At 60.2% G+C, this 57,671-nt stretch carries 46 protein-coding genes, 1 tRNA gene and 3 pseudogenes (1 of these 50 running past the window's edge); 22 read left to right on the top strand and 28 right to left on the bottom strand.

Annotated features, from left to right (window positions below; all coding sequences use genetic code 11):
• The 4 genes from RA21_RS19425 to RA21_RS19405 all read right to left on the bottom strand — a co-directional run.
• Positions 1–486 carry the beginning of an acyl-CoA dehydrogenase family protein gene (locus RA21_RS19425; protein WP_019295366.1) on the bottom strand. 711 nt of this gene lie to the left of the window's left edge, so 486 of the gene's 1,197 nt are visible here — the first part of the coding sequence; the start codon lies at positions 484–486; the stop codon falls past the left edge of the window.
• A 13-nt stretch (positions 487–499) separates the two neighbouring features.
• Positions 500–1,678, bottom strand: a complete 1,179-nt coding sequence (locus RA21_RS19420; RefSeq protein ID WP_039151938.1) for an acetyl-CoA C-acyltransferase — start codon at positions 1,676–1,678, stop codon at positions 500–502.
• 11 nt (positions 1,679–1,689) lie between these two features.
• Positions 1,690–3,783, bottom strand: coding sequence for an FAD-dependent oxidoreductase (locus tag RA21_RS19415; RefSeq protein WP_039151936.1), 2,094 nt, complete (start codon positions 3,781–3,783; stop codon positions 1,690–1,692).
• A 933-nt stretch (positions 3,784–4,716) separates the two neighbouring features.
• Positions 4,717–5,886, bottom strand: a complete 1,170-nt coding sequence (locus RA21_RS19405) for a hypothetical protein (protein ID WP_152612430.1) — start codon at positions 5,884–5,886, stop codon at positions 4,717–4,719.
• Positions 5,887–6,098: 212 nt separating this feature from the next.
• On the opposite strand from RA21_RS19405, the gene RA21_RS19400 reads away from it, so the two are divergent.
• Positions 6,099–6,791, top strand: coding sequence for a winged helix-turn-helix transcriptional regulator (locus RA21_RS19400; RefSeq protein ID WP_019295372.1), 693 nt, complete (start codon positions 6,099–6,101; stop codon positions 6,789–6,791).
• Between the two features lie 268 nt (positions 6,792–7,059).
• Here the strand turns inward: RA21_RS19400 and RA21_RS19395 are convergent, their stop codons facing one another.
• Both RA21_RS19395 and RA21_RS19390 read right to left on the bottom strand, forming a co-directional pair.
• On the bottom strand, positions 7,060–7,641 hold the full coding sequence (locus RA21_RS19395) for a GNAT family N-acetyltransferase (RefSeq protein ID WP_039151932.1): 582 nt from the start codon (positions 7,639–7,641) through the stop codon (positions 7,060–7,062).
• A 303-nt stretch (positions 7,642–7,944) separates the two neighbouring features.
• Positions 7,945–8,985, bottom strand: a complete 1,041-nt coding sequence (locus RA21_RS19390) for a GlxA family transcriptional regulator (protein ID WP_039151930.1) — start codon at positions 8,983–8,985, stop codon at positions 7,945–7,947.
• A gap of 101 nt (positions 8,986–9,086) precedes the next feature.
• Here RA21_RS19390 and RA21_RS19385 point away from each other — a divergent pair, with 101 nt between their 5' ends.
• Both RA21_RS19385 and RA21_RS22425 read left to right on the top strand, forming a co-directional pair.
• Positions 9,087–10,184 carry a class I SAM-dependent methyltransferase gene (locus RA21_RS19385; RefSeq protein WP_039151928.1) on the top strand — a complete coding sequence of 366 codons (1,098 nt, stop codon included), beginning with the start codon at positions 9,087–9,089 and terminating at the stop codon, positions 10,182–10,184.
• Complete coding sequence (locus tag RA21_RS22425; protein ID WP_082009008.1) at positions 10,181–11,302, top strand: flavin-containing monooxygenase; 1,122 nt, start codon at positions 10,181–10,183, stop codon at positions 11,300–11,302. The genes RA21_RS19385 and RA21_RS22425 overlap by 4 nt, the downstream gene beginning before the upstream one ends.
• Before the next feature lie 491 nt (positions 11,303–11,793).
• Here the strand turns inward: RA21_RS22425 and RA21_RS19375 are convergent.
• Positions 11,794–11,870: transfer RNA gene (locus RA21_RS19375), tRNA-Arg, on the bottom strand.
• Positions 11,871–12,152: 282 nt separating this feature from the next.
• Here RA21_RS19375 and RA21_RS19370 point away from each other — a divergent pair.
• Entirely contained in the window at positions 12,153–12,803 is a 651-nt protein-coding gene (locus RA21_RS19370) for a GNAT family N-acetyltransferase (protein WP_019295377.1), read from the top strand.
• 85 nt (positions 12,804–12,888) lie between these two features.
• The gene (locus tag RA21_RS19365) at positions 12,889–14,658 is read left to right on the top strand and encodes an adenylate/guanylate cyclase domain-containing protein (protein WP_039151925.1); all 1,770 of its coding nucleotides are present in this window, start codon (positions 12,889–12,891) and stop codon (positions 14,656–14,658) included.
• A 54-nt stretch (positions 14,659–14,712) separates the two neighbouring features.
• On the opposite strand, the gene RA21_RS19360 is transcribed toward RA21_RS19365, so the two are convergent.
• The 5 genes from RA21_RS19360 to torT form a co-directional block, all read right to left on the bottom strand.
• A complete protein-coding gene (locus RA21_RS19360) occupies positions 14,713–15,564 on the bottom strand; it encodes a hypothetical protein (RefSeq protein WP_019295379.1) in 852 nt (283 codons plus the stop codon).
• A gap of 144 nt (positions 15,565–15,708) precedes the next feature.
• Positions 15,709–17,010: a hypothetical protein gene (locus RA21_RS19355; RefSeq protein ID WP_052257718.1), complete on the bottom strand. Its 1,302-nt coding sequence runs from the start codon at positions 17,008–17,010 to the stop codon at positions 15,709–15,711.
• Between the two features lie 24 nt (positions 17,011–17,034).
• Positions 17,035–18,399: a TfuA-like protein gene (locus RA21_RS19350; RefSeq protein ID WP_039151924.1), complete on the bottom strand. Its 1,365-nt coding sequence runs from the start codon at positions 18,397–18,399 to the stop codon at positions 17,035–17,037.
• On the bottom strand, positions 18,396–19,601 hold the full coding sequence (locus RA21_RS19345) for a YcaO-like family protein (protein ID WP_039151922.1): 1,206 nt from the start codon (positions 19,599–19,601) through the stop codon (positions 18,396–18,398). Before RA21_RS19345 ends, RA21_RS19350 begins: the two co-directional genes overlap by 4 nt.
• 144 nt (positions 19,602–19,745) lie before the next feature.
• Positions 19,746–20,939 (bottom strand): TMAO reductase system periplasmic protein TorT, encoded by a 1,194-nt coding sequence (torT, locus tag RA21_RS19340; RefSeq protein WP_241483531.1) that lies wholly within the window; start codon positions 20,937–20,939, stop codon positions 19,746–19,748.
• Between torT and torS the strand changes: the two genes are divergently transcribed.
• A complete protein-coding gene (gene torS / locus RA21_RS19335) occupies positions 20,893–23,823 on the top strand; it encodes a TMAO reductase system sensor histidine kinase/response regulator TorS (RefSeq protein WP_039151918.1) in 2,931 nt (976 codons plus the stop codon). The genes torT and torS overlap by 47 nt on opposite strands.
• Here torS and RA21_RS19330 read toward each other — a convergent pair.
• Entirely contained in the window at positions 23,796–24,488 is a 693-nt protein-coding gene (locus tag RA21_RS19330; RefSeq protein WP_019295385.1) for a response regulator, read from the bottom strand. The two genes, torS and RA21_RS19330, sit on opposite strands and share 28 nt — an antisense overlap.
• 185 nt (positions 24,489–24,673) lie before the next feature.
• Here RA21_RS19330 and RA21_RS19325 point away from each other — a divergent pair, with 185 nt between their 5' ends.
• The 5 genes and pseudogenes from RA21_RS19325 (at position 24,674) to RA21_RS23245 (ending at position 29,717) form a co-directional block, all read left to right on the top strand.
• On the top strand, positions 24,674–25,621 hold the full coding sequence (locus tag RA21_RS19325) for an ABC transporter substrate-binding protein (protein ID WP_019295386.1): 948 nt from the start codon (positions 24,674–24,676) through the stop codon (positions 25,619–25,621).
• Positions 25,622–25,691: 70 nt separating this feature from the next.
• A complete protein-coding gene (locus RA21_RS19320) occupies positions 25,692–26,723 on the top strand; it encodes a quaternary amine ABC transporter ATP-binding protein (RefSeq protein WP_019295387.1) in 1,032 nt (343 codons plus the stop codon).
• On the top strand, positions 26,720–28,684 hold the full coding sequence (locus tag RA21_RS19315) for an ABC transporter permease (protein ID WP_039151916.1): 1,965 nt from the start codon (positions 26,720–26,722) through the stop codon (positions 28,682–28,684). The genes RA21_RS19320 and RA21_RS19315 overlap by 4 nt, the downstream gene beginning before the upstream one ends.
• Positions 28,685–28,688: 4 nt before the next feature.
• Positions 28,689–29,171 (top strand): annotated as a pseudogene (locus tag RA21_RS23475) (AraC family transcriptional regulator); the annotation flags it as partial.
• Between the two features lie 33 nt (positions 29,172–29,204).
• Positions 29,205–29,717, top strand: coding sequence for a helix-turn-helix domain-containing protein (locus RA21_RS23245; RefSeq protein WP_241483532.1), 513 nt, complete (start codon positions 29,205–29,207; stop codon positions 29,715–29,717).
• 123 nt (positions 29,718–29,840) lie between these two features.
• On the opposite strand, the gene RA21_RS19305 is transcribed toward RA21_RS23245, so the two are convergent.
• The 4 genes from RA21_RS19305 to RA21_RS19290 all read right to left on the bottom strand — a co-directional run bounded on the left by RA21_RS19305 (position 29,841) and on the right by RA21_RS19290 (position 33,931).
• Complete coding sequence (locus RA21_RS19305; protein WP_019295390.1) at positions 29,841–31,172, bottom strand: TRAP transporter large permease; 1,332 nt, start codon at positions 31,170–31,172, stop codon at positions 29,841–29,843.
• Between the two features lies 1 nt (position 31,173).
• The gene (locus RA21_RS19300; protein ID WP_039151912.1) at positions 31,174–31,710 is read right to left on the bottom strand and encodes a TRAP transporter small permease; all 537 of its coding nucleotides are present in this window, start codon (positions 31,708–31,710) and stop codon (positions 31,174–31,176) included.
• A gap of 97 nt (positions 31,711–31,807) precedes the next feature.
• The gene (locus RA21_RS19295) at positions 31,808–32,857 is read right to left on the bottom strand and encodes a TRAP transporter substrate-binding protein (protein ID WP_019295392.1); all 1,050 of its coding nucleotides are present in this window, start codon (positions 32,855–32,857) and stop codon (positions 31,808–31,810) included.
• 24 nt (positions 32,858–32,881) lie between these two features.
• Positions 32,882–33,931 (bottom strand): diaminopropionate ammonia-lyase, encoded by a 1,050-nt coding sequence (locus RA21_RS19290; RefSeq protein WP_039151910.1) that lies wholly within the window; start codon positions 33,929–33,931, stop codon positions 32,882–32,884.
• A 102-nt stretch (positions 33,932–34,033) separates the two neighbouring features.
• On the opposite strand from RA21_RS19290, the gene RA21_RS19285 reads away from it, so the two are divergent.
• Both RA21_RS19285 and RA21_RS22420 read left to right on the top strand, forming a co-directional pair.
• On the top strand, positions 34,034–34,498 hold the full coding sequence (locus RA21_RS19285) for an Lrp/AsnC family transcriptional regulator (protein ID WP_019295395.1): 465 nt from the start codon (positions 34,034–34,036) through the stop codon (positions 34,496–34,498).
• A 512-nt stretch (positions 34,499–35,010) separates the two neighbouring features.
• Positions 35,011–35,809 (top strand): annotated as a pseudogene (locus tag RA21_RS22420) (IS5 family transposase).
• Positions 35,810–36,020: 211 nt separating this feature from the next.
• Here the strand turns inward: RA21_RS22420 and RA21_RS19270 are convergent.
• The 3 genes from RA21_RS19270 to RA21_RS19260 form a co-directional block, all read right to left on the bottom strand.
• A complete protein-coding gene (locus RA21_RS19270; RefSeq protein WP_039151906.1) occupies positions 36,021–37,277 on the bottom strand; it encodes a capsular biosynthesis protein in 1,257 nt (418 codons plus the stop codon).
• Positions 37,274–38,719 (bottom strand): hypothetical protein, encoded by a 1,446-nt coding sequence (locus RA21_RS19265; RefSeq protein ID WP_039151904.1) that lies wholly within the window; start codon positions 38,717–38,719, stop codon positions 37,274–37,276. Before RA21_RS19265 ends, RA21_RS19270 begins: the two co-directional genes overlap by 4 nt.
• Positions 38,720–38,851: 132 nt before the next feature.
• Complete coding sequence (locus RA21_RS19260) at positions 38,852–39,466, bottom strand: response regulator (RefSeq protein WP_039151902.1); 615 nt, start codon at positions 39,464–39,466, stop codon at positions 38,852–38,854.
• A gap of 247 nt (positions 39,467–39,713) precedes the next feature.
• Between RA21_RS19260 and RA21_RS19255 the strand changes: the two genes are divergently transcribed.
• The 4 genes from RA21_RS19255 (at position 39,714) to RA21_RS19240 (ending at position 45,203) form a co-directional block, all read left to right on the top strand.
• Positions 39,714–41,105 (top strand): WecB/TagA/CpsF family glycosyltransferase, encoded by a 1,392-nt coding sequence (locus tag RA21_RS19255; protein ID WP_039151900.1) that lies wholly within the window; start codon positions 39,714–39,716, stop codon positions 41,103–41,105.
• A gap of 23 nt (positions 41,106–41,128) precedes the next feature.
• Positions 41,129–42,016 (top strand): UTP--glucose-1-phosphate uridylyltransferase, encoded by an 888-nt coding sequence (locus RA21_RS19250; protein WP_039151898.1) that lies wholly within the window; start codon positions 41,129–41,131, stop codon positions 42,014–42,016.
• Between the two features lie 102 nt (positions 42,017–42,118).
• Positions 42,119–42,625, top strand: coding sequence for a molybdopterin-dependent oxidoreductase (locus RA21_RS19245; protein WP_019296430.1), 507 nt, complete (start codon positions 42,119–42,121; stop codon positions 42,623–42,625).
• Positions 42,626–42,671: 46 nt separating this feature from the next.
• Positions 42,672–45,203: a hybrid sensor histidine kinase/response regulator gene (locus tag RA21_RS19240; protein WP_241483530.1), complete on the top strand. Its 2,532-nt coding sequence runs from the start codon at positions 42,672–42,674 to the stop codon at positions 45,201–45,203.
• On the opposite strand, the gene RA21_RS19235 is transcribed toward RA21_RS19240, so the two are convergent.
• Positions 45,200–46,396 carry a polysaccharide biosynthesis/export family protein gene (locus tag RA21_RS19235; protein WP_036762037.1) on the bottom strand — a complete coding sequence of 399 codons (1,197 nt, stop codon included), beginning with the start codon at positions 46,394–46,396 and terminating at the stop codon, positions 45,200–45,202. The two genes, RA21_RS19240 and RA21_RS19235, sit on opposite strands and share 4 nt — an antisense overlap.
• Positions 46,397–46,597: 201 nt before the next feature.
• Between RA21_RS19235 and RA21_RS19230 the strand changes: the two genes are divergently transcribed.
• Genes RA21_RS19230 through RA21_RS19215 form a run of 4 tightly spaced genes read left to right on the top strand, consistent with a single transcriptional unit; the run spans position 46,598 to position 50,765 of the window.
• The gene (locus RA21_RS19230; protein WP_019296433.1) at positions 46,598–47,833 is read left to right on the top strand and encodes an oligosaccharide flippase family protein; all 1,236 of its coding nucleotides are present in this window, start codon (positions 46,598–46,600) and stop codon (positions 47,831–47,833) included.
• 3 nt (positions 47,834–47,836) lie between these two features.
• Positions 47,837–48,760: a glycosyltransferase family 2 protein gene (locus RA21_RS19225; protein ID WP_039151896.1), complete on the top strand. Its 924-nt coding sequence runs from the start codon at positions 47,837–47,839 to the stop codon at positions 48,758–48,760.
• Between the two features lie 20 nt (positions 48,761–48,780).
• Positions 48,781–49,779 carry a glycosyltransferase family 2 protein gene (locus RA21_RS19220; RefSeq protein WP_039151894.1) on the top strand — a complete coding sequence of 333 codons (999 nt, stop codon included), beginning with the start codon at positions 48,781–48,783 and terminating at the stop codon, positions 49,777–49,779.
• The gene (locus tag RA21_RS19215; RefSeq protein ID WP_039151892.1) at positions 49,776–50,765 is read left to right on the top strand and encodes a glycosyltransferase; all 990 of its coding nucleotides are present in this window, start codon (positions 49,776–49,778) and stop codon (positions 50,763–50,765) included. Before RA21_RS19220 ends, RA21_RS19215 begins: the two co-directional genes overlap by 4 nt.
• A 4-nt stretch (positions 50,766–50,769) precedes the next feature.
• On the opposite strand, the pseudogene RA21_RS19210 reads toward RA21_RS19215, so the two are convergent.
• Positions 50,770–50,970, bottom strand: a pseudogene (locus RA21_RS19210) (integrase); the annotation flags it as partial.
• A gap of 131 nt (positions 50,971–51,101) precedes the next feature.
• Between RA21_RS19210 and RA21_RS22705 the strand changes: the two are divergent.
• Positions 51,102–51,293, top strand: coding sequence for a hypothetical protein (locus tag RA21_RS22705; RefSeq protein WP_152610591.1), 192 nt, complete (start codon positions 51,102–51,104; stop codon positions 51,291–51,293).
• 125 nt (positions 51,294–51,418) lie between these two features.
• Here RA21_RS22705 and RA21_RS19205 read toward each other — a convergent pair whose 3' ends face one another.
• The 6 genes from RA21_RS19205 to RA21_RS19180 all read right to left on the bottom strand — a co-directional run.
• Positions 51,419–51,712 (bottom strand): DUF1330 domain-containing protein, encoded by a 294-nt coding sequence (locus RA21_RS19205; RefSeq protein WP_039151890.1) that lies wholly within the window; start codon positions 51,710–51,712, stop codon positions 51,419–51,421.
• Between the two features lie 67 nt (positions 51,713–51,779).
• Entirely contained in the window at positions 51,780–53,270 is a 1,491-nt protein-coding gene (locus RA21_RS19200; protein WP_039151889.1) for an NCS1 family nucleobase:cation symporter-1, read from the bottom strand.
• 91 nt (positions 53,271–53,361) lie between these two features.
• Positions 53,362–54,822 carry a dihydropyrimidinase gene (hydA, locus tag RA21_RS19195; RefSeq protein WP_039151951.1) on the bottom strand — a complete coding sequence of 487 codons (1,461 nt, stop codon included), beginning with the start codon at positions 54,820–54,822 and terminating at the stop codon, positions 53,362–53,364.
• A gap of 5 nt (positions 54,823–54,827) precedes the next feature.
• The gene (locus RA21_RS19190; protein ID WP_039151887.1) at positions 54,828–56,078 is read right to left on the bottom strand and encodes a Zn-dependent hydrolase; all 1,251 of its coding nucleotides are present in this window, start codon (positions 56,076–56,078) and stop codon (positions 54,828–54,830) included.
• Positions 56,079–56,143: 65 nt separating this feature from the next.
• A complete protein-coding gene (locus RA21_RS19185; RefSeq protein WP_039151885.1) occupies positions 56,144–57,463 on the bottom strand; it encodes an aspartate aminotransferase family protein in 1,320 nt (439 codons plus the stop codon).
• Between the two features lie 25 nt (positions 57,464–57,488).
• Positions 57,489–57,671 (bottom strand): NAD(P)(+) transhydrogenase (Re/Si-specific) subunit beta (locus tag RA21_RS19180; RefSeq protein ID WP_039151883.1); only part of this gene is annotated, 183 nt, incomplete at its 5' end.

The following is a 57,671-nucleotide window of genomic DNA, read 5'->3' as shown; positions in this document are numbered from 1 at the left end:
CAGCGTGGTCCAGGTCTTCTGGCCGTTGACCACATAGTGATCGCCCTCGCGCACCGCGCGTGTCTTGACCGCGGCGAGGTCGGAGCCCGCGCCCGGCTCGGAATAGCCCTGGCACCACCAGTGCTGGCCGTTCAGAATGCGCGGCAGAAAGCGCTGGCGCTGGTCTTCGGACCCAAAGGCCAGCAGGACCGGCGCCAGCATCGACAGGCCAAACGGCAGGCTGCGCGGGGCATGGACGAGACAGGCTTCCTCCTCGAAGATATGGCGCTGCACCGCATTCCACTCGCAGCCGCCATAGGCCTGCGGCCAGTTCGGCGCCAGCCAGCCGCGCGCATTCAGCAGGCTGTGCCACAGTTCCATGTCCGCCTTGGCCAGCCGCTTGCCCAGCCGCACCTTTTCGCGCAGCTCACGCGGCAGGGTTTCTTTAAGCCACTGGCGGACCTCTGTCCGGAACGCCTGTTCTTCCTTGGTGTAGTTCAGATCCATCGCGTGGTGCCCCTCAGAAGATTTCAAACAAGCCGGCCGCGCCCATGCCGCCACCGATGCACATGGTGACAACGCCCAGCCTGGCGCCGCGCCGCCGTCCTTCCAGCAGCAGGTGCCCGGTCATCCGCGCGCCGGTCATGCCGAACGGATGGCCGATCGAAATCGAACCGCCGTTGACGTTGCAAATCTCCGGGTCGATCCCCAGCCGGTCGCGGCAGTAGAGCGCCTGGGAGGCGAAGGCCTCGTTCAGCTCCCACAGATCAATGTCGCTGACCGTCAGCCCGTGCCGCTGCAGCAGGCGCGGCACCGCATAGACCGGGCCGATGCCCATTTCGTCCGGCTCGCAGCCCGCCACGGCAAAGCCCTTGAAAGCGCCCAGCGGTTCAGCGCCTTCGCGCACGGCCACCGCGCTGTCCATCAGCACCAGAGCCGCAGCGCCGTCGCTGAGCTGCGAGGCATTGCCCGCGGTCACGAAATGGCCATCGCCCTGCACCGGCGCGAGCCCCGCGAGTCCTTCGAGCGTGGTATTGGGCCGGTTGCAGTCGTCCATGGCAAATGTCACTTCCTTGCGGGTGATCTCGCCGCTTTCCTTGTCCTTGAAGGCCTGAGTCACGGTGATAGGCACAATTTCATCATCCAGACGGCCCGCTGCCTGCGCCGCAGCCGTGCGCTGCTGGCTGGACAGCGCCAATTCGTCCTGCGCTTCGCGGCTGATGCCATAGCGTTCGGCGACGATGTCAGCGGTCTGGATCATCGGGAGATACAGTTCCGGCTTGTTTTCCAGGATCCAGCTTTCCCGCGCCTGCGGCGGGCGTGCGGGCGGCATCTGGCTTATGCTTTCCACCCCTCCCCCGATCGCGGCCGGCGCGCCCTCCATCACAATCGAATGCGCCGCCATGGCGACCGCCTGCAGCCCGGAAGAGCAGAAGCGGTTCACGGTGGCCGCGGAAACGGACACCGGCAGCCCTGCGCGGATCACCGACTGGCGGGCAATGTTGGACCCGGTCCAGCCTTCGGGGTAGCCGCAGCCGACCAGCGCGTCCTCGATCAGGTCCGGCGCAATGCCGGCACGCTGCACCGCATGGCTGATGGCATGGCCCGCCATAGTGGCTCCATGGGTTTCATTGAATGCCCCGCGGTAGGATTTGGCCAGACCGGTGCGCGCGGTGGAGACGATGACCGCCTGTTTCATTGAAAACTCCTTCAGGTGTTGAGGCTGGCAAAGGTCCGGCCTTCGGCGGCCAGACGTTCCAGCAGCGGCGCAGGCTGCCAGAGCAGGGGATCTTCCTCGTGGAAGCGGCAGATATCCTGCAGGATCCTGTCCAGCCCGATGGTATCGGCATAGTGCATCGGCCCGCCGCGCCAGCGCGGAAACCCGTAACCGTTCAGCAGGGTCACATCCACATCCAGCGGTCTCAGAGCGATGCCATCCCCGACCACGCGCGCAGCCTCGTTCACCATTGCAGCCATGTAGCGGCGGATGATTTCCGCTTCGCCGATGCTGCGGGGCGTGATGCCCTTGGCAGCCCGTTCCGCCGCGATGATCTCTTCCACCTCAGGGTCAGGACGAGGGCTGCTGGCGCCCTCCTCGTAGATATAGAAACCGCGCCCTGTCTTGCGCCCGAACCGGCCCAATTCGCAAAGCCGGTCGGCAAATTCGGGATAGGTCTCCCCTGGGTCACGCGCCGGAGCCAAACGTTTGCGGTTCGCCCAGCCGATATCCAGCCCGGCCAGATCGCCCACTGCAAACGGCCCCATCGCCAGGCCAAAGCCCGTCAGCGCCCTGTCGACCGAATAGGGGCTCGCCCCTGCCAGCACCATGCCGTAGACCGCCTTGCTGTAGTGCGACAGGATCCGGTTGCCGATAAAGCCGTCGCAGACCCCCGCGCGCACCGCCACTTTTTTCAGCCGCTTGGCCAGTGCAAAGCCCGTCGCCACTGCGTCCGGGGCAGTATCAGCCCCCACCACAACTTCCAGCAGCCGCATAAGATGCGCCGGCGAAAAGAAATGCAGACCAATCACATCCTGCGGGCGGCTGGTCATTGCCGCAATCCGGTTCAGGTCCAGGTACGAGGTGTTCGACGCCAGAATGGCTCCTGGCTTGCAGACCTTGTCAAGCCGGGTGAACACGTCCTTCTTGACGTCCATGCTTTCAAACACGGCTTCGATCACCAGATCCGCCTGTGCGAAGTCCTCGTACGCAGTGGTGCAGCGGAAGGCTCCGGCAAGCATGGCATCGCGCTGCGGCCCGGACAGCTTGCCGCGTTTCACTGCACTGTCCAGCATCTTTCCGACACTGGCCGCTGCCATTGACGCTGCCGCCTCATCGCGCTCAACCAGGGTCACGTCAAGGCCGCTAAGCAAAGCGCTGACGGCTATCCCGGTCCCCATTGTGCCGCCGCCGACTACACCCATCCGGTAGATTTCACGCGGTTCAACTCTTTCGGCATCCGGCAGCTTTCCAGCCTGCCGCTCGGCAAAGAAGGCATGGATCAGAGCCTTACTCTGATCGGAAGCCATCAGGTCCTGAAACAGTGCGCGCTCTTTCTTCAGCCCCTCGGCGAACGGCAACGACATTGCCGCCTCCACCGCATCCAGGCAGGCCATTGGCGCAACAGCCCCGCGTGCGGCCTGGGCTGTTTTGGCCCGGAAGGCCGCCATATCCGCCGGCTCCAGTGTATTGCACGGCAGGCTGCCGGACGGGCGCGGCCCCTTGCCAGTCGCGATCAGGCCCCGTGCGAAGGCAACGCCTTCGGCGCAGGCATCGCTGCTGTCCGCAATCCGGTCAATCAATCCCATCGAGAGCGCCGCATCGGCATCAACCGGTTTGCCGCCGGTGATCATCCGGGCTGCATCTGCCGCCGGGATCAACCGGGGCAGGCGCTGAGTGCCGCCTGCGCCGGGCAGCAGCCCCAACGACACCTCCGGCAGGCCGAACCGGGTATCCTTCACTGCAACGCGGTAGTGCGCCCCCAGGGCAATCTCCAGCCCGCCGCCAAGCGCGTTTCCGTGCATCGCGGCAATGACCGGCACAGGCGCCGCTTCGATTTCATTAATGAGATCCGGCAGAACCGGCGCCTGGGGCGGCTTGCCGAATTCCCGTATATCCGCTCCGGAAAAGAAGCTGCGGCCCGCGCAACAGATAACCACCGCCTTGGTCTGCGCGCTGTTCAGCGCCCTCCGCAAACAGTCCTGCAAGCCAGCGCGCACCGCGTGCGAAAGAGCATTCACCGGCGGGTTCTCCACCGTCACAACAGCAATGCCGTCATCCATTGCCAGATTGACCAGGTTCACCATTTCACCCCGCACGTTGCTCTCAGAATCTCTTGCTTTAGTTTTGCTACCTAATCCGATCTCTAATTTCAATATGTAAAATTACATTCCTTTATGCAGAATTTAACGTCCAGCGAAACAGCTGCTCATCTACAAGGTCGCACAGGACGCGGCATATAACGCGAACACGCACGCACTCACTGTCAACCGTGTGGAGTGTCGGCCAGTCAGGTTCCGGACTGAGGCTCATGATGAAGGGCCGCTTCTGCAGTCGCTCAAGCATGCACACGCATGTGCGGCGAACTTCCGGAGACCGCCCACCCTCCAGGAGTGAGAAGGGCCAAACAGCGGTTCCGGTCACGTCTGTTTTGGGCTGCCTGCCGTCATTGCTTCCGGCGACGGGAGCGGCGGCTTTGTCCGGCAACCTGTAGATCCAAGTTCTCTTCCTCGCGGCGACATGCATGAACGGCTGGTTTTCACGCCGCGCAGCCGCTCCGAAAACGATGCGGTCGCAGTAATTCTCTCGCTGCGAGCGCGCGCAGCGAAATTTTGACACTTCCGCTCAGGGCTCAAACCGGCCGATCTCCGCGCCGCGGCGGCCCTAGGCGCGTCCTGAAGGCCTTGGTGGGCGAGGTCGGCCCTGAGCCGACATCCAGCAGCTGATCTCGATGCTGCAGCCGCAGCCCGCATTGCCGCCATTCACTGCAAGAGAAAAATCTGATGACCGGCGAACTCACAGTGTGCCGGACTTTTGCAGCCGTCAGGCCTTGCAAAACCAAAGTTTGCTTCCTGTTTAAGTAGGCCCGCTATCTTTGATGCGTGCTGCTCTTTATTAATCAAGCTTGCAGGCGCTGATCCCGGACAAACAGCAAAAAGCGGTAGCCGGCTCCCTTTTGCGGGAGCCGGTTTTTTTAGGGGCTTGCATCTGACGCTCATTACCCAACGCAGATCGTGGGTTCATGCCACCAGTCGCGCCTCAGATTGCAGGTTGCGCTCCACCGGTACCGCAGGCGCAGGCATCGCTTGCTGCGCTCGCTCTGCGATAAGCTGTGTGACCCGGCGCGAGCCGGAGAACGATGCCCAGGCAAGGATCCGGATAAAGCGGGCCTCGTCGGGGTCGAAATCCAAAATTGCTTCGGCCATCTTTTCATCCACCTGATAAGGAGCCTTGGCGAGAACGATGGCAAGCTCTGCGATCGCCCGTTCCTGTCCTGAAAGGCCCTGCACTTCGTGCGCAGCCCAAGACCGGCTGAGCGGCATCTGTTCGCCCTGCCAGACCGACAGCGACTGAGAAACGACTTGCTTCACGCGCGGTGACACTGCCTGATTGGCTTCGCGTTCCACGGCGGAGGTCCAGCGTGCCAAGGCATCTGCGACGCGGGGATTGGGCTTCGCCCAATTCATGTCTTCCGGCAGTTCTGCCTCTGGCAATAGTGGTAGCGCACGGCCGGGCTTCAGCGGGAGTCTTCGTGTCACTTCCAGCTCGGATCCAAACAGCCGCAGCAGAATGGCTTTGGCCGCCTGTAGTCCGAACGGGGAACTCACGGGCGAATCTTCCATCACCACATGGCTAAAGCGGTTGATATCGCCCATGCCCATGATCGTTCCCAAAACTTCTGGCATCTGCTCCGGGGTAAAGGGCGGCTTGGAGACCCCGGTATTTCCCGGTGTCGCGACCTGCCGGACCCAGTCCAGGCGGGCGCGCAGCTTTGCATCCGTTGCTCTCAGTTCGTTGCGGGCGAAGATGTCTCCGGCAGCTTCGTGGTCGCCGGCGGCATGCACGAGGCTGACAAGCATGTCCTCGCAATAGGGGCAATCGTTCAGCTGTGACAGCACGGCGCTGATGGCGTCCTTTGTGGTTCGGTCAACCCGGTCTGCAACAAGCATGGATTCACGCCCGCCGGTCCAGATAGCGGCCATCAATTCGGGCACTTTCGACCGGCTTGTCAGAGAGCCGTTTTTGAAAAAGTCCTCGCGGATCATGTCGTAGACCGTTTTCGTCAAGCCCGTGGCCTTGCGGGCAGGTACAGCGCGGACATAGCGCATAGTTTTCACCGACATCGTATCGAACAGCCAATATCTGAGTATTGCAGGCAGCATTTCGTTCCCTCCTTTGGAAGTCTTCACGGTTAGAGGATCGAAACTGGCTCCTAAAATTTCCAGTATGAAGATTGTATTAGTTCATCTTCGATGGCGCTGGAATTATGTCGATGCAAGTTTTACTTATTGTTATTGTTGAGTAATACCGGTTCGACGATTGGCGAGTTAGTTTTACCGGGGGAAAGTTTGATACGAAATTTGTACTGAATGGATTTGATTTTTCCTTTAGGCTTTCGGGCATGAGTACCTATGGACAGTTCTGCCCGATCGCCAAAACCTCCGAAATCCTCGGAGAGCGCTGGACCAATCTCGTGATCCGCGAGCTGGGTGCCGGCAGTGAGACCTTCAATGACTTACGGCGCGGGATGCCGCTGATCCCGCCCTCGACACTGTCAGCGAGATTGAAATCTCTGGAACACGCTGGCGTGGTCTCGCGCATCGAAGTCGGCAGAGGCGTCAGGTATAGGCTGACGGAGGCAGGGCGCGAGCTGAAGCCAATCATCGTGCAGATGGGGATCTGGGGGCATCGTTGGGCCCGGAGCAACCTTACGCCGGACGAGCTGGATCCTTCCATGCTCATGTGGGACATCCACAGAACCATGAATGTCGACTATTTTGGTGACGGCAGGACAACGATCTATGTCGAGTTCAGCGACTTCACCGCCAAGTCCCGCCGCTGGTGGCTGGTTGTCGAGAGTGGCGAGGTCGACGTCTGCATGAAGGACCCCGGGCATGATATTGATATGTCGATTACGACCGACATCCGCACGCTGACCGGCGTCTGGATGGGGGACACAGCCTTGGGACAGGCCCTGCGCGATTATCGTATCAGGCTGTCCGGTTCCGGCAGATTGAAACGGGACATCGCAACCTGGCTGGGCCGCAATTACTTTGCCGATATTCCACCTGCGAAAGGGGCCGGGAATAAATAGGTTGGGCGCGATGCCGCAAGCAAGGCCGGTGCTGTTGCAATTCCTACGCGTACTCAGATTGGCGGCCTCTAAAAAAGGATGCCGCGAAACCAGTTTTTCAGGAAAGCGGTCTTTCGTGAAATACTCAGCATTTGCAGAATGGGCCCGCACCCGACGCTCGACCTGGCACCTTGATGCCGCAGTGCGGCCCTTCCTTGTGGTCTATCGCTGAAGTTTCTCAAACACGGTGTCTGGGAAATCCGGCAGCGCGGCCCCATAAGGATCGTGATCACGACAGCGATTTCACCAGTAGCACCCAGCGCTCGGTATCTGTTTCCCAATCCTCTTTCAGACACGGGGCTTGAGCGGTCTCTTTGTATCCCTTTCGTTTGTACAGACGCCGCGCGCCAATGTTGTCTCCGGCCACGATGACGCTCATCCTGGCTAAACCCTCGGCCCGAGCAATTTCGTCTGCCAGATCCAGCAAGCGTGATCCATAGCCCTTACCGCGGTGTTTGGGATAGCAAGCCAGAACGTTCACATACCAGCTTTCGAGTGCCTGGTTCTCCAATTCCTGCAATGGCCGAAACAGGGCCGGGAAATCCTCGCCTATCTCCACCGGTTCCGCCCCGATCTTGTAGCCGGTCAGGCTCGCCACCGCACCGCTTCCGAAATCCACCACGACAATCTGTCCCTCACGCGCTTTTTCGGCCTGTCTTGCGCGGCCGATCTTCCAAGGGTCTTGGCCATCTTCCGCAAGGCTCGTCCAGATGTAATAAGGCAACCCTTCTCCGGCATAGTTCACGAGATCGGCGAGCTGAGATGCATCCGACTCCCTGGCCAGTCGCAGCGGTGGTTCAAACTCTATCATTCGCTCCTCCAGTGTTTAGGTCATCGCGTTGGCGTCGGTCCGTGTGCCCGAACAAGCGTAACGGTTTTAACGCCTTCGATATAGGCGACTCAGCTCAAAGCTGCCTTGTGGTACCGCAGCTCCAGTGCCTTCACCGTCTCGAGATCGCCAGACCATCTGGATGGCGGCAGCTCAGTCCGAAGCCGCCATCGGGTCGAATTGCCCTGATGGAAGAAGCGAATGTTCATACGGCCGGCCTCAAGCAATAGAATTACCGGACGAAGGCGAAATATGACGAAACCAGTATATTGCCGGCCTGCGGCTTCAGGACGTTTCGTTATGCTTCGGTAAATTTCCTGCCAAGGCAATCGGGGAAAACCTTTGCCGGTAGCGGGCCGGCGACACACCTGTCCGCCGCCGGAACAGCTTGCGGAAATAGGAGGGGTTTGCATATCCCACTTCTTCACTGATCTCATCAATCTGCAGGCTGGTCGTTTCCAGCAATTGTTTTGCTTCTTCGATGCGCAAAGTTTGAACGTAGTCGATAGGTGTATAACCGGTCGCCGCCCGGAAACGCCGGTTAAATGTTCGCTCATTGAGGTTAGAGCGGCGCGCAAGCCTGCCAACGATGTTACTCTCGTGGTAGTTTTCAGCGATCCAGCTCTGGGCATCCGCGATCACGGAGTCCGCGTGCCGGTGGGCGGTCCGCGCGCCGGCATACATCAACTGCCCCTCTGCCCGCTCGCCAAACAGGAATATTTTTGCGATCCGGACCGCCTCTTGTCCACCGGCAAACCGCGCGACAAGATACAACGCGAGATCTTCCCAGGACGACGCTCCGCCACTGGTCACGATGCGGTCCGCCTCGCCAGCTGTGCTCAGGATGCGCTCCGGCGCCAGATTTACCGATGGATAGAATTTTTTGAACTGTTCAACGCTCGCCCAATGGCAGGTAGCTTGCTGCCCGTTGATAAGCCCAGCCTCAGCGAGAACCAGCGAGCCAGTGCAGACCGAACAGATAATGGCTCCTTGGTCGAAGCATTCGCGCAACCAGGCGCATTCTTCCGGCCAGCTGCCGCGCGGATCAAATGAAGCTCCGACGGCGATGTCCGGCACAATCACAACATCGGCCAGGCCAAGTTTCGCCTGAGGCGTGATCTCAATGCCGATTGCGGTCGGAATTGTGGCAAGGGACCGCGCTACGATTGCCGGTGAGAAGCGAACAGGAGTGTTTTCTTCGCCCGTCATGTCCGACCATGCCCGGCCGACCGATTGGAACACTTCATAAAGCCCGTACAAGGCCAGCGGCGTCGCTTGGGGCAGCGCCAAAAGCGCAAACTTTGTGTCCCGGGTCTTACCTTCCATGTGGGATTTTGTCCGAAAAGGGCCGTTTCTGTCCATAGCCGATCTGACGGCATGCGCGGGCCGGGGGTAGGCAGGGGTAGCAATTTCGAAAGGAACCACCAATGACCCACCACGCTGCCCTCCCTCCTGTGTTCGACCAAACCAGGGCCGAAGCATTTCTTGACACAGTTGCAGCAACCCTGAACAACGGTGCCGTGGCCGCTATGATTTCAGTCGGCCACCGCCTGGGTCTGTTTGACACGCTTACCTCACTGCCGCCCAGTCAAAGCGCCACAATTGCCAAAACCGCAGGGCTGGCCGAGCGTTACGTGCGGGAATGGCTTGCGGTAATGGTGACGGGGCAGATCGTTGACTATGTGCCGCAAGAAGGAACCTACAGCCTGCCGTCCGAACACGCCGCGTGCCTGACTGCCGGCGCACCGTTCGGGAACCTGGCTGTCTATGCTCAGTCGGTTGCGCTTTTCGGCAAGGTCGAGGACCGCTTGATGCAAGCCTTCCGAGACGGCGAAGGAATTCCGTACAGCGATTACCCCTGCTTTCACCAAATCATGTCCGAGGACAGTGAACAGACCGTTGTCGCTGGCATTGGCGAGATCATTCAAACACTGGCCCCCGATCTCGCCGAACGGCTGGATCAGGGCATCGACGTTCTGGACGCCGGTTGCGGTGCCGGGCTTGCGCTGATCCGGCTGGCTGAACTGCATCCAAACAGCCGGTTCAAAGGGATTGATCTTTGTCCGGATGCTATCGAGATGGCCCAGGGCACCGCAGCGTCACGCGGCGTGAGCAATGTGGGGTTTGAGGTGCGGGACCTGTCCGGTTTCGATGAAGCCTCAGCCTACGATCTGATCACCTCTTTCGATGCTGTGCATGACACCAAGGACCCCGAGGAACTTTTGAAATCCTATCACCGGGCATTGCGTCCTGGCGGCGTTCACCTCATGCAGGACATCGGCGGGTCGGTGCGGCTCGAAAACAACCTCGATTTTCCCTTCGCCGCCTTTCTCTATGCCATTTCCTGCAGCCACTGCACTCCAGTGTCTCTGGCGCAGGGGGGCAAGGGCCTCGGCACCATGTGGGGCTGGGAGACGGCTGAAACGATGCTGCGCCAGGCAGGTTTCCAGAGACCGGTGCGCAGTGTTCTGCCGCATGACCCGATGAACGTCTGGTTCGTCAGCCGGAAAGAGGCGCCGGTATGAGGCATGAACGTATTGTTGTCGTCGGCGCCGGCCCGTTCGGGCTGGCGCTGGGGCGTGAACTCCGCAGACAGGGGTTTGACCCGCTCATTCTGGAACGCGGCAGCGCAGTGGCCTCCGCCTGGCGGTCCCGCCATCCGCAACTTCAGTTGAATACGCACCGTGTAAACTCAGGCCTGAGGGGCCAGCCGATACCACGCACCGCAGGCACTTGGCCAGCGCTACCAGACTATGTCGCCTATCTCGACTGCATTGCCGGGCAATCCCGGTGCCGGATCGAAGTGAATTGCACGGTGCAAAAACTGGACCGCGACGCAGGCACATGGCTTCTGAAAACCGGCAAGGGCAGGATACGTGCCGATCAGGTTGTTCTTGCAACCGGCTTCGATAACACTCCAGTTGTTCCGAATTGGCCCGGGGCCTGCGGCTTTTCCGGTTCGATTTTGCATTCCCGGGACATGGGTGATGCAAGAAGATACCGAAACAAGTCAGTGCTGGTCGCGGGCGCCGGAAACTCGGCAGTAGACTGCCTGAACGTACTGGCCCGTGCTAAAACCGCTGATCTGAGTGTTTCGGTGCGTGCTGGCAGCACGACGGTGCCCGCGGAACTATTCGGCTTTCCTTTACAGTTGACAGCGCCACTTCTGGAACATCTGCCCGCACGTTTGGCTGATGCGGTACTTTCCGGGGTGGAACGGCTTGCTTTTGGCGATCTGTCGAAGTTCGGGCTGAACCGATGCCGCGCGGGAGCGGCGTCCCGCCTGAAAAACGAACATGTGGCACCATCAGTGGACCGCGGCTTCGTTGCAGAGCTGAAACGCGGCAAGATCCCGGTGTTTCCGCAGATCGCCAGGTTCGCATCCGATCAAGTGCATTTTGATGACGGCCGAACACTGCGGCCTGATTTTGTTATTGCAGCGACAGGCTACCGCAGCGGGCTGGAAAGCATTGCCGGGCATCTTGGAGTGCTGGACGAAGCCGGACGGCCGCGATGCTGCGGGACGGCCGTTCGGCCAGGGCTTCGGTTCGCGCTGATGCCGCCGCCCCTTGGCGGATCGCTGCGGGCGATCTCAAAGAAAGCACCGGTGATTGCCCGTTCAATCGCGCGAGATTTGAACTGAGGCATCAAGGCTGTTCGCACGACCCGGCAGGCAAACGAAGTACGGCGAGCGAGCCGAGTTCCACGCACCCTGTCGGCACTGCAAATCCGGAAACAGGGCTTTGCCGACCTTGGTAATCAAACGGCTTGGACCCTAAAACTTCCCAGTTGGGATTGTCCTCTTTTTTGGTCTCACGAACTGTCCTCGCTGTCGCAGCAAATGGCCGCTTACCGCCCGACTTGCATGAGTACCAGTCCCAGCTGCGAGGCAGGCCGGAGGTTCGCTTAGGGCTGCTAGTGACCGACTGCGCCCGCAGCAATTTGGCCTGGTGCTCATAGCAGCTGGTGGCACAGCAGGAACAGGCAGCTTCGCCGATTGAACCTGCAAATCAGCCCTAGTTTTCCTGAAGGAAGTCAGATCAAACCTAACAGATCCCGCGAGCAGATAACGGGAATTGGGTCAACAATCTGACAGAAAGGTCAGTTTTGCTTGGCATTTGACAATTTGGGAAGTGGCGGACCGAGGAGGATTCGAACCCCCGACCCCTTGATTCGTAGTCAAGTACTCTATCCAGCTGAGCTATCGGTCCACTGCGGCGGGGTTTAACCACACCAACCCAAGGCCGCAACCCCAAAAAATACTGCGTTCAAAGATTCTGGCCATCAAGATATGCTCTGGCGCTTCCAGCAGCAGTTCCTCCGGTGCTTGCATTCGCCCCGTCCGGCTGCAGCCCCCGCATGCGTGCTCCTTAACAGAGGCCTGACCAAGGGTGCATAAATCTGCTAAAGATTGTGCTAGTGTCAGGCACCCACTCATTTTCCGGCTGCCCTGTCACCGGGATACAGATACGGCAAGGCAAAGGAGGCCGCCGATGCCAGAGAGCGAGTCTGCAGTTTTCCGGCTCCGGCCGCTGGAACCGGATGATTTCGCCACAATGGCTGTCTGGTTCGAAAATGTGTCTGATCTGGCCCGCTTTGACCGCTCTGCCAGGGCACCCTGCAATACTGCTGCAATGGAGACTTCCTGGGGTCCGGCTGAAGAAACAGAAAGAAACCCCGCAAAATGCTGGTTTGCTATTACTGCAGAATCCGGGGAACTTTGCGGGATTTCAGGCTTAGAAAGCATTTCAGCCGTGAACCGTGATGCCGTCATAGCGCTGTTCGTAGAAGAGCAATGGCGCCGGCAAGGAATTGGCATCCGGTCAATGGCACTGGTTTTGGACTTTGCCTTCCGCCAGATCGGGCTAAATCGCGTTACATCCTACTACCGGGCCGACAATAAGCACAGCCAGCAAATGACATCACGCGCCGGCTTTGCAACAGAAGGCAGGATGCGCGAAGCTTGGTTCGCCGAAGGCCGGCATTTCGACATGGTCAGTGTCGGACTTTTGCTCGGCGATTGGAACGACCGCCGCCAGGTACTGGCACGGGAACTAGACGCCTCCTGCAGCGTCGGCTTCCGCGGCGGAGCTGATTCTGGCTGGGCTTGGCCGCCAGGCCCGCAAGATCCGCCAGACGGATGAACAGCATTAGCCCGCCCTGGTACCGCACGGCAGCGGATCCGGCTTGCGGCCGGTCTCAGCCATTCTCGCAGGAGGAGGTCAGCTTGTGAGCGGCAAAGACAAGACTTCTACAGTCCGGCGTCAACTTGGGGCGGTACTGTTTGCCGATGTGGTTGGTTATGCCCGGCTTATGGGCAACGACGAAATCGATACTTACAGTGCCCTCAAATCCCTCTTGGAGCAACTTGAAGCCGCCTGTCAGGCACATGACGGGCAGGTTGTTGCTGTTCGGGGCGACGGTGTACTTGCCTTGTTTGAAACGGCCACGGATGCGGTGAAGTTCGGGGTCGAGCTGCACCGTATTGCCGAGCAGAACAACAACTCGCGCCCGGAAGATCAGCAGCTGCGATTCCGGGCGGGGGTGCATATGGGTGAAATCCTTGTCGACGACCGCGGTATTCACGGCGACAACGTCAATATTGCTGCCCGCCTGCAAGAAATCGCCGAACCGGGCCGGGTGTATGTCAGTGCAGCTGTGTACGAGCAGATCCGAAACCGGTTGCGCTTTGGCTTTGAATTCCTGGGCCCCCAACAGCTCAAGAACATTGCAGATCCAGTTCCTTCCTATTGTGTTCGCAGCGAAATCGAGGGCGCCGCGATGGCCGCGACTTTACGCCCGGACCGCCCGCCTGCGCATCCGCAACTGCCGGGCATTCCATCGGTTGCGGTGCTGCCCTTTACTAGCTTGGGCGGCGAGGAAACCGACAGCTGGTTTGCCGATGGGCTGACAGAGGACATCATCCTGAACCTGTCCAAGTTCAAAAACCTCTTTGTCATTGCCCGCAATTCCGCATTCTTCTTCAAGGCGCGCTCAATGCCGCCTCAGGACGCGGCGCGAGAACTGGGGGTGCGCTATGTGGCACGGGGCAGTGTCCGGCGGGCAGCGTCCCGGATCCGCATAGCAATAGAACTGATTGATGCAGATTCCGGCAGGACCATCTGGGGTGAACGCTATGACCGGGATATTGATGATATCTTTGCAATTCAGGATGAGGTCACAGACGCCATCGTTGCAGCCACCGCGGTTTTGATCGAAGCGCACGAGCGCAAGCGCATGTCGCAAGCCGCCCCTGCTGACCTTGCCGCCTACGGCTATGTGCTGCGTGGCCAGCAGTATATCTTCCGTTACACACGGCAAGACAATCACGAAGCGCAAACGCTGTATGAAAGGGCTCTGGCCCGGGACCAGGACTATGCCAGGGCATCGGCAGCCATTTCCCGCACGATGAATATCGATTGGCGGTATTCCTGGGCCAAGGATGCGGACCACGCGCTGGACACAGCCCTGGCCTTTGCGCAAAGAGCTGTGGAACTGGACCCGACCGACGCCCGCGGCTTTGGCGAATTGGGCTTTGTTCACCTTTACCGTAAGGAGCATGATGCCGCTCTTGGCGCTTACAGGCGCGCCCTCTCACTCAACCCGAATGATGCCGATCTGCTGTCGGATTACGCTGACGCGCTGGCACATTCCGGTGACAATGAAACCGCGATCAGCAACCTGAAACAGGCCATGCGGCTCAATCCTTACTTCCCGGATCAGTACCTGTGGCACTTGGGCGGGGCTTACTACAATCTCAAGGAATACGATGCAGTGATTGACACGCTGACTAAGATGAATAACCCGACAGAGGGCCAGCGGATGCTGGCTGCCAGCTATGCCCAACTCGGCAAGATGGAAATGGCGCGTGACATGGCTGCCCGTCACCGCGAGGCCCATCCGAATTTTTCGCTGGACCGCTGGACGAAGGTTCAACCTGACCGCCTGGAGGAAGACACCCTGCATTTCGTGGAGGGCCTGAAGAAGGCAGGTTTTTAACTCGGGTCCTCGAACCAGCAGGTTCCGCAGTTCGCGTGGCCCGCGCGTGCCGGTTCAATCACCTGAGCCACGCGCTTTTGCACCACTGACCTTGGCACCGCTGACTTTGGCACCACTTACTTTAGCACCGCTTACTTTTGCGCCACTGACCTTGGCACCGCTCACCTTCGCTCCACTAATGTCTGGGCCGCCTCCAAAGTAGACATCCAGAAGCACCTGCTCCAGCATACCGGTCATCACATCCATGCGGATCGAGTAATCTGCCTTGTCATACTCCCAGACCATGATGTCGTTTGCGAACTGGTACTCGGCTGACGCAACACCTGTCACTGACGGATCCAAAGGCGCACGGGCGCCTTGATTGGCTGGCAAGTTATCTGTCGCGCTTCTGCCCTCTCCATGCACCAGAAACAGCGTCGGCTCAGGCAGTTCAAAATAGGTGCCTTCGTAAGCAAACCCATATATCCGTGCAAACTTTGCGTGCAGGCTGAGCTGGGCATCCAGCAGATTGTTCCGGCCACGGCCGCGAAGCCCGGCCTGCTTGTAAATTTGCTTTGGAATGTCTTTGGTTTGGATCCAGACGGTATCGCCGAACTCAGTTCCCTCCAGAACTGCAACCCGCTCCTCGGCAGAGACCTTCATCTCCGAGACCAGCTTCAGAGTGTTGCCAGCACCTGAGGTAACTTTGTAGACACCATTCTCGTTTGCGTTGTTTCGCCGTACCAGAACCAAATCGTTCTCGGCAATTTCCACGCCGTCCAGTTCTGTGTCGATGTTGTTCAGGTTCACCTTCTCGACAGTCGCCACGCGCACCGTCTTTTTGACGTCCGATCTGACGATCTGCAGATCTTTCAGGAGGCGTCCAAATAACAGCACTTCAGAGAAACTCAGCAAAGACTCGGCCACCGTACATACTCCCGTGGCTATGACAACAACACCAGAAGATCCTTCCGCAAGGTGCCGGCTGCAAACCTCGCCTGCCCCGCTTCCGCAAAACTCTCCCTCAGGATGAAAGTATCACAAACAGGAAAAAAATTACAGAAGTAACGGCTACAATCCATCCGGAACCCGTGTCCGCACGGAATGTGCGTGGCTGTCGTCGCCCGCTTCGCCCAGGCGCGGACCGGCCTCGACCAAGCCGATTCCGCGCATGCGGAAGTTGCCCTCGATGATCGAATGAAAAGCACCGCCCGTCGAATTTCCGTCGACCAGCAGCAATGCCTGCTCTACCGCGGCATAGGTCAGAGTCTCCGCATCCAGCATGCTCCACGCCGCCGCCAGATAGGAGCCTAGAATATCCCGAGCTTCCAGCAGCGCCAGACGGAACCCTTCCGGATCAGCAGCATAACGGTCATCAAATAGGGCCTGCATAACCTCGCCGTAATAGGGACTGTCTTCCAGTTGGTCGGACAAATCCTCCATTTCCGGTGTAATGAGTTCATGAACCAGCAACCGCTCATGGAAGATATCCACTAGGATATCGAACATTGCCCCGGTCAAGGGTTCGGACAGCGCGTGCTCGCTGTTCCAGCCGCAAACAAAATCATCCAGCAACCGTGTGTTTGCGGCCATCCGGATTTGCGCGTTTCCGGCAAGCTCTGCGAAACGGTTTAGCTGGTTGAAAGTGTATAGGTTGCCCCGGGTACTTTCCAGCAACTCCTCAACCACCGATCCGAAATGCAGCGATGCAATCAATGCAACCATGTCTGCCGCGGATTCGTGAAATCCATAGTATTCACCCGGAACATCCTCGGAAACCGGCATCCCGGCGACGCTGTAAATGATGGCATGTCCGATCTCATGGGCAACCACGTCAAAATTCAGGCTGTAGGCGCGGTACTCATCGCCGTGTTCGCTGGTACCCCCTGTTTCCAGAAAACCCCAACCGATGTGCGCGTTATCCAGGCTTGGCAGCAGCGACAATTCCAGCCGGTCGTAATCGCGGGCGAAGTGCCAGGGGATTTTATGGCCGAAATAGGCCTCCCACACATCCAAGGTGAAATGCGCCGCGGCAAAAAGATGTGCTGCTTCGAACCTCGGGTCGGAAGGCTCAATATGAAAGAAGTGCCCGTCCTCATCCGGTTCAGGCGGTGCATGCAGCTCACCGTGCCAGGGCGGCAGATACATGCCTGGCCCTTCAGGCCCCTGCACGATCGCTCCATAGGGGATCGTCTTGCCCTGCGCGTTAACTGTATACATCCGCGGCCCCGAAGGCCCCGGACCAATGGTGCCCGGCGGGGCTGAAATCTCGACCAGCTCCAGCACCGGCTCGTCCGTTCGGAACGGTGATTGCGGAAACAGCAGAAACCGCGTTCCCGGCGCTTCTTCTGCCGTCACAAAAGGATCGTCCATACATCCTCCAATCCTGCGGAGGTATCACCCGGCTTGTCCTGCCTCGTCCCTGCTGTCCGGCGCAGGCCTTGTGTTGACACCCTGATGATACATGAATTCACGCCGGATCAGCTCAAAGAATTCCTCGGTGCCAAGCCCGACCGACAACGCGTGCGCCTCAAGATCCTCCGGGATGTCTCGCTGGAGGACGTATTCGAAATACCAGGCCGTCATCTGCAACCGCTCGCTCTGCTGCTTCTGACTGTCTGGCTGCGCCTGCTCCGCTATCTGCTTTTCCTTGGCCTCGGCCCGCGCTTTTAATCCGGCGAAAGCGCCTGCCAACTGCAGTTCCGCCAGCAAGCAGGGCTCCAGCTCTTTCTGCAAAGCACTGACAGCCTTGGCGATTTGAGCCGTTTCCCCAAGTTTTGCCTCATATTGCATAGCCGTTAGCCCATTAGCTACCAGCCACGCCTGCAGATCCTTGCTGCGCAATAGGCTGTGCTCCTGCCGGTGACTGTTCAGCTGCGCCAACAAAGCCTTGCGCTCAGGCGGCACTCCTGCCCTGCGCACCTTTTGCAGTGCCAAGCAGCGTAGCGCAGCCCGGTTCCTGAACTCGGCAAAGCGCTCGGGTTTCAGCCGCAGTTCGTCCAGTACCCACCGCTCTGCATCCTGCAATGTTTGTTCCTGCGCCTCCGCGCGGCGCACCAGCCCTTGCCAGGCGAGAGTCTCCTCCATTTGTTCACTCAATTGGCTATTTCCCGGCGCCCCAGCGCCAGAAAACACCGCCATCTGCGCCAGCATCTCCTGCGCGTCATTGCGCTTGGCATCAATCGCGCCAGTCTCCAGCCAAGAAGAAAACCGGTCCCGCCAGGGCGACACCGGAAGATCTGCCAAAATCTGTTTCCAAGTCCGCTGCTGGTAGAAACGCGTCTTAGCTGTCTCAAGGACCGTTGCCGCCTGTGCCGCATCCAAAACCATGCCGCTGACCGCGCGGTCCACCGTCGCACGGATCGAGACCATTGGCTCACTCAGCGGTGCAAAACCTAGCTCGGCAGGGCTGTGCAGGACCGCAACCTCGTCATCGTCGGCGATCGCGCCTGAGGCATAAGCCGCATAGATTCTGCCAACTCCAATCATACCAAAGGCCGAAAGCTCTGCCGCCCGCAAGGCACCCATGCTGGCGCTTCCGAACATGGTTATGCCCTGCTCCATCGCCCACAGGATCTCCTTGTGCCAGACCGAGGGAACCCCTTCGAAATAACCGTCGATCAGCCCAATTGCTTCGGCACCCTGGCGAGCTGCTCTGTAAATATCCCCCTGACCGGCAGGGGGAAGCACGATGGAGCCTGGCAGCAGAGCTTGCGCCTCCTCCGCACCGATAGTCGGTCCGGCGAACACCACTGCAGTCACTGGCTTGCCTCCGCTGCTTGTAGCGCCCGCGTACCAGCGATGAAGTCAGGATCGTCGTGCGGCGCTTCCAGCCCAGGGATCACTGCACGCACCACGGATACTCCCAACCCCGGACGCGACAGATCCACTGTCAGCACTTGCTTCATTCCAGCTGCTGCCAGCCTGACGAGCAACCATGACTGATCCTTTTCGAAGGAAGAGGAGGAAAACGCCGGGCAGTCTTGAAACCGGACCACGGCCTTGGACTGGGAGAGCAAAAGGCGAACATATGATGCTCGCTCAGCGGAAGCCGCTGGCGTAAACTCCTCAGGGTTCAGGTCATCACGTGCGCCGGAAATATAAGTCAGCCGGGTCTGCGCCGCCTCTGTAAGCGCCCTTAACGCAGCAATAGCCCTGTCTGGGTGACAGCCGCTACCGATGCCGATATGGCCGGCCCGACTGCCAGCCTCGCTGATCATGCAATGAAAAGCCGGAACTCCAATGTCAGAAGTGATGTTCCAAATACCGGCGTCCAGTCCCGCCGCGGCAAACCGGCCGATCGCTTCTTGACAGCGTGCGTCATTTATCGTGTCCGGATCAATACGCGGGCCTGGTGCCGCATGGTGCCACAGAGTTATCGCATCGCGTTCAATCAGCTCGCAAATCGCATGGCAGGAAGCTTCCGCAAGGCTATTGCCCGACGCCAGCCCGTTTGTGGTGCGCGGGAACGCCCCCTGCCCGCCGCTTGGAGGACCGGTATAGTCAGTATCCACCATTTCATAGGGAAGCCAAAACCGGGTGCCAGTTGCCAGGTCGGTGCCTTCAATCCACAACATCCGCCGTTGCGGGTCAAAGCTGGCACCGGTCACGCGCGGCAGCCGCGCCACATCCGCAACCATGGCCTCTTTTTGCAATTCATGAAAGCTGGCTGAACGCAGCGGCAGGTTAATCCGCTCCGCGTGCCAGGCCTCAATAGCCTCCATCACACCGGAGGCCTTCGCCGCCTCCAGCGTCAGCCCCTTGCCCAGCGACACTGCAACTGACCGGGAGTTCGGCCGCGTAACCATAACCGTGGGCAGGCCCACTCTGTCCAGCCCGGTCAGATTGGCAATCCGGGTAATCCCCATATCAGTCAGATGCGGACGCACTCTTGCGAGCGTCTGCGCAGGATCACACAGCCGGTGGGTGTCGTGCAAATAGCCTTTCTGCTGCGCCTCGAGCATCTGGCAGGTCTCGCTGTCATGACAGCCGCAATAAATCTGTGCTGTCCGAAACGGCAGCTGGCGGCCACAGCCGAAGGATGGCCGGCCGCAGGCTAGCGGTCAACAACAGGACAGCCGGATGTGCGTAGCCCTGACACCCTTGCCCTACTGATGCGGCTTAAAATCGAAAACAGGCACGAAACTAGCGGGAGCCAGGGTCTGGTCCAGCAAGTCTCCTGACTCTGTGCTGCGGTCGAAGATCCTGATGGCAGGCCCGGCGTGTTTGATATTCAATCGGCCTTCGATTGCGCGCACTGCCATTTCGACTGCCAGCCGCCCTTGAAGCACGGGAAAATCCGTCGGCGCAGCAATGATGCGGTCGCGAAGGACCCCGCGGTAGACCGCGTGAGTCATGTAGTCCGACACAACTTGAACCTGCCCCTGCATACCACGGGCACGCAACACTGACACTGCGGCTTCTGCAGCAGGCGCGGAGCCTGCAATGTAGTCTAGGTCCGGAACCGCATCTAATGCTTCCTCAACTAGCCGCACCTGAATTTCGCGCCCGGTATCACCATATTTTGTAACCGCGATCTTGGCTGAACTGCCAGCAAGTGCGGCGCGGAAACCCTCCTCGACAAAGGTCACCCAACCCGCCTTCACCGGCCCTGGAAACCAGGCAACCTTGACTTCTGGTGCCCCCTTTGGATGGCGCGCGGCAATGAGCCTGCCTGCTTCGGCCCCCATTTCCGTCCACGACACCCCTACCTTGGCCGTGATCCCGGCATCGGCAATGTCATTGACAGCAGCAATCACCGGAACAGAAGCCGAAATCCGCTCAACCGTGCTGGTAAGGCCTGCGAAAGATACAGTACCAAGGATCAGCGCATCAGCACCATCTGCGACACAGGCCTCAGTCTGCTGTATTTGCCGCCTGAGATTGGGATAACCTCCTGCTTCGACCAGCTTGAAAGACACCCCCAGCCGGGCGGCTTCCGCCACCATGCCGTAGTTAACACTAAGCCAATAGGCATCTTTCAAGTGCGGATAGGCAATACACAGGCGCCATTCCTGCTCCGCCCGTTCGAGCGGCGTATAGTCCACGGCCTCCAGCCCGCTGCCGTAGTCAAAAGCGGTCCGCGGCACCTGCAGCCGCCAGCTGTCCGCAGTCGCCATTGTGCTGAAACACGTGAAAAGCAATAGCCACACTGCGCGCATGAGGTCCCCTTCTCCAAGGTTGGAGGATAGGCAGCGGAACCGAAAAGGGAAATTCAAATTTGCGAAATCGGCAAATGCAGGCGAAAGTTCCTGAATGTTAGGAAAGCTCGGCCTTGGCGGAAAACTGAGCCTCGCATTCATCGTGATTGCGGGACTGCCAACCCTTGCCGGGATTCTTGGGTTGATCGAATTGCGTGTGCTTGCACGGCGACAGGCAGAAGTGATCAGCCAGACCATTCCCGCCATCGCCGAGGTCCGCGGCATGGCTGAGGAAAGCACCCGGATCATAGCCATTGCCCCGGAACTGGCAGGTGTCGCAACTCAGGCGGAGCGGGCAAACCGGGCGCAGTTTCTGTCCGCTCAGATCGGGGCGCTCACCCGGCGGCTGGACGCGCTGGAGCGTGGCGGTATAGCCGGATCCAGCCCTCTGCGGGAAACCGTTACAGATGCTGCAAGGGTACTGGCGCTGCTTGATGAACTGGTAGAAACCCGCATCGCGCTGCACAGCGGGCTCAAGCAGTTGACCACCCGCAACCTGACCGCCGCGAATAACCTGCTGAGCATGGCCGACACGCTGGTTGCAAATGCCGAAATGGGCACAACAGCCGTCATTTCGAGCCTCTACGGGCCGGGCAGCTCTCCAGTGGAGGAGCAGGCCCGCACCGATTTGCTGGACAAGCTGATTGAGGTGGACCTGTTTCAGCTTGGCCTGATGTTCGAACTCAGATCCCAAACTGCAGAAATCGGACTGTTGATAAACCGGATCGAGGAAGCCGGAACTGTGGAGGAATTGGAGAAAATTGAAAACGCGTTGACCAGCCGCCTGGAGATCGTATCCAGACGGATCCAGGCAATTCGCGATCCCGGCCGACGGCAGCAGGCAGAAAAGTATGCAGCGCAGTTGCAGACCTTGCCAGAAAGCAACGCAGGCCTGTTCGTCCTGCGTGCCCGGATACTGACGACCGAAACCCGCATCACCGCTCTGAAGCAGGAACTGCAGAACACCGCGCTGCAGCTGGGTGATGAGGCATCGGCCGTCGCTGATCAGGCGCAAGCGCGGGCGATCAGTTCGGGCAATGCCGCCGCCGCCGACATTCAGCGGGCACAGCTGCGCAATGGTTTTGCCGCCATCACCGGCTTCCTTCTGTCGCTGGCTGTCTTGTGGTTCTATGTTCGAGGCAGCATCACCCACCGCCTCAACAATCTTGCGGGCACCATGGCCGCGCTTATGCGCGGCCAACTGGACCACCCGGTCCGCCCCCGCGGGCAGGATGAAATTGCCCGTATGGAGGCGGCAGTGGAGGTGTTCCGCCAGCAAGCGCTCGACAAGATGGAACTGGAAAAGGTCCGCGACCGTAACGAGCAAGAGTTGCGGGAGCATCGCAACAATCTCCAGTCGCTGGTGGATGATCAAACCGAGCGTCTGCGGGAAGAAGTCGAAGCCCATGATAAGGCCCGGCAGAAGGCAGAAGCTGCCGATCAGGCCAAATCTGAATTCCTGGCAATGATGAGCCACGAAATCCGCACTCCAATGAACGGTGTGCTGGGTATGCTGCGCAGCCTCTCTGACGACGGTCTGCCGCCCCGGCAAATGGAACGCCTGCGGGCGGCGCTTGTCTCGGGCCAGAACCTGCTTAAAATTCTGAACGACATCCTGGACTACTCCAAGATCGAAAGCGGCGCGCTGAAACGGGATGATGTCACATTTTCCCTTCGCAGCCTAGTGGATGACATCGTCGTCCTTCTGCGCCCGGGGGCGGACGACAAGGGAGTGCACCTCTGGCTCGATGCACCGGAGGAACTGCCTGATGTGGTGAAAGGTGATGCTGCCAAGCTGCGGCAAATCCTGTTCAATCTGCTCTCCAACGCACTCAAGTTCACTGATGAGGGAGAAGTCATTCTGCGGGCCCGCACCACTGGCAGGACAGCCGGGATGCACCGGGTCACATTCGAGGTCAGCGATACCGGCAAAGGTATCTCAAAAGAGGCCAAGGCGCGCATCTTCGAAGCATTTGAGCAAGAGGACACAGACACCGCCCGCAAGTTCGGCGGCACAGGGCTGGGGCTGGCGATCAGCAAGCATTTCGCCCAAGCCATCGGCGCACGTTTGTCTATGGAAAGCACAAAAAATGTCGGCTCAGTGTTCACCTTGGCAGTAGAGCTGGCGCCAGGCGATCCTGCGGCCTTGGAACCCGAGGAGCCGCCGGTTCAAATCAACCATGCCGGGATTGCGCTTTCGATACTGGTGGTGGAGGACAATGAAATCAACCAGATGGTCGCGCAGGGCTACCTTGAGCGTATGGGCCACAACTGCCAATGTGTGACTGCCGCAGAAGACGCGCTGGCCTTGCTGCCTGCATCCCGTTTTGACCTTGTTCTAATGGACGTGAACCTTCCAGGCATCAGCGGAACTGAAGCCACCCGCCGCCTGCGTGCGATGCCGGACCCTCGGCTGTCCAATCTTCCTGTCATCGGTATTTCAGCACATGTGCAGGAGGAGCAGATCGAAACTCACCTTCGAGCCGGAATGAATGGGTTTGTGGCTAAGCCAGTCTCTCCGGAACGACTTGCAAAAGCACTGGAGAGCGTCATCCAAGGCCGCGAAGGCGCGGTCTACCTGTCAGCCCGCCAGCATTCACCTGAGAGGGACAGGCATACCAGTTTACATAGGCAGATGCAGGAAAACACACAGGATCTTGGAGCCGAGAAGGCCTTGGAAATCGCCGCACTCTTCCAGGAGGAACTGCCCCGGGGCCTTGAGAGAATGGACGCGGCCCATACCGCGCAGGATCTTGCCCAGCTTGCAAAAGAAGCCCACCGTGCCAGGGGCGCCGCAGCCAGCTTTGGCCAACAAGACTTGGCTGGCCTGTTTGCTGAACTGGAAGAAGCGGCTGCCAACGGGCACCAGTCAGTGGCTGCAAAGCACATGAGGGAACTGAGCGCTCTAACTCCCAAAATTCTGGAGTCGCTAGACAGCGTATTACGCGACTACAGAAATCAGCCCAAGGGTGCAGTGAAAACATAGCCTTCACCATGCACGGTGGTGATGACCCGGGGATTGGCAGGCTCTTCCTCCAGCTTGCCGCGCAGACGCCGGATCAGCACATCGACGGTGCGAGGGTTTGCACCATACTGCCGGTGGGTAACCCTGCTCATCAACGCATCGCGAGACGCGACCTCGCCCGCCCGGCTGATCAGCATATCCAGCACTTCAAACTCCGCCCGGGTCAGCGGAATGCTATCGCCTTCAACGGTTTGCAGATGCCGGGCTGCTACGTCGAACCGGAAATTTCCAAAATTGTAAACCCGCCGTGCCAGGCGCCGTGCCTCTTTCGTACGGCGCAGCAGGTTCTTCAATCGGGCCAAAAGCTCACGCCGGTTGAATGGCTTGCAGACATAGTCATCCGCACCAAGTTCCAGTCCAACAATTCTGTCGACCTCGTCATCCCGGCCCGTCACCAGGATAATTCCAATCTCAGATTTCGCCCGCTGCTCCCGAGTGATCTGCAACCCGTCTTTGCCGGGCAAGTTGATGTCGACCAGTAGCAAGTCAACGTCCCTTGCCTGCAATATCCGTTCGGCCTCCTCGGCGGTTTCGGCTTGGGAAACCGTATAGCCTTGCGCATCCAGGTAATTGGCGAGGGTGCTCCGGGTAACCGGTTCGTCCTCAATGATCAAAATATGCGCCATACAGGTCTCACCCCATCAATATTCCCGCCAGTTAACAAATTTTAACATAAATAGCCAGCCCGTTCATCCCTTCAGGCTGACCTGTTCACATCTGCGGCCTAGCCTCCGTCTCCGAAAGCAGGGCTTTCACTCAGCAACAACGCTCAGGCCATCAGGACCGGGGCTGCGACAACAGGGAGACACACATGAAATTCCGGAACCACCTTATGGCCAGTGCTGCGGCCTTGGCGATGGCAGCTCCGATGGCGATGGCCGAAGACTCCTCCGATCCCATCATCATTCCAATTCACAACTGGTCCAGCCAGATTGTGATGAGTCACGTTGTCGGCCAGATCTTCGAGTCGATGGGCAACAATGTCGAATACGTCTCGACCGATAGCCAGGCAGTCTATGAATCTGTGCGCCTGGGTGACGTGACACTGGAATTGGAAGTTTGGGAAGGTGCATTCGGCAAATCATTCAACGAAGCACTGGCCAAGGGCGGCCTGCACGACGCAGGTGACCACAACGCGGTCACCCGCGAGGACTGGTGGTATCCGGCCTGGACCAAGGAAGCCTGCCCGGGATTGCCGAGCTGGGAGGCTCTGAACGACTGCGCAGCGGTCTTCGCTACTCCGGAAACCGGTGACAAGGGCCGCTTCTTGGGCGGACCTGTTGACTGGCTCAAACATGATGCCGAGCGCGTGGAAGCGCTGGACATGAACTTCACCGTGGTAAACGCAGGCTCTGCATCCGCCCTGTGGGCCGAAGTGGCAGCGGCTGAGAAAACCAAGAAACCGGTTGTTATCTTCAACTGGACCCCGAACTTCGCCGAAGCTGTCTGGCCGGGCGAGTTTGTCGAGTTCCCAGCCTGGGAAAACGGCTGCGACAAGGACCCAGCGGTCGGGCCGAACCCGGATGCCACTTACGATTGCGGCAACCCGGCAAACGGCTATCTCAAGAAGGCCGCCTGGGACGGCATGAAGGACAAATGGCCAGCGGCCTACGAAACGCTGACCCAGATAAGTTTCACCAATCCGCAGATCGCCGAGATGGCCAAGTTGGTCGACATTGACGAGATGGAACCTGAAGACGCCGCCGCCGAGTGGCTGGAGGCCAATGAGGATCTCTGGAAACCCTGGACCGGTTCCTGACGTCCGCTTTTCTCTCCAACTCACCGGGGCGGTTCACTGCCCCGGATTTCTTACTAACGAAAGTAGACCCATGACCGCCGCCTCCCCCGTCATTTCCTGCAAGAACGTCTGGAAGCTGTTTGGCGCCAATCCGGAACAGTACCTGAAATCGCTGACCGGCAACCCCGGCTTTGATGAAATCCGTCAGGCTGGCTACATCGCTGCGGTGCGGGATGTGTCGCTGGACATTGCCCAGGGAGAGATGCTGGTGATCATGGGGTTGTCCGGCTCTGGCAAATCGACCTTTGTGCGCTGCCTTTCGCGGCTGATCGACATCACCGGCGGCGAAGTTCAGGTCGAAGGGCGGAACATTGGCGAAATGTCCGAGAAAGAGCTGATTGACCTGCGCCGCAACAAGATGGGCATGGTGTTCCAAAGCTTCGGACTGCTGCCGCACCGCACCGTGCTGGACAATGTCGCTTTTCCGTTGGAGATGCGCGGCCAGGACCGCCATGCGCGGCGCGCCCGCGCGCTGGAAGTGATCGAACTGGTGGGCCTCTCAGGCCGCGAAGACTATTTTCCAAGGGAACTCTCAGGTGGCCAGCAGCAGCGCGTCGGCATCGCACGAAGCCTGGCGATCGAACCCGATATCTGGTTCCTGGACGAGCCGTTTTCTGCACTGGACCCTCTGATCCGCCGCGAAATGCAAGACGAGTTCCTGCGCCTGCAGGAAATGCTGGGCAAGACCATTGTCTTTATCACCCATGATTTCGACGAGGCGCTGCGCCTGGCTGACCGCATCGCCATCATGAAGGACGGCGTGGTCGAGCAATGCGACACCCCCGATCAGATCGTGCTGAATCCGGCCACCGAATATGTCGCCAAGTTCACCGAAGAGATCGAGAAATCACGCGTTGTCCACGCTGGTGTTCTGGCGCGCGATGTGAACGGTCACAGCCTGACAGGCGCACCAGTCGGAGAAAAACAGACCATCTTGGAACTCGCACGGCTGCTGGTCAATGACAGCCGCGACTTCCTGCCGGTAGCCAACAATGCAGGCAGTTTGATCGGCGCAATGAACCGCCAGGAAGCACTGGATGTGCTTCTGGGAGAGGCATCATGACGGATCAAGCCATAATACTGACTGGAAAACCACAGACCTGGACACGGGCCAGAACCGGCTGGGCACTGTTCGCGCTGGCCTGTGTTCTGGCCGCCGGAAATTATGTCCTGCCTGCCGGCTTGGTGCGGCCGCCGGAGTGGCTGATCCTACCCTTCGCTGACTGGATCAACGCGATCTTTGTTTTTCTGCGCGACGATCTGGGTCTGCTCTATCTGACCCGAGCCTTTGCCGATGGGGTCGAATGGCTGCTCGATGTGACTGCCAACCTGCTGTACGGCAAAAACCGCTGGCCCCGCGTCGGCCCCATTCCATGGACCGTGATCGCTAGCATCGGCTTTGTCATAGGCTATGCCCTGCAGGGCTGGCGGCTGTCACTTCTGACCGGAGGCACTTTTGTTTGGATCGCCGTCATGGGCCAGTGGAAATGGGCGATGGAGACCCTTTCCGTGATCGTCGTTGCAGCCCCTTTCTCTATCCTGTTCGGCCTTGTGATGGGCATTCTCGCCTGGCGTTCCAAGACGTTTGAACGGATCCTGAATCCCGTTCTTAACGTTGCGCAAAGCCTGCCGCATTTCGCCTACATGATCCCGGTGGTGGTCTTCATCGGTGTCGGACCCAAGGCAGGCGCCATTGTCACCATCATCTTCTCAGTTCCGCCTATGATCCGCATGTCGCTGCTGGGGCTGCGAAAGGTTCCGCACGAGGTGATCGAAAGCGGCCATATGTGCGGCTCAACCCGCTGGCAGCTATTGCGCTATGTACGTATTCCAACAGCGCGGACCGAGATTCTGGTCGGCGTGAACCAAGTGATCATGCAATGCTTGGCGATGGTGGTGCTGGCCAGCTTTATCGGCATGCCGGGCCTGGGTCAGAAGCTGCTGCAGCTGCTGCAGGCGCTGAAGATCGGCCGTTCAGTTGAAATCGGCATCACTATCGTTCTGCTGGCCGTCATGTTGGACCGCTGCACCAAGGCCTGGGCCATCAAACAGCCTGAGCACTTTGAAAAAGGCACATCCTTTGTTGTCCGCCATAAGTTCTTGCTGCTTGGCATCGGCCTGTCCCTGGCCTGTCTGGTGCTCGCACAATTTTTGCCGCTGATGGATCAGGTCGGCCGCCGAGACGCCTTCACGATTTCCAAGCCGATTGACGCTGTGGCGGACTGGTTCATCGTTCTGATCGACCCGGTCACCCAATGGTTGCGCTGGTTCCTGATTACCTGGGTTCTTATTCCAATCCGCGATGCTTTCCTGTGGATGCCGTATGCCGCGGTACTGGCTCTGCTGGCAGCGGTAGGCTGGGCCATCGGTGGCTTGCGCTCTGCACTGGTGTGTCTGGCGTTCTTCGGCCTTATCGCCATCTCCGGCTGGTGGGACCGTGCCATGATCACCGTCTATACAGTCGTCGTCGCTGTCTGTATTGCCGCAGCAATGGGCTTCCCGCTGGGGATATGGGGCTCTTTCAATGAAAAGCGCGCCAGCGTCGCCCTGCTAATCTGTGACACCCTGCAAACATTCCCCAGCTTCATCTACCTGATCCCGGTGGTTATGCTGTTCGGCGTCAATGACGTGGCTGTGGTTGGCGCAGTCGTCCTGTTCGCAGCGGTACCGCTGGTGCGCTACACAATCGAAGGGCTGCGCCAGGTGCCGGAAACCCTGATCGAGGCGGCCGACATGTCCGGAGCTACCCGTATGCAGACCCTGTGGAAGGTGCGGCTGCCGATGGCGCTGCCGACGATCATGGTCGGGGTCAACCAGTCGGTGATGTTCTCGTTGTTCATGGTGATCATCGCCGCCTTTATCGGCACCCAGGATCTCGGCCAAGAAATGCAGCGGGCACTGTCTTCCACAGATGTGGGCAAGGGGCTGGTGCTGGGCCTGGCCGTCGCTTTCATGGGACTGATGGTGGACCATTTGGTCACCACTTGGGCGCGGTCCAAGAAAGAAGCCCTGGGATTGGAGTAATGTCATGACCTTGCATTCCAGCGACTTCGGACCTGCACCGCACCGCCGCATCGGCTTCTTGTTGTTGCCGGGCTTTCCCTTGGCCTGCCTGAGTTCAGCCGTTGAACCATTGCGGAGCGCTAATGAGATTGCAGGACGTCAGGTCTTCACCTGGAGCCTGATAACCGAGACCTGCGCTCCTGCGACAGCTTCTGCCGGTATGGAGTTTTCTGCGGATTTCAGCCTGGCAGAGATTGAGGGACTTGACTGCCTGTTCCTGCTGTCCGGGCCGGAAGCGGTTTTAGAGGATCCGGTCTCAAGCTCAGGCCGATTGCGTTTCCTGGCCCGTCACGGCGTCGCCCTTGGTGCGGTCGCAGGCGGTGTCTTCCCGCTTGCCCGAAGCGGTGTTCTGTCCGGGCGGCGCTGTGCCGTGCATTGGAGCTACCGGACCGCCTTTGAAACCGCCTTTCCGGATTGCACGGTTGTAGACAGGCTGGCTGTGCGTGACGGTTCGGTGCTCACAGTTTCCGGAGCGTCGGCCATGTTCGAGGTATGCCTGGAGTTAGTCTGCCACGCCTTGGGTGAGGCTGCAATGAACGAGGTTGCCTGCATTTTGCAGCACCCCATCATCCGCAGCGCAAACAGTCGGCAGAAAGTTCCGGTGCTGCAAAGCGGCCGGACGGTTGACGAAATGCCGCCAGCGGTCAAACAGGCGATGTCTATCTTTTCGGAAAACGTTGAGTCCCCTGTCGGCATCCGCGATGTCGCCCGCATGGCCGGCATCTCCCCCCGGCAGCTGGAGCGCAGCTTCCGCACTGCCACCGGCCTCAGTCCTGGCGAATACTACCGCCGCCAACGCCTGAAGGCCGCCCGGCAAATGGTGCGTCATTCCTGGGACAGCATCTCAGACATCGCCCATGCCGTCGGCTATGCCAGTTCATCAACGCTGACTCTGCATTACCGAAAGTTCTACGGAATCACACCAGTTCAGGACCGCAAACAGACGTTCCGTCCTGACACCCGTGAGCCGGTCGGCATAACCGCAGTTCCGTAGTAGCAGCTGAGGCAGGAGCTTTTTTGAGCGCCGGCTGGGTACTTGAAGGATGCTATTTCCTCCGGTTGCGGCCGCCACAATGAGGCGAAGCAAACGCTCCGCCTCATTGTGGTGCATACCGCTTTACAGCGCTGCAAGGTCTCTCAGGAACAGGGCAATCCCAGGGACAAAGATCAGCAGTGCCGTCATCAGCGCCAGGATCAGGAAGAACGGCAGCGTGCCGCGGATCACCTGCAGATAGGGTTTGTTGAAGATCGCAATGGCCGTGAAGATGTCGCAGCCGAACGGCGGTGTCGCCGATCCGATCGCCATCTGCAGCGTGATCATGACCCCCACCAGCACCGGGTCCAGGCCGGAGGCGTCGATGATTGGCACGAAGATCGGCGTCAGGATCACCAGCACCACCAGCGAGTCGACAAACATGCAGCCGACAAAGAAGCACAGCGCGATGATGAACAGGATGTACTCGTGCGAGGCGCCTTCGAGGTTGAGCGGCTCCAGCAGCCCCTGCGGCACCTGCTCAAAGGAGATGTACCAGGAGAACGCCTGCCCTGCCCCGACCAGGATGAAGACAACCGCGGTGATCAGCCCGGTGCTGAGCGCGGAATCCAGCACGTCGTCCAGCTTCAGCTCGCGGTAGATCACGCATTCCACGATCAGCGCATAAAGCACCGAGAAGGACGCCGCCTCGGTTGGTGTCACCGCACCGGAATAGATGCCGCCGACGATCAGCACCGGGAAGCCAAGCGGCAGGATCGCCTTCCTGATCGCCGCCCGCCGCTCCGCGCCCGTGGCTTTGGGCACCAGCGAGATCAGATCGCCCTGCCAGACGCTGTAGAAGTAGCAGTAGACCGAGAACAGCAGCGCCAGCACGATGCCCGGGCCGATGCCCGCGATGAACAGCTCGCCGACGCTGGTATTGGCCAGCGTGCCATAGAGGATCATGCCGATGCTGGGCGGGATCAGAAAGGCGATGTCGCTGGCGTTGATGATCAGCGCCATGACAAAGCTGTCCTTGTAACCGGCCTTGAGCAGCCGCGGCCGCATGATCTGGCCGATCGACACCACCGTCGCCTGGGTCGAGCCGGAGACCGAGCCGAACAGCGTGCAGGCGATACAGGCGGTGATCGGCAGACCGGCGCGGCGATGGCCAACATAGGCCTGGATCAGCCCCAGCAGGTTGTTGGCAGTGTGGCCGCGGGCCATGATGTCAGCGGCCAGGATGAACATCGGCACCGCAATCAGCGCATTGGGGGAAATCCCGGTCACCATCTGCTGGATCACCACGCCGGTGTCGCTTTGCGAGAAATGGACCAGGCCGATCAGCGTCGCCACCACCAGCGGCACCACCATCGGGTAGCTGAGAAACAGCAGCAGAACCATCGGCACCACCAGTGCCGCGGTGATGACATAGGTATCCAGCTCACCGGCAAGGATATCGTTCAGAAAATCCATCTCAGACCCCGATCTCTTCGGCTTCGCTTTCCTCAACCTCATAGGACAGCCAGGTTCCTTCGTGAGTGAGGTTCATCAGAAAGGCGATCAAGTACTGCAGCCCGGCCATCGCCAGGCCGACGGGGATCACGGCATAGATGATATAGACCGGAAACTGCAGCGCCGGGCTCAGCCGGTTCACAGCCTTAATCTCCAGCACATAGAACACCGCCTGATAGGCCAGAAACATCAAGAGCGCGCTGGTAGTGAAGGTGATCAACATCATCAGCACCTTGCGCCCACGCGGCGGCAGAGTGTCATAAGCAGCCGTCATCCGAATGTTGCGCCCCTTTCGGACCGCATAGGCAAATCCGACGAAAGTCACCGCAACGATCAGAAACTGGTTCAGCTCTTCCGAGAAGAACAGGCTCTTGCCAAAGCCGTAGCGGCCGATTGCGTTGGCGGTGGAATTCAGCATCATCAGAAGGATCGCCAGGATGATGACGGTCTTCTCGATGAGCTCGGTGCCTTTGCTCAGAGCAAGCAGCAGGGTCTTCATCTCTTTCTCCCCCGCGCGCCTGCGCGGCGCGCGCTCCAAGGAAAGGCGCGGTCCTCCCTCATCGGGAAGCCGCGCCCTCCAGATTCAGTAAGCCGGATTAGTTGGCGGCCGCGACATCTGCGAGAACACCTTCCAGGATCGCCTTGGCGCCATCGCGGGCGTCGGCTTTCTCTGCGTCGCCGTAAGCATTTTCGACAACGGTATAGAAGGTTTCATGCAGCGTGGTGCTCAGCTCTTCGAACACGGCGCGTTCTTCCTCGGTCAGCACCACAACTTCCAGCTCCGGGCGCTCTGCCTTGATCTTTTCCATGTTCTCGGCGTTGATTGAGATCTGGTAGTCATGCGCCGCCTGTTCCGCTGCTGCGATCGCGGTGCGGACCATCTCCTGCTGCTCGGCCGGCAGACCGCTGAACCATTCGCTGTTGGTCGACACTGTACCAACATAAGGCTGCTGGCCCGGGAAGATCAGGTAGTCCTGCACTTCATGCCACTTGGCGTTGTAGATGAAGTAGACCGGGTTCACCATGCCATCGACGGTCTTCAGCTGCAGCGCGCCATAGACCTCGCCCCAGGACAGCGGCGTCGGGTTGGCGCCGAATGCCTTGTAGGTTTCCACCGGAATGGTCGAGGTGAAAGTGCGGATTTTCTGGCCGTCGAAATCTTCCGGCGAGCGGATCGGCTTGTTGGCGCCCCAGGCCATCTCGCCTTCGGAAATCATGGTCAGCAGCTTGAGGTTCACTTTCTCGAACTTCTCGCTCAGCCCCTCATAGATGGTCGGGCTGGTGGTCAGCACCTTGCGGATCACATCGGTGTCGCCGCCCAGCACATAGGGCAGATCCAGAACCTGCGCCTCGGGAACATAGGAACCAAGGTGGCCGGTACCCACGGACACGAATTGCACGGTGCCCTTGGAGGTCAGCTCGACAATGTCATTCTCGGTGCCCAGTTGGCCGTAGTAGTAGATACGCACCTTGATGTCGCCGTCCGACTGCTCTTTGATGCTGTCGGCAAAGGCTTGGGCAAAGATGTCCTGGACGTCGCCTTTGTCTTCCTCAGACGCGAATTTCCAGGTGTCCGCGACAGCTGATGTTGCCAGGCCGGCAACCAGCACTGCCGATGACAGCAGCTTGCGGGTGAAGTTAGTCATGTGGATAGTCCTCTCCTTCGCCGCCTAAGCGGCGCCTTCCGAAATGATCACTAGGGGGCGGAATGCCTTGCCTTGATCAGGAACTGGTGCCCCTTTGCAAAGCGCGCCGTATCCGGCTGCGCCCGAAGGGGTGGTTTCGATGCCGAGGGCAGCGACCGCGCTGGCGGCGGCCTCGCCTTCTTCTTCCGACAGTGTCACGTAGGACACGCCGGCTTTTTCCAGCGCGTGCCAGGCCACGATCGAGGGTTCCTTGCAGTCGAGCCGGCCCATGCTGGAGTCAGGGCCATCAGCGCGGATGGGCGCGCCGGCTTTGTGGCTGGTTTGCAGACAAGCCGCCGCGTCAGGTTCAACCACGATCAGCTCGGGCTGCTGGGCCCAGTTGTGGCGGATCATATAGGCCATCGCCGCCGCCAGGCCGCCGACACCCGCCTGCAGATAAACATGGGTGGGCCAATTACCGGAGGCTTCAAACTCTGCCCGCATTTCCTCGGCGATGACGCAATAGCCTTCCATCACCCATTTCGGGATCTCGGTGTAGCCTTCCCAGGTTCCGTCAGCCAGCAGCACCGCACCGCTCTCCCCGGCGTCAGCAATCGCCGCAGCAACGCTTTCGTCATAAACATCACCGGAGCGTACCACTTCTGCACCCAGCTCCCGCAGGCGCCCGGCAAAGCTTTCCGGTACAGTTTTTGCCAGATGGATACGCGCCTTGGCGCCCGTCGCACGGGCACCGGCCGCAACACCCATCCCGTGATTGCCGGCACTGGCGCAAACAAAGGTATAGTCTGCGGCAAAGGCGCGGACATCGCCGTCCTTCAGGCGCTCCAGCGGCAACGTCTCGCCGGTCTGCTGCTGCCAGGCCTGGGCCAGGATCCGTGCGACCGCGTAAGGCGCTCCCAGCGCCTTGAAGGCGCCAAGCCCCATCCGGCCGGTTTCGTCTTTGGCCAGAACGGTTACATCATTCGGGCCGCGCAGAGTGCGCAGCGGTGAGGCCTCGTAATTTTCTTGCGCCTGGAAGAAGTCTAGGGCGCGTTCGAAAGCCGGGCTGAAGCTGAGAGTGTCTGAATGTTCCATGGTCAGGAAATTACCACAGGCCGATTGCTTGAATTTTTCATCATCGGCGGTATGGTCGATAAAATTTCTCTGCCTGAATGGCTGCAGTGGCGGGTTTGACTCATGACAACCAATCTGGATGAAGCCGACCTGACCATTCTGCGCCTGTTGCAGAAAGACTGCCGAATCGGCCTGGAGCAACTGGCGCAGGAGTGTTCTCTATCCGTCCCCTCCGTGCAGCGGCGGCTGAAGAAGCTGCGGGAGTCGGACCTGATCCAGCAGGAAGTCGCTATCCTCAACCCTGCGCGCTTCAGCTACAAGATGACTTTTGTGGTACTGGTTGAACTGGACCGGGAATCGCTGGATCAGCTGGATCACTTTCGAAAGCGCGCCAAGGCTGATCCCCAAGTGCAGCAATGCTATTATGTGACGGGCGACGCCGATTTCATCCTGATCTGTACCGCCCAGGACATGCAGGATTTCGAGGCGCTGACACACCGGCTGTTCTTTGAGAATTCCAATGTGCGCCGGTTCCGGACCTCTGTGGCGATGGAGCGTACCAAAGTCGGGATGGCATTGCCGATCTGAGTGCACCGGTACCAAGCAGACTGAGAGCATCGGTTCGGTTACCGCACTAGCTGCGCCGCATGCTTCGTTTCCTACGAAGCGGCGGGAACACCTTCGGTTCCTAATCCGTGCTCGGTAAATTGGTGATCGCCAGCGGCACACCGAGGTTAAGCCCTGATATTTACAGAGCCCGCCAGTGGTCCTTGATGATCAGCATTAAATCCGGATCAGCGCAAGCGGGGTACTTGTTCAGATACATCAGGGTCTGGCCCAACGGTTCTCAGGTCCGGGCACACAGTGCCCGAGTGAAGTAGAGCTTGTTCTTGCCCCAGCAGTCGGCTGACCACTAAGTTGGGGCGTACATAGAAGTAAGGGTCTTCGTGATAGAGTTCACTGGCTTCGATCCAGTAGAGGTCATTCAAAATCGCCAGCGCCAGTATAGGAACCGAAGCCACTCAATTCGCCCGGTAGGGTCAGGACCCATTGATTTCCGGTTGTCTGCGTGTTTCACGGTTCCAAAGACGAGCGGTGACATGTCTGATCTTTTCTGGTCGAGCGACACGCAGATGGCGCGTCTTGAACCCTTCTTTCCCAAGTCCCACGGCAAGCCGCGTGTTGATGACCGGCGGGTATTGAGCGGCATTATTTATTATTCGCAATGGCTTGCGGTGGCGTAATGCTCCGGCGGCCTATGGCCCGCTCAAGACGTTGTACAACCGGTGGAAACGGTGGAGCGACAAGGGTATCTTCGCCCGGATGATGGCCGGTCTGGCCGCGGAACACGGCGAAGAGAAGACTGTGATGATCGACGCGACCTATCTGAAGGCACACCGCACAGCGGCCAGTTTGGGCGTCAAGTGAAGCGGGCCAGGAATTGATCCGGGGGATCAATTCCCTGCTGAACGGGGGCGTGGCCGCCTGATTGGTCGAACCAAAGGCGGCATGAATACCAAGCTGCACGCCATCTGCGACAGCCAGGGACGCCCGCTGGACCTGTTCGTTACAGCTGGGCAAGTCAGCGACTACATCGGCGCCCGCGCTTTGGTGGGCGGCTTGCCAAGGGTGGAAAGGCTGCTGGGAGATCGAGGCCATGATGCTGATTGGTTCCGAGAAGCGTTGAAAGACAAAGGGATACGCGCCTGCATCCCCGACCGGAAACAGCGGAAGAAACCGGTGAAACACGACAAGCGCCGTTACAACCGCCGCAATCGGATAGAGATCATGTTTGGCAGGTTGAAGGATTGGCAGCGCGTGGCGACCCGATACGATACGTGCCCGAAGGTATTCCCATCAGCAATCGCCCTCGCAGCAATGGTCAGCTATTGGCTATGAACCCTGACCCTAATGCGAAGCATCTGTTCAACTGCAAAATGCAGACAAGCAGGCATTAATTTCAGAACTGTCGACGGCGGCTTCGTCCCGCTCACTGCTAGTCCAAGCCCGACCAGGCGAACGGCCGCTGTCTCGGAGATCAGCCGTTCAAGCAAGCTGCAGCGGTATCAGCGACCCGGGCGAATTCTTCCAGCAGGAAACCGCTACTGGCCTAAGCCGCCCCGGCTTCGCGAAGATGAACGCCAAGCAAGATCAGGCCCGGCCAAAGCATATAGGCTTCGATTTCAATATTCTCCCCGAAAGAGAGCAGCACCATTGTCATCAGTATTCCCAGCGGCAGGCGGCCGCGCGCGTGTTTTGCTGCATCCGCCATGACAAAGCCGATGTGCCAAACCAGCGGAATGAGCAGTGCGGCAAAACCGGCAGCCCCCTTAACGAACAGCAGCCCGTACCAGGTGTGATGGCTGCCGATGGGCATGTATTCCACGGCATGGGACCCGGGTTGAACTGTGCCGTGGCCAAACCAGAAGGCTTCGGTCTGCCAGCGCTCGCTGGCGATCCGCTGCAGTGTTTCGCGGACCCGGGTGCTGTCTGCCCGGGCCCCCTTGAACGCGGCCACCGCATCCGCGACCAGCGCCGCCAAGGTTCCGCCGGTGATGGCCAATGAGGCGGTCAGCCCTGCCGTTACATGCCAGGCCCAGCCGCGCAGGATCAGGGGCATCATGCGCGGCGCAACGGTGCAGGCCACCAGCCCCACCAGCCCCATTCGAGATTTTGACGCCAAAATCATCAGGACCCCGGCAACCACACCGGCCAGCATCCACTTTCGGTTTTTTTCTTCCAGCGCAAACAGCACCATGATGACGCCCAAGAGGGCCGCGAAGGGAGACCAGGGGGCGTAGAATTGCCAGCGCGGTGTCCAGCTGGCCGGATCATAGGTGAACAGGTAGACACTGAAATACTCCGGACCCGGCCCGCCAACTGCCTTCAACGGCGACGTGAAGATCTGTTCCGGCAGGCCAAGGTAGGGCGCTGCCAGCAGAACCGGTGCCAGCGCCAGCGTCCAGGCCCCGATCACGCACTGACCGCGGATCAGGACCTCGCGGCGGATCGGCAGCGCCGCACCAACCAGCGGGAACAGCGCCAGCAGAGCCCAGCCTTTGGCCCAGCCGATCGAGGACTTGATTGTCTTCTTGAGGCCGAGCCCCCAGTCGAGGTGCCCGATCCACAGCGCAATCAGCAAAATGGCCATGCCGATGATCCAGGCCCAGATCAGCACCGGAACCGGACCGGTAGCACGCAAGTCGGGCCGGAACGCTGGGCCAAGGTAGAGTGCCAGCACCGCCAGAGCGGCGAGAACCCAGGCCAGAACCGGGCCCACGACGTATAGCGCACCAACGGCGTAGAAGGGCCAAGTCAGGACCATGGAGCGGTAGATCATCCGCTCTGCCGGGTTTTGCAGGGTCATGCTTCGGCTGCCTTGGGCGCGGCCAGAAGACGGCCGATGACAGCGGATCTGATCCAGCCCAGCAGCAGCGCGATCACAAGCATGAAGGTGGCCGCTGCCCCGGCGGCAAAGGCGAGCTTACGGTCAGGCGACGAGGGGCGCTCGGGAAGGGACGGGTTTTCGAGTATCTGAACCAGCGGGTATGAGGCATAAACATCCGATTTCGTCGACTGGGTTCGGGCGATGGCAGAAGCAAACACTGCTTCAGCCACAGAGAAATCTCGCTGCAAATCCTTCAGCCGTGCTGCGCTAGCCGCCAGTTGTTGCAGCCGGGTCTGCTCGAACACCAGACGCTGAGCCAAAGCTTCATACTGCCGGGCTGTGCCCATGCGCTCTGCATCCATCCGCACAAGCTGAGCCAACAACTCTGCCCGCGCCCCGTCCGGGGCCAAATCAAGCCTTTTCAGCTCATCAATTTGGATACCTGTCACTGCCGCTGCCTGTTGGCTTGCACTGTGTTCCGCCGCAGCCTGGGCTGCACGTGCGGCTTGCACCTTCGGGTGCCCTTCACCGTAGGACGCACGGGCTTCGGCCAGTTTTGCAGCATGGATGGCGCTTTCGTCTTCCAGAGCGAGGAAGTCTGCATCGGCAAAGAGTTTCAGGGTTGCGGCCGCGGCGGAGGCCTGGATGCCCAAGGTTTGCTCAAGCGCGGCAACGCTTTGTGTCTTTTCCTCAAGAATACCGGCAATGTCCTCAACCCGGCCTTCCAGTTCGCGGGTGTCTTCGACCATTGCATCGAACTCCTCGCCAGACAGCAGCCCGGAGGATTTCTGAAGTTTGCCGATGTCAGAGCGTGTGGCAGCAACTGAACTCTGGTAATCACCAATGGCGGCCAGACCGCTGTCCTCGCGGGTGGCTTGCTCATCCTTTCGCAGCGCGTCCAGTTCTTCGAAGAAAGCCTGCAGCAGGGCATTGCCGCGCTGCTGGGCGTTTTCTGCGCTGGGGCCTGTCATTTCAACGTGGATCAGGCTGGTTTGATCCACCAGCCGGATCCGCGGCTTGCCGAATTCACGGCGTGTCAGCCCCATCGCGCTGGCAGCCGCGGCGAGGATACGGTCAGCACCAATCAGGCGCTTGTATGTTTCGGTCGGGCTGACGGAGTTGCTGGCAAATGCGGAATTGGCATAGGAAGACGCCTGCCCAATACCATTGAGGTTCATTGAGGCTGACGCCCCGGACCCTGGCAGGATGAGCGACGCATGCGATTTGAAGGCAAGCGGTGCGGTTTGCAGATAACCGTTGATCGGCGCCCAGACGAGTGCCAGCCCAAGCAGCAAGAATGCCAGGTAGCGGCGGATGCGGCTGGTGTCGCCCAAACGCCCGCCGACGATGATGCGGCGGAGAGATTTCCGGTGCCAAAGCCGCCGCGGAGCATCAAATTTTCCGGCAAGTTTCTGCAGCATGTCAGTCTCCTTCAACCAGAGACTATCCCGGCACCTTACCCGCCGCGCTTGCGCGCAAGGCTATCCCGGTGCGCATCCGTATTCGCGGCTATCCGTTGGAGTAGGTTTTAGGGCTGCGCCTCCCGCAGGCAGTCAGAAAAGCCCCGCCTCACGCGCGGCCAGTGCTGCCTGGGTGCGGTTTGCCACTTCCAGCTTGCGGTACAGCGTTTTCATGTGCAGCTTCACGGTCGGTTCGGTAATGTCCAGATCGCGGGCGATTTCCTTGTTGGACTTGCCCTCGGTCAGGCCTTTCAGAACCTGAAGCTCCCGCGGCGAGAGCTTCTCCGCCAGCGGGTGGTCTGTTTCCGGATCTGCGGCAGTCATGAAATCAATGGGTGCATATTGCTCCCCCATCGCCATGAACTTGACTGCATTGATCATTGATTTTGCCGGCAGGGTCTTTGGCACAAACCCGGCGGCGCCGGCCTCCAGCGCCTGTTCAGCGATCTGACGGGTGGCCGCACCGGACATCAGGGCAACCCGCTGCCCGTTTCTCATGGCCATCGCCCGCTTGAGGCCGGCCAGCCCGTTCATGCCGGGCATATTCAGATCCAGCAGGATCAGATCAAAGGGATCTTCGGTCTCGATCAGCTTGCATGCCTGATCCAGATCCGCCGCGGTACTGGTCTTGAAGGAACCTTGGCCTTCCAGGAACAGAACAAGCGTGTCACGCAGCAGGTCGTGGTCATCGGCAATCAGTACTCTCATAACATGCTCCTTGATCCCTGCCTCTACACGTAACGCGTGAATGCGGCGCTTGCACGGCAAAAGTCGTGTGTATTCGCCGCAGCTTGGAAAGCATTTGGATAGATTTTGATCCGGGCGGATAGATTCGCACGCCGCAAGGCAAGCCGGGGATGCCAACGGGCCCGCGACCTGTCCTCCCGCTCCGTTGAGAGGAGCGGCCGCCTGCAACAGTCTGAGAGCAACCAATGACAGCTCAAGGACTTAGCAGATGACACTTGCATATTCCTCTTCCAGTTTCGGTGCTGCCCCAACAGTCAAAACCGACCTTCTGAACACGGCTTACCTGCCTGCTCTGGACCTCCATCTGGTTGACAGCAGCGCTGATCAGGCTGCTGCCAAGCTGCTGTCGCCTGGCCGCCGGCGCGCTTTCTTCATGAACGCGCATTGCTGCAATATCCGCCGCCGCGACCCGCACTATGCCGAGGCTGTCGCCGGGGCGGATATCCTTCTGCCTGATGGCATCGGAGTTGAACTGGCGGCAAAGTTCACCGGTCATTCTCTGACGACCAATTTGAACGGCACCGACTTTGTGCCGCAGCTGTTGCAGCGTGCGGCCAGCATGGGCAAATCGGTCTACCTGTTCGGCGGGCGGCCGGGCGTTGCGGATGCAGCCGCGGCGCGGCTGGTCTACGACATTCCCGGCCTGCGTATTGCTGGCACCCGCGATGGGTTTTCCGGAGCGCAGGACACTAGAGCGGTTGTTGCGGACATCAACGAAAGCGGCGCCGACATCGTTCTGGTTGCGCTTGGCGTGCCGATGCAGGAGCTGTGGCTGCACCGCAATGCGAATGACCTGACAGCCAATCTCACTTTAGGGGTCGGCGCGCTGTTCGACTTTCTGTCGGGCTCGGTTGCACGGGCGCCGGAACCGGTCAGGGCTGCAAGGATGGAGTGGGGCTGGCGGCTGGCGATGGAGCCACGCCGGATGGCACGCCGCTACCTGACCGGTAACGTCAGCTTCCTGGCTCATTCCGGACTGGCTGCACTGCGGCAGAAGCGCCTCGCCGACGTCCAGCAGCGCGGTCTGGACATCACAGTTGCGGTTCTGGCCCTGCTGATGCTGTCGCCGCTGCTGCTTGCGGCGGCTCTGGCGGTCAGGGTGGACAGCGGAGGACCCGCACTCTTCAAACAGACCCGGGTCGGGCTGAACGGCAAGACCTTCACCATGTTCAAGTTCCGCTCGATGACGGCAAATGCGGAAACCCGGCGCGCGGAGATCCTGCACGGCTCGGACCGGGACGGCCTCTGCTTCAAGTCGCGCCAGGATCCGCGGGTCACCCGTGTCGGCCGCTGGCTGCGCAGGAGCTCCATCGATGAGCTGCCGCAACTGTTCAACGTGCTGCGCGGGGATATGTCTATCGTCGGCCCCCGCCCGGCACTGCCGTGCGAGGTTGCAGATTACCCGCCCCGTGCGCTTGGCCGTCTGCAGGTCAAACCGGGCATCACCGGTGTCTGGCAGGTGTCAGGCAGGGCCTCTGTCGGCTTCAAGGAAATGATCGAGATGGACCTCAGCTACATTAAGGCCCGCTCGCTCAAACTGAACCTCCAGCTCATCCTCAGAACCTTTGGCGCGGTTGTTTCTGGCCGCGGCGCCTACTGACCCATTAATTTAGGAGACAAGCCATGACACATATCCGCAAAGCCGTTTTCCCCGTTGCCGGCATGGGAACCCGTTTTCTGCCTGCCACCAAATCCATCCCCAAGGAAATGCTGCCGCTGGTAGACCGACCACTGATCCAATACGCGGTGGACGAAGCGCGGGAGGCAGGGATTGAGGAATTCATCTTTGTCACTGCCGCAGGCAAGGGCGCGTTGGAGGATTACTTCGACACTGCCGCTGCGCTGGAAAACACATTGGAAGCGCGCGGTAAGACTGCTGCTCTGGATGCCATTGCTCTGACGCGGATGCCGGAGGGGGCTTTGTCCTTTGTTCGCCAAAGCAAGCCGTTGGGCCTTGGCCACGCTGTGGGATTGGCCGCACGCCTGGTAGGAGACGAACCCTTTGCCGTGCTGCTGCCCGATGATGTCATCCGCGCGCCGCGCGGAGCGCTGCGCCAGATGGTGGAGGCGCATGCCGTAAGCCGCGGCCACATGGTAGCAACCATGAAAGTTGCGCGCGAGCAGACCTCTTCCTACGGCATCCTGGATGTCGCAAGGGAGGCCGGAAAACTCGCTCACGCCCGCGGAATGGTGGAAAAACCGGATCCTGCGCAGGCGCCATCAACACATGCCGTCGTCGGCCGTTACATTCTCGAGCCTTCGATATTCGAAGCATTGGCTGCGATTGAACCAGGCGCAGGCGGAGAACTGCAGCTGACGGACGCCATCAACGCGGACCTTCCCTCAGCAGGTGTAACCGGGTTCCGGTTTGACGGCGAACGGTTCGACTGCGGCAGTGTGCAAGGATTTGTGCAGGCGACGGCGGCCTTTGCTCTGGACCGGCCGGAACTGGCTCATGAATTGTCCGGCTTTCTTGCCGGGCGTGTCGCCCCGGTTCTGCAGGCGGCATGATTGCCGGACCTATTCGAAAGGATAGGCGGGTATCCGTCTAACCTTTTGGCGCCCGCGCCACGTCGTGCCATATCTGGGTCAATCATCAAAGGAGGCCGCGCAATGCTTTTTAAAGCGCTCAAGATAGTTGCAATTTCCGTGTTCGCCGCGCAGCCGCTGGCAGCGGGAAATCTGGACCAGCCAGCCGGAGAGGTGGTGCTGAAGGTATCTGGCACGCCGAAAGCGGAAAACGCAGGGGAAGCAGCGCAATTCGATCTGGCCATGCTGGAAGGACTGGGTGCCGTGGAGTTTGAAACGTCGACAATCTGGACGCAGGGCGTGCAGCATTTTGAAGGCGTGCCGCTGAATCAGCTGGTTGACCATCTGGGCATCACCGGAACCACGCTGCGGGCCACCGCCATCAACGACTATTCGGTGGACATCCCGCTGGCGGATGCTGTCGAAGGGGGCCCGATCATTGCCTACAAGCACAACGGCGAGGAAATGTCCGTGCGTGACAAGGGGCCGCTCTGGATTGTTTACCCTTATGACAGCAAAACCGAATATCAATCAGAGGTGGTTTATTCCCGCAGCATTTGGCAGCTCGACCGCATCGAAGTGATTGAGTAGCGAGCGCTGAACCCGGCGCTTTTGGCTTGGCTGCCTGCATTTGAGGATGATGGCAATGGCCGGCACAAAACGCAGAAAGATGTGGCTACGGTTGGCTGCTTTTTTGCTGCCCGCCCTTTTGGGCCTCGCAGCCATTGCATTTCTGGCGTTGAATGTGTCCCGCGACATCACGCGGCTGAACTCTGCCAGTTCCGACAACATTCAATGGAACCTGTCTCAGACCGAGGTGGAGTTTCTCCAGTTCGAACTTGAACTGGCGCGGGCGCTGCAGGGCGACAGCCCGGACATTCGCAGCCTCCGGCGCAAGTTCGACGTCTTTTTCAGCCGAATACGCACGCTGCAGCAGGCATCCATCTACAGCGAATTGCGCGCAGTTCCAACGTTCGCGGCCAATCTGGCGACAGTTGCAGCCTTCCTCGACCGCGCCGTCCCTGTGATTGACAGCGATGAAGGTGCCTTGCCCGCCCTATTGCCTGCGCTGGAACAGAAAACCGGGGCTGTCCGCCCGGATGTGCGGCGGCTGTCCGTATCCGGCCTCAACTATTTCGCTGAGGAGTCCGACTTCCGGCGCGAGGCCTTTTCGGGCACCCTGATGCATTTGGCGATTGCCATTGCCGCGCTGGTGGCAGCGCTCGCCGTGCTTGCCTGTTACCTGGCTGTGCTGAACGCTCAGAACGTGCGGCGCAGGACACAAGTCATCGAAGCCAGTGAGCGCATGAACATCGTGACAAGCACGTCTCTTGACGCGGTGGTCGTGGCGGATACGTCAGGGCGCATCACGGATTTCAACGCCGCTGCCGAACAGATTTTCGGCTATTCCGCGAAAGATGCAGTAGGATGCGATCTGGGCGAGCTGATTGTGCCCGAACATCACAGGGCTGCGCATCAGGCCGGTATGGCCCGCCTGCGTGAAACAGGCGAAAAGCGTGTTGTTGGAAGTGGGCGCTTCAAGCTTGAAGCGAAGCGGGCGAACGGCGAAGTTTTCCCCGTGGAGCTTGCCATACAGGCGGCGGACACCAAGGACGGGGAAATCTTCATCGCGTTCCTGCGTGATATTTCCAGTCAGGTGCAAGCAGAGGCCGAGCTTGTTCTGGCCCGCGACCGTGCCATGGCCGGCGAGAAAGCCAAAACCGATTTCCTGGCCACCATGAGCCATGAGATCCGAACCCCGTTGAATGGGCTGCTGGGTAATCTGACCCTTCTCGAGGAAACCCGGCTCAGTGCCAAGCAGTCCCGCTACATAAGAAACATGCAGACGTCCGGCAAACTGCTGATGAGCCATATTTCGGATGTTCTGGACATTACCAAATTCGACGCGGGCAAACTGCGGCTGCACATGGTGGACATGAATATCAGCACTCTGCTGAAGGACATCGTGGACAGTCTAAGCGGTGCAGCGGCGGGCAACGGCAGCACTTTGGAGTGGGGCTGGACAGGGGCACCGCTCAACTGGGTTCACGCGGATCGGGACCGCATTCAGCACATTCTGATGAACATCGTCGGCAATGCAGTCAAGTTCACGAAAAACGGGCGGATCTCCATCACCGCTCAGGCCAGTGCCGCTGAGGAGGGAAAGACCATCCTGTGCATTTCGGTACGGGATTCAGGTATAGGTATCGACCCGGGCCTGCTGCCGCATATCTTCGATGATTTCGCGACCGGAGACAGCTCCTATGACCGGGAAGTCGGGGGAACCGGGCTGGGTCTGGGGATTGCCCAGCGGTTTGTGAAAGCGCTGGGTGGCCGCATCACTGTCGAAAGCACTCCGGGAGAAGGCAGTGTCTTTGATGTCAGCTTCCCTGTTCAGGCCATTGCGGCGCCTGAGCCGAAGGGAGAGGCCCGGTTTACTGCGCCCGCCAGGAAGCGGGCAAATGTCCTGCTGGTGGAAGACAACGAGATCAATCGCCATGTCGCCCGGGAAATGCTGACAGCACAGGGGCATTTTGTGACCGAAGCGCACAACGGCCGGGAAGCGATCGAGATGGCAGAAGAAACGGGCTTTGACCTGATCTTGATGGATATCAGCATGCCGGTCATGGACGGGCGCAGCGCCGCGCGGGCGATCCGGACTGGCAGCGGCGCGTCAGCGCGCGCGCCGATTATTGCCGTGACCGCAAACGCGATGGCCGAGGAGCAGGAAGCCTTTTTGAAAGACGGCATGAATGATGTGCTGACCAAACCTTTGACGCGTGAAGGCCTGTTGCAATTGATTGCAGACCACCCTTCCCCAGCTCCGCCAGCACCGGAAGTTGCTGCGCTGCGGTCTCAGCAACTGATTGAACTGGAAGAAACGGTTGGAGCCGAGGCGTTGCTCCCCCTCTTGAACCGCTTTGCAGCTGAAATGGAAGCCTTCCTCAAAGATTTTGAGAACGGGCAGGATTTGGCTACGAATGAAACCGCAGTCGAAGCCCACCGGATTGCCGGCAGCGCCGCAACCTTCGGGCTTCCGGAGCTTCGCAGTGCGCTGATCCGTCTTGAGAAAGCGGCGCTCAGCCAGGACCGCCAAGCGGCCGAAGGCGCGCTGAGCCCGTTGAGGAAGGCCTGGGCTGCCACCAAACCGGTGCTCAACCTGACTTAGTAGTTGAAGGCGCCGATGAGGCGGCCGACCTCTCCCAGGTTGGTGATTGTGCTGTCATAGCAGGCAATGGCATCCCCGGGCAAAAGGAAGGGGTCATAATCGTCCCGGTCAGCGCGGCGCAGCAGGTCTTCGATCCTCCGCTCGATGACGACAGACACCTGTGTGACCGGATTGCGGGAGAACAGAACAGAGGACCGGTGCGCGCTGGTGGCGCGGGCGCCGCCCACGCAGTTGGTGTCCACCACCGCCTGCAGGTACCGTGTGCCATAGGGAAACTCGCGCACCTCGCGGCCAATGGCGGAGAGCGCGTTGCCGGCGGCCGGCTGGGTGAGGTTCGACAAGAAAAGCGTCACCCCCGGCGGGCTGATGGGGCTGGGCCGCATCAGGTCTTCCTGGAAGCATCCGCGGCTGGGCACATGCACCTGATCGCCTGTCAGCAGCATGATATCGACGGCATTCTGGCCTTCGAACACTCCGCGCATGTCCAGCCGGTAAAGGCTGCTGCCGCGCCGCACCTCGACTGCCGAGATATCCGCATCCGGGCGCACCCCGCCTGCCGCACGCAATGCGGCAGACAGGTTGCGCGCTTCGGTCGAGGCCCCCAGTGCGCCCTGCCTGCGGGAATCCACTTCGTCACCTGGAACACCGCCGATTTCTACGGCTTTAGGCTCAAAGACAGCTCCTGAAACACCGACCGTGACCGAGGCAAAATCAGCTGCCCGGACCGACAGCCGCGGCCGGTCAGAGTAGAAGTCTTCGGCGATCAGTTTCGCGGCAATGTCCTCCTCGATCTGGATGGCCGTTCGGCCCTGCGCACGGATCGGTGAAAGGAAGGGAAGCTTCAGCGTGCCATCCCGCGAGATAACGTAGTCGCCATTGAAGGTCTCATCATCGCCGACACGCACGTTCACCAGGTCATTGCGGGTGAACCGCTCGCCTGCCAACGCAGCCTGCGCTGTTCCAGCGCCCTTGCCGCCGGTTCCGCCGACGGCGGGGCGGCACCTGGACTCGTTCATTGTCTGAGACTGCAGAAAACCGGATTCGCTGCGGGACACCTCCGGTTCACGGTATTGCGCCTGATACCCGTCACCAGAGGCAACCGGCTCCAGGTTGTCTGGCGGGTCGATCTGCGCGCAGCCGCTCAAAGACAAGATCGCCAGAATTGCCGTTCCATTTCTGAGGGGTTTCTTCATTGAACTGCTCGCGGGATCACTGCGGGTTGTACTGGTGATACGGAATTCGGCCACAGCGGTCGAGAGCCCGTTGATATCGCAGCGCTATCCTTTCGGATATGGAACAGTTCTGTTGCACCATTGCCCTGTCCCTGGGGGCAAGGGACAGCAGGTTCTCCAGCCCGCTATGACTTGATCCAACAGCTCTATGGACAGGTCCCGATGCCCCGCACCTTTCAAATTCCCTCCTTCGCAAAGAACCTCTTTGCCTACAGTGCGTCTGAGGCGGCTGCAAAGGTTTCGCGGCTTCTGGTGGTTGTCGCAGTGGCGCGCACGCTCGACCTGGATCAGATCGGCATTGCCGCGGCAGCCCTGGCGGCGGCCGATATTGTCAAGTCGCTGACGGAAAATGGCGTCATTCAAAAGATCATCGCGGCCCCGCAGGCTCAGCTGCAGCAGACCTGTGCTACCGCGCACCGTATTTTCTGGGTCTGGTGCGTCGGATTGTTTTTGCTTCAGTCGCTGGCGGGGCTAGTGCTTTATGCCAGCGGCGGCAGCGTCATGCTGCTGGCACTGGTGCTTCTTCTGGCGGGTGAATACCTGTTCATGCCCGCCGGGATGGTGCAGGCGGGCCTCGCCATGCGGGCAGGAAAGCTGCGCCAGACTGCAGCCATTTCGGGCACACAGATAGTGGCGTCAAACCTGATGTCGGTGGTGATGGCGCTGCTTTGGCCGTCCGCCTTGGTGCTGGTGCTGCCGCGCCTGCTGACAGCGCCGTTCTGGCTGGTCGCAATGCGCCGCCTGCATCCCTGGAGCCCCGATCCGTCCCAAGGCTATGCACCGCTGCGCCCGTTCCTAGCCTATGGGTGGGCGGTTCTGGGCGTCGAACTGGTCAAGGCGCTGCGCCTGCAGGCCGACAAGGTGATCGTGGGCGCGCTGATGGGGGCAGAGACGCTTGGCCTCTATTTCATGGCCTTCAATGCCGGTCTCAGCCTATCCAACTCCTTCACCGTGGCTTTCTCCACTGTTCTGTTCCCGCATCTCTGCGCCAGCGCCGACAAGCTGCAGGCATTGCGCCAAAGCGTGCTGCTGGCGATCGGGATCATCGCACCGGCTGTCATCACGCAGTCGCTGCTGGCACCGCTCTATGTCCCGGTTCTGTTCGGGGCGGGCTGGAAAGGCATCGAAGGTGTTGTGTCGATCCTGTGCTTGGTTGCGATCCCGACCACGCTGTGGTCCGCAACCGCGGGCTGGCTGCGGGCAAACGGCAAGCCGGGCCAGGAATTCCGGGTCACGCTTGCCACCACCGGGGCGCTGATACTGAACACCTGCCTGCTTGCGCCCCATGGTCTGACAGCGGTCGCCACAGGCTATGCCGTTGTCGCCGCGCTGATGATGACGGGCGCATCGCTGCCAACCCTTTCCAGGGCCTTCCGCCACCGCACCGCAGAGGTTTGAGACATGCCATATATTTCCGCTGTCATTCCCAGCTTCAACGCTGCCGCCACGATTCGGGAAACCCTGGCCGGGCTCCAGGCTCAAACCTGCGCCGATTGGGAGGCGATCGTGGTTGATGACGGGTCCACGGATGAGACCCGCGCCCTGGTGCGGGCCGCTGCCGCTGCCGATGCCCGGATCCAGCTGGTGCAAAACCCCGGAAAGGGCCCCAGTGCGGCCCGCAACTGCGGCGCAATGGAGCACGCCTGCGGTGATGTGATCGCGTTCTGCGATGCGGACGATATCTGGCACCGGGAAAAGCTATCGCAGCTCCGTGCGAGCTTCCGGCAGGGGGCCGCCGATGGAGCCTATGGGCGGATCGGTTTCTTCCGCGCCACCCCCGCAGATGCCAGCGTGTTTTCAACAGTTCCCGAGCAGGATCTGACCATCGCCATGCTGCTCGGGGAAAACCCGGTCTGCACCATGTCCAACTTTGCCGTGCGGCGCAGGGTCTTTGCGGCGAGCGGCGGCTTTGACGAGGCAATGGTCCACAACGAAGATCTGGAGTGGCTGATCCGCCTGGTTGGCGGCGGCGCGCGGGTGACCGGAATCGACAGCCTGCATACCTACTACCGCACTTCCGTTGGCGGATTGTCGACGGATCTTGAGGCAATGCGGGCAGGCCGTGAACAGGCAATTGCAACTGCCGCCGGTTTTGGCGTGGTTCCAAGCGCCGCCTCTCATGCCATTCACCACCGCTACCTTGCCCGCCGGGCGCTTCGTCTGAATGGGGCACCGGCTTATGCGTTGAAACAATCTGTGTCCGGCATTCTCAAAAGCCCGCGCGGATTTTTTTCCCCGTTCCGCAGGGGCGGCCTGACCTTGGCCGGCTCACTGCTGGCGCCGTTCCTGCCCCGGCCCCTGCGCCGGAACCTGTTTTCCCGTTAACTTTTTCGAGGTTCACAACCATGGCCTTCACATCGATTGTCGTTCCCGCTTTCAATGCCGAGAAAACGCTCGCTGACACTCTTCTTTCCTTGCAGAGGCAAACCTGTACGGAGTTTGAGGTCATTGTGGTCAATGACGGCTCCACGGACACAACTGCCGCGATTGCGGCGGGTTTTTGCAGCGATCCGCGCTTTCGCGTGATCCACCAGAAAAACCGCGGCCTTGCCGGAGCGCGCAACTCGGGTATTGCTGGCGCACAGGGCGATGTGGTGGCGTTTTGCGACGCAGACGACATGTGGGAGCCGGAGAAGCTGGCCCGCCATATCAGCCATCTGGAGGCCAACCCCCAGGTAGGCATAAGCTATGCCGGATCTGCTTTCATCTCGGAAGATGGCGCCCTTACGGGCCAGGCGCAGCGGCCGCGGCTGCAAAACATCGACGCCAAACACATTTTCAAGCGCAACCCGGTCGGAAACGGATCTGCGGCCGTGATCCGGCGAGCAGTGTTTGACGAAATCGCCTTCCGGCCCCGGTCCGAGACCGAGCGCGACTGGTATTTCGACGAGACTTTCCGCCAATCCGAGGACATCGAATGCTGGCTGCGGATTGCCTTGACGACCAACTGGGCGTTCGAAGGGATCCCGGGCCTGCTCACACGCTACCGGATCAATTCAGGCGGGCTTTCGGCGGCGACTGACCGCCAGCTTGCCGCCTGGGAGCGGATGGTTCGTAAGCTGTCACAGACCAACCCCAAGTTTTTTGCGCAAGAAACAGGAGTGGCGCGGGCATATCAGCTCCGCTACCTCAACCGGCGCGCCATCAGCGATCTGGACAGCCGCCGCGCAGTACGTCTTGCCAGGGCGTGGCTTGCCTGCTCCCTGCGGCCGCTTTGGGAGGAGCCGTTGAAGTCCGGGGCAACCCTGGCGGCGACTGCGCTGCTTGCCGTGACCGGGCCGAAGGCTTTGCGAAAGACAATGAAACTGGCCGCACGGGCACACCGGAACGAGGCCATGTCATGACCGTTATCCGTGTAACCCACTTGGTTGATGACACCACTGCAGGCGGAGTGATGCGCGTCATCAGTCACATGATGACAACGCCTGATCTTACGCGCGAGGCTGATCACAGCTTGCTGGAGGTGAAACGGAACAGGCTTTGCATAGGGCGGGTGGAAGCGGATGTGATCGTTTCGCATCTTGCGATCAGCTGGCGCCTTCTCCCCTTGCTGGCCGCCTTGCGTGTCATGAACCCCACAGCACGGCTTGTTCATGTCGAGCACAGCTACACCAAGTGCTTCACAGCTCAAAATGTCAGGCGGAAACGGCGGTTCGGCGCTCTCCTCAAGCTTTCATATGCCCTGTTCCACGATGTCGTTGCCGTCAGTGCCGCGCAGGGGAAGTGGCTGAGGGATGAGGGTTTCGTGCGGCCGGCCGCCCTGCATGTCATTCCCTCCTGCGTTGATCTGTCTGCTTTCCGGGAACTGGCACCGCCAGAGGGCGCGGTAAAGACAATCGGTGCCATTGGGCGGCTGGAACCGCAGAAGGGATTTGATATCCTGATCAAGGCTTTCCGCGAACTCAGCGATCCCGGCATTGCCCTTCATATCTATGGTCAGGGGGCGGAGGAGACGTTGCTCCGCGACCTTGCCGCCGACGATCCCCGCATACATTTCAAAGGCTTTTCTTCCAACCCGGTGGCGGCCATGGCTGGTCTTGACGCAGTAATGATGCCCTCGCGATGGGAAGCCTACGGGCTGGTTGCGATTGAAACCCTGGCAGCGGAACGCAGGCTGCTTGTCAGCAACGTCGATGGACTTACGGATCACTTGCCCCATGGAGCCGCACTGGTTGACGGCGCAGGAATTAAACCCTGGCAGAGCGCATTAGAAGAGCTTTTTGCAGCACCACCGCGCCCCCGCGGGCCAAGGCACGCTCACAACTACGAAAGTCATTTTTTCGACTGTTGGAAATCGCTGTTTTTGTCTCCTGTCATTGCTTCACAGTGAGGGTTTTCACCAGATCGCACCCGCGAAGCTTGCTATCAATTGCCGCGTTGAACAGTGCTAGATCGCGCAGGTTGCCCGCCAGTTCGAGCCACGCGCGGATCGCCCAGACCTGTTTCGGCAACAGTGGCCGTTTCTGGCCGATGATCCGGCCCTTGTTCCAGGCTCTTCGTTTCGGGATGACAGCGGGAAGTTGGACTCTTGGCATAGTGCTCCCGCCAACCCCAGACATCATTACCGCGCTGACGATGTCATCGTACAAGCGGAGTGGATGCCTGTTCTCGGAAGTCATCCGAGAACACCATTTCTGCCGATGCATTCGGCGGCAGTGAGCCCAGCATGTACCTTGGATTTTCCCGCCGCGTGCGCTTGCAGCGCGGAAGTTGCGGCAACAGCGACAAACTTACCGCCGCATTGCGGCTGCGAAACATGCCGTTCATGTCGGGGGAAGAAAACCCGAAACTAAAAATTCATGCCACAAGACTCAAAGACCATACTCCGCCCGTCAGCAACCTCGGCCAAGGCAGCTGACGGTGTAAGTAAGCTAGCTGGGGGTACAGACAGCTCGGTACCCCGGGTCGCCCTTTTTAGAGAGGGTGGAAAACAGCAATTGCCTTCCACCTGGATATCAGGATGCCTTTGGTGAGCCTTTTCAGTCAGGCATCAGCGCCTTCAACAATCACGATGTTGGCGATGCCCGCATCAATGCGGTGATTTTTTGCAGCTTGGTATTCAGACGAATTATAGCAGGCGAGCGCGGCCTCCAGCGTGTCGAACTCGATTACAACATTACGCAGATGGCCGTCGCCTTCGAGCTGCTCGCAGGTTCCACCGCGCGCCAGCACCCGCGCGTTGAACTTTCGGAAAGCCTCCGTCGCCCCGGCGGCATAAAGGGCATAGGGCTCGGGATCCGTCACCGTGACATGTGCAATCCAGTAGGCTTTGGGCATTGGGCATTCTTTCAGAATAATGTCTGCAGCACGCGCCGGAGCGGATTTTCCGCTCCGGAGCCTTGTCTTACCTGTTCAGGATCTTCGACAGCACCAGATAGGCGGCACCGGCCACGAACAGGCCCACGAACCAGGCATAGGTATAGATCGTGGCGAAGAAGTCCGAGGTACCGGCGGTGAGGCCAACACCTGCCAGGAAGCCCGGCAGGTTCGGCAGGATGCCGATCACCAGCGCCCAGACACCGGCCCAGTTGGTGCCGTTGCTGCCGGAGTAGATGCCGTTCATCTTGAACAGATCGGCCACTTCCAGCTTGGTCTTGCGCAGCAGGTAGTAGTCCGCCAGCATCACGCCCGCAATCGGACCCAAGAGCGCCGAATAGGCGATCAGCCAGCCGATGATGTGGTTCACCAGGATCCAGGGGAACATGGCGATGCCGATGCCCGCGGTGATGTAGCCGCCGCGCTTGAGGTTGATCTTGCTCGGCGCCAAGTTCGAGAACCCGTGCGCTGGCGCCACGACGTTAGCCGCCAGGTTGGTGGTCAGCGTCGCTACAATCAGGGCAAATAGCGCGATGATCACCGAAAATCCGCCCATCTTTTCGGACAGCTGGATCGGATCCCAGATCGCCTCGCCGTAGATCACTACAGTGGCCGAGGTCACGGCAGAGGCGATGAAGGCAAACAGCGCCATCGGAACCGGCAGGCCGACCAATTGGCCCAGCAGCTGGTCCTTCTGGCTGCGCGCGTGGCGGGTAAAGTCGGGAATGTTCAGCGCCAGCGTCGCCCAGAAGCCGATCATGCCGGTGAGGCTCGGCCAGAACACCACCCAGAACTGGCCTTCCTGCGGCTGGCCCGGATCAAAGGCGCTGGGGGTCGACAGCATCTCTCCGAAGCCGCCCGCGTTGACATAGGCCCAGGCCAGCAGTGCCAGCCCCATCGCCAGCAAGAACGGTGCCGCATAGGTCTCCAGCCAGCGGATCGACTCGGTGCCATTTGCAATGAAGTAGAGATGCAGCGCCCAGAAGGCGAGGAAACAGATGAACTCGCCCGCGCTGATGCCCAGCACCGGCAGCGCCTCGCCCGCCAGCGCGCCGCCCGTGAGGGTGTTCAGGATCACAAAGATCGCCGAACCGCCAACCCAAGTTTGAATGCCGAACCAGCCGCAGGCAACGATACCGCGGGCCACCGCCGGGATCTTGGCGCCGCTGGGTCCGAAGGACGAGCGCAGAAGCACCGGAAAGGGAATGCCGTATTTGGTGCCCGCATGGCCAACCAGCACCATTGGGATCAGCACGATGGCATTGGCCGCCAGAATGGTCAGCACCGCCTGGTCCCAGCTCATGCCCGATCCGATCAGGTAGGAGGCCAGCAGATAGGTCGGGATACAGACCACCATACCGACCCAAAGCGCGGCAATCGCCAGCCAGTCCCAGGTGCGTTCCGCCGCCGTTGTGGGCAGCTGGTCCTCGTTATACAGTTCCGGGTCGATCCCGGTCAGATCGGTCCGCGGCGGCGCCTCGGCACCGGATGCGGAAAACCCGCTGGTGATATCAGCCATTTTCAGTTTCCTCCCTGTTATTGGCTTACTGCCGCCCCGTCCTCCACAGGGCCGCAGATGCGAAAGCCCCCGGCCTGTGCCGGGGGTATGATCAGACGCAGGCCGGCATGTTTTCAGCCGAGCGCACGACCTGGCGCGGCGCAGTCACCTGTTTCCACTTGGACAGCGCCTTGTTGACTTCGGGGTACGCGGGCCGGTCCACAAACCGCCCGTGGCCCGGGGTGGCGCAGACGGTGCCGTCATCTACCGCCACCTCGCCGCAGCTGAGCGTGTAGCGGGGCAGGCCGGTGACCTCGCGGCCAGAGAACACGTTGTATTCCACAACCGATTGCTGGGTTTCTGGAGAAATCACCTTGGATTTCTTGGGATCCCACACCACCAGGTCGGCGTCGGAGCCTTCCACAATCGCTCCTTTTCGCGGGTAGATATTGAGGATCTTGGCGATATTGGTGGAGGTGACGGCGACAAACTCGTTCGGAGTCAATCGGCCTGTATTCACTCCCTCGTTCCAAAGGACCGGCATCCGGTCCTCAAGGCCGCCGGTGCCGTTCGGAATTTTGGTGAAGTCATCGATGCCAAAGCGTTTCTGATCCACGGTAAATGCACAGTGGTCGGTCGCCACAACCTGCAGGGAGCCTGCCTGCAGACCGGCCCACAGGCTGTCCTGATGCGCCTTGTCCCGGAATGGCGGCGACATCACCCGCTGCGCGGCGTGGTCCCAGTTGGGATGGCGGTATTCGCTTTCGTCCAGCACCAGATGCTGGATCAGCGGCTCGCCAAAGACCCGCATTCCCTTCTGGCGTGCCCGGCGGATCGCCTCATGCGCCTGTTCGCAGGAGGTATGCACGACATACAGCGGCACACCCGCCATGTCGGCGATCATGATAGCGCGGTTGGTGGCCTCGCCCTCAACCTCCGGCGGGCGCGACAGCCCATGCCCCTCCGGCCCGGTGATACCGTCGGCCAGCAGCTTCTGCTGCATGGTGGCAACCACATCGCCGTTTTCCGCATGCACCATCGGCAGCGCCCCCAGCGCGGCGCAGCGGCGGAACGAGTCGAACAGCTCGTCGTCGTCCACCATCAGCGCGCCTTTATAGGCCATGAAGTGCTTGAAGGAGTTGATGCCGAGATCCACAACCTGCTGCATCTCGTTGAACACCTGCTCGCTCCACCAGGTCACCGCCATGTGGAAGGAGTAGTCGGCGCAGGCGCGTTTCGACTTGGCGTGCCAGGCCTCCAGCGCCGCCAGCATCGACTGGCCGGGGCTGGGCAGGCAGAAATCCACCACCATGGTGGTGCCGCCAGCGAGGCCCGCGCGGGTGCCGCTTTCAAAATCATCCGCCGAATGGGTGCCCATGAAGGGCATCTCCAGATGCACATGCGGGTCGATGCCGCCCGGCATGACATAGCAGCCTTCGGCATCAAGAACCTTATCGCCATTCAGGCCCGCGCCGATCTGCACGATCTTGCCGCCCTCGATGGCGACATCTGCCTCATAACTGCGGTCGGCGGCAACGATGGTGCCGCCCTTGATCACGGTTCTCTGACTCATGCCGCTCACTCCACGATCTCTGCGGTTTCCAGCACGGCATGCAGCAGCACGTCGGTCCCCGCCGCCGCCCATTCGCGGCTGATTTCCTCATCCTCATTGTGGCTAAGGCCATCGACACAGGGGCACATCACCATCGCGGTCGGCGCCACCTTGTTGATCCAGCAGGCATCATGGCCCGCGCCGGAGATAATGTTGCGGTGCGAATAGCCCAGCTTCTCCGCCGCCCGGCGCACCGCATCGACGCAGCCCTCGTCAAAGGTCACCGGGTCGAAATGCCCTGCCCGTTTGATCTCCAGCTCCAGTTCCAGCTCCTCGGCAATCTTCGCCGCACCCTCGCGCAGGCGCTGCTCCATATCGGTCTGGGTGTCAAAGCTGGGCGAACGGAAGTCGATGGTGAACACCACCTTGCCCGGAACAATGTTACGGCTGTTGGGGTAATAGTCGCAGTGGCCAACGGCACCGACAGCGTCGGGCTGGTAGCTCATCGCGATTTCATGCACCAGATCGGTGATCCGCGCCGCGCCAAGGCCCGCATTGCGGCGCATCGGCATCGGGGTGGAACCGGTGTGCGCCTCTTGCCCTGTCAGCGTCACCTGAAGCCAGTTCAGGCCCTGGCCGTGAGTGACGACACCAATGTCCTTGCCCTCGGCTTCCAGAATGGGGCCTTGCTCGATGTGCAGCTCGAACATCGCGTGCATCTTGCGGCTGCCTACCGGCTCGTCGCCCACGTAGCCAATGCGAGCCAGCTCCTCGCCGAACTTCTTGCCCTCCGCATCTTCGCGCGCATAGGCCCAGTCCTGCGTATGAACGCCCGCAAAAACACCCGAGGACAGCATCGCGGGAGCAAACCGCGTGCCTTCCTCATTGGTCCAGTTCACCACCACGATGGGACGGCGCGGGGTGATGCCCTGATCGCGGATCGAGCGCACCACCTCAAGCCCCGCCAGCACGCCCAGCACGCCATCGTATTTGCCGCCCGTCGGCTGGGTGTCCAGATGGCTGCCCATCATCACCGGGTCCAGATCCGGCTCGGCGCCCTCAAGGCGGGCAAACATGTTGCCCATGCTGTCGACGCCCACCGTCATGCCGGCCTCTTCACACCAGCGCTTGAACAGGTCGCGGCCTTCCTTGTCGGCATCGGTCAACGTCTGGCGGTTGTTGCCGCCGCGCACCCCCGGGCCCTTCTGCGCCATTTCCATAAGCGAATCCCACAGGCGGCTGCCATTGATGCGGGCGTTGCTTTGCACGTCTTTCATGTTGTCTCTCCCTTGGCGGCTGCCGGCCCCGCACGCTCCTCCGCGGCGGACCGGCAGCCGGTTGGTCACGCGATGAGCGACTCGGCCAGGATGCCGATCAGCTCGTCGATTTCAGATTTTTCGATGATCAGCGGCGGCGACATGGCAATGATGTCGCCGGTTGTGCGCAGATGCGCCCCCCTGTCCCAGGCCCGCAGATAGGTGTCAAAGGCGCGTTTGGTCGGCAGGCCCTCAACCGGCTCCAGCTCCACCGCGCCCACCAGGCCCGAGCAGCGGATGTCCTTCACATGCGGCAGCCCCTTCAGGCTGAACAGCGCTTCGGTCCAATAGCCTTCCAGCGCCGCCGCGCGCTCGAACAACTCCTCCTCGCGGTAGGTGTCCAGCGCCGCCAGCGCCGCCGCGCAGGCGACCGGGTTGCCCGAGTAGGTGTAGCCGTGGAACAGCTCGATCATGTGCTCGGGGCCGGTCATGAAGGCATCGTGGATCTCGCTGCTGATCATCACTGCGCCCATCGGAATGACACCATTGGTCAGCCCCTTGGCGGTGGTGATCATGTCCGGCTCGACGCCATAGTAATCCGCGCCAAACGCGCGGCCCAGGCGGCCATAGGCCGTGATCACCTCGTCGAAAATCAACAGGATGCCATGCTCGCGGGTGATCTCGCGCAGCCGCTCCAGGTACCCCTTCGGCGGCAGGATCACCCCGGCGGAACCCGCCATCGGCTCGACGATCACCGCGGCAATGGTTTCGGCCCCGTGCAGCTCGATCAGCCGCACCAGATCCTCCGCCAGCTCCGCGCCATGCTCCGGCTGGCCCTTGGTAAAGGCGTTGCGCTCCGGATCATGGGTGTGGCGCAGGTGGTCGACGCCGGTGAGCAGGCTGCCGAAATGGCGGCGGTTGTTGACGATGCCGCCGACCGAGATGCCGCCGAAATTGACCCCGTGATAGCCCTTCTCGCGCCCGATCAGCCGGGTGCGGCCCGGCTCGCCCTTGGCCTTGTGATAGGCCAGCGCGATCTTCAGCGCGGTCTCCACCGATTCCGAGCCGGAATTTGTGAAAAACACATGGTTCAGGTCCCCCGGTGCCAGCTCCACCAGCCGGTTTGCCAGCTCAAAGGCCTTGGGGTGGCCCATCTGGAAGGCTGGCGCGTAATCCAGCTCCGCCACCTGCTTTTGCACCGCCTCGGTGATCCGCGGCGCGGCGTGGCCTGCGTTGACGCACCACAGGCCCGCGGTGCCGTCCATCACCTTCCGCCCGTCGGTGGTAGTGTAATACATGCCCTCAGCGGCAGCGACCATGCGCGGGTTTTGCTTGAAATGCCGGTTGGCCGTGAACGGCATCCAATAGGCGTCCATGGCGTTTGCGCGTTTTGGATCAGTGGTCATATCCAAATCCTTTTCTTGAGAGTGTTCAGGCCGCAATCTGGTTCAGCAGCGTATCGAGGCTCTGCTTTGCATCGCCATAGAACATGCGGGTGTTTTCCTTGAAGAACAGGGGGTTCTCGATGCCGGAATACCCCGTGCCCTGGCCGCGTTTGGAGACAAACACCTGTTTCGCCTTCCAGCATTCCAAGACCGGCATGCCGGCGATCGG

Origin of the sequence: Leisingera sp. ANG-DT (assembly GCF_000813785.1) — a bacterium.
GTDB lineage: Bacteria > Pseudomonadota > Alphaproteobacteria > Rhodobacterales > Rhodobacteraceae > Leisingera.
The sequence above is the reverse complement of the archived record's forward strand: the minus strand, read 5'-3'. Positions and strand labels throughout refer to the sequence as shown.

Coding starts and splice junctions, on each gene's coding strand:
- RA21_RS19420 (WP_039151938.1), bottom strand. CDS start 1,678: ATGAAACAGGCGGTCATCGTCTCCACCGCGCGCACCGGTCTGGCCAAA.
- RA21_RS19415 (WP_039151936.1), bottom strand. CDS start 3,783: ATGGTGAACCTGGTCAATCTGGCAATGGATGACGGCATTGCTGTTGTG.
- RA21_RS19400 (WP_019295372.1), top strand. CDS start 6,099: ATGAGTACCTATGGACAGTTCTGCCCGATCGCCAAAACCTCCGAAATC.
- RA21_RS19395 (WP_039151932.1), bottom strand. CDS start 7,641: ATGATAGAGTTTGAACCACCGCTGCGACTGGCCAGGGAGTCGGATGCA.
- RA21_RS19390 (WP_039151930.1), bottom strand. CDS start 8,985: ATGGAAGGTAAGACCCGGGACACAAAGTTTGCGCTTTTGGCGCTGCCC.
- RA21_RS19385 (WP_039151928.1), top strand. CDS start 9,087: ATGACCCACCACGCTGCCCTCCCTCCTGTGTTCGACCAAACCAGGGCC.
- RA21_RS22425 (WP_082009008.1), top strand. CDS start 10,181: ATGAGGCATGAACGTATTGTTGTCGTCGGCGCCGGCCCGTTCGGGCTG.
- RA21_RS19370 (WP_019295377.1), top strand. CDS start 12,153: ATGCCAGAGAGCGAGTCTGCAGTTTTCCGGCTCCGGCCGCTGGAACCG.
- RA21_RS19355 (WP_052257718.1), bottom strand. CDS start 17,010: ATGGACGATCCTTTTGTGACGGCAGAAGAAGCGCCGGGAACGCGGTTT.
- RA21_RS19345 (WP_039151922.1), bottom strand. CDS start 19,601: ATGCTCGAGGCGCAGCAGAAAGGCTATTTGCACGACACCCACCGGCTG.
- torS (WP_039151918.1), top strand. CDS start 20,893: ATGTTAGGAAAGCTCGGCCTTGGCGGAAAACTGAGCCTCGCATTCATC.
- torT (WP_241483531.1), bottom strand. CDS start 20,939: ATGAATGCGAGGCTCAGTTTTCCGCCAAGGCCGAGCTTTCCTAACATT.
- RA21_RS19330 (WP_019295385.1), bottom strand. CDS start 24,488: ATGGCGCATATTTTGATCATTGAGGACGAACCGGTTACCCGGAGCACC.
- RA21_RS19325 (WP_019295386.1), top strand. CDS start 24,674: ATGAAATTCCGGAACCACCTTATGGCCAGTGCTGCGGCCTTGGCGATG.
- RA21_RS19320 (WP_019295387.1), top strand. CDS start 25,692: ATGACCGCCGCCTCCCCCGTCATTTCCTGCAAGAACGTCTGGAAGCTG.
- RA21_RS19315 (WP_039151916.1), top strand. CDS start 26,720: ATGACGGATCAAGCCATAATACTGACTGGAAAACCACAGACCTGGACA.
- RA21_RS23245 (WP_241483532.1), top strand. CDS start 29,205: ATGTTCGAGGTATGCCTGGAGTTAGTCTGCCACGCCTTGGGTGAGGCT.
- RA21_RS19305 (WP_019295390.1), bottom strand. CDS start 31,172: ATGGATTTTCTGAACGATATCCTTGCCGGTGAGCTGGATACCTATGTC.
- RA21_RS19300 (WP_039151912.1), bottom strand. CDS start 31,710: ATGAAGACCCTGCTGCTTGCTCTGAGCAAAGGCACCGAGCTCATCGAG.
- RA21_RS19295 (WP_019295392.1), bottom strand. CDS start 32,857: ATGACTAACTTCACCCGCAAGCTGCTGTCATCGGCAGTGCTGGTTGCC.
- RA21_RS19290 (WP_039151910.1), bottom strand. CDS start 33,931: ATGGAACATTCAGACACTCTCAGCTTCAGCCCGGCTTTCGAACGCGCC.
- RA21_RS19285 (WP_019295395.1), top strand. CDS start 34,034: ATGACAACCAATCTGGATGAAGCCGACCTGACCATTCTGCGCCTGTTG.
- RA21_RS19270 (WP_039151906.1), bottom strand. CDS start 37,277: ATGACCCTGCAAAACCCGGCAGAGCGGATGATCTACCGCTCCATGGTC.
- RA21_RS19265 (WP_039151904.1), bottom strand. CDS start 38,719: ATGCTGCAGAAACTTGCCGGAAAATTTGATGCTCCGCGGCGGCTTTGG.
- RA21_RS19260 (WP_039151902.1), bottom strand. CDS start 39,466: ATGAGAGTACTGATTGCCGATGACCACGACCTGCTGCGTGACACGCTT.
- RA21_RS19255 (WP_039151900.1), top strand. CDS start 39,714: ATGACACTTGCATATTCCTCTTCCAGTTTCGGTGCTGCCCCAACAGTC.
- RA21_RS19250 (WP_039151898.1), top strand. CDS start 41,129: ATGACACATATCCGCAAAGCCGTTTTCCCCGTTGCCGGCATGGGAACC.
- RA21_RS19245 (WP_019296430.1), top strand. CDS start 42,119: ATGCTTTTTAAAGCGCTCAAGATAGTTGCAATTTCCGTGTTCGCCGCG.
- RA21_RS19240 (WP_241483530.1), top strand. CDS start 42,672: ATGATGGCAATGGCCGGCACAAAACGCAGAAAGATGTGGCTACGGTTG.
- RA21_RS19235 (WP_036762037.1), bottom strand. CDS start 46,396: ATGAAGAAACCCCTCAGAAATGGAACGGCAATTCTGGCGATCTTGTCT.
- RA21_RS19230 (WP_019296433.1), top strand. CDS start 46,598: ATGCCCCGCACCTTTCAAATTCCCTCCTTCGCAAAGAACCTCTTTGCC.
- RA21_RS19225 (WP_039151896.1), top strand. CDS start 47,837: ATGCCATATATTTCCGCTGTCATTCCCAGCTTCAACGCTGCCGCCACG.
- RA21_RS19220 (WP_039151894.1), top strand. CDS start 48,781: ATGGCCTTCACATCGATTGTCGTTCCCGCTTTCAATGCCGAGAAAACG.
- RA21_RS19215 (WP_039151892.1), top strand. CDS start 49,776: ATGACCGTTATCCGTGTAACCCACTTGGTTGATGACACCACTGCAGGC.
- RA21_RS22705 (WP_152610591.1), top strand. CDS start 51,102: ATGTACCTTGGATTTTCCCGCCGCGTGCGCTTGCAGCGCGGAAGTTGC.
- RA21_RS19205 (WP_039151890.1), bottom strand. CDS start 51,712: ATGCCCAAAGCCTACTGGATTGCACATGTCACGGTGACGGATCCCGAG.
- RA21_RS19200 (WP_039151889.1), bottom strand. CDS start 53,270: ATGGCTGATATCACCAGCGGGTTTTCCGCATCCGGTGCCGAGGCGCCG.
- hydA (WP_039151951.1), bottom strand. CDS start 54,822: ATGAGTCAGAGAACCGTGATCAAGGGCGGCACCATCGTTGCCGCCGAC.
- RA21_RS19190 (WP_039151887.1), bottom strand. CDS start 56,078: ATGAAAGACGTGCAAAGCAACGCCCGCATCAATGGCAGCCGCCTGTGG.
- RA21_RS19185 (WP_039151885.1), bottom strand. CDS start 57,463: ATGACCACTGATCCAAAACGCGCAAACGCCATGGACGCCTATTGGATG.